General features: G+C 47.0%; 52 protein-coding genes, 1 tRNA gene and 1 pseudogene (1 of these 54 running past the window's edge). 24 read left to right on the plus strand and 30 right to left on the minus strand.

Features of this window, described 5'->3' with window-relative positions; all coding sequences use genetic code 11:
* Positions 1-2070 (plus strand): annotated as a pseudogene (locus ACM64D_RS09860) (hypothetical protein); the annotation flags it as partial.
* Between the two features lie 72 nt (positions 2071-2142).
* Here ACM64D_RS09860 and ACM64D_RS09865 read toward each other — a convergent pair.
* Entirely contained in the window at positions 2143-3693 is a 1551-nt protein-coding gene (locus ACM64D_RS09865) for an acyl-CoA dehydrogenase family protein (RefSeq protein ID WP_415063043.1), read from the minus strand.
* A gap of 126 nt (positions 3694-3819) precedes the next feature.
* On the opposite strand from ACM64D_RS09865, the gene ACM64D_RS09870 reads away from it, so the two are divergent.
* A complete protein-coding gene (locus tag ACM64D_RS09870; protein WP_415063044.1) occupies positions 3820-4713 on the plus strand; it encodes a S1 family peptidase in 894 nt (297 codons plus the stop codon).
* Positions 4714-4767: 54 nt separating this feature from the next.
* On the opposite strand, the gene ACM64D_RS09875 is transcribed toward ACM64D_RS09870, so the two are convergent.
* The 5 genes from ACM64D_RS09875 to ACM64D_RS09895 all read right to left on the minus strand — a co-directional run bounded on the left by ACM64D_RS09875 (position 4768) and on the right by ACM64D_RS09895 (position 11753).
* Entirely contained in the window at positions 4768-5295 is a 528-nt protein-coding gene (locus ACM64D_RS09875; RefSeq protein WP_415063045.1) for a hypothetical protein, read from the minus strand.
* A gap of 94 nt (positions 5296-5389) precedes the next feature.
* Positions 5390-7156, minus strand: a complete 1767-nt coding sequence (adeD, locus tag ACM64D_RS09880; protein ID WP_415063046.1) for an adenine deaminase — start codon at positions 7154-7156, stop codon at positions 5390-5392.
* A 16-nt stretch (positions 7157-7172) separates the two neighbouring features.
* Positions 7173-7979, minus strand: coding sequence for a xanthine dehydrogenase accessory protein XdhC (xdhC, locus tag ACM64D_RS09885; protein WP_415063047.1), 807 nt, complete (start codon positions 7977-7979; stop codon positions 7173-7175).
* Positions 7972-10299: a xanthine dehydrogenase molybdopterin binding subunit gene (xdhB, locus tag ACM64D_RS09890; protein ID WP_415063048.1), complete on the minus strand. Its 2328-nt coding sequence runs from the start codon at positions 10297-10299 to the stop codon at positions 7972-7974. The genes xdhC and xdhB overlap by 8 nt, the downstream gene beginning before the upstream one ends.
* Positions 10290-11753, minus strand: a complete 1464-nt coding sequence (locus tag ACM64D_RS09895) for a xanthine dehydrogenase small subunit (RefSeq protein ID WP_415063049.1) — start codon at positions 11751-11753, stop codon at positions 10290-10292. Before ACM64D_RS09895 ends, xdhB begins: the two co-directional genes overlap by 10 nt.
* A 59-nt stretch (positions 11754-11812) precedes the next feature.
* Between ACM64D_RS09895 and ACM64D_RS09900 the strand changes: the two genes are divergently transcribed.
* Positions 11813-12262: a DMT family transporter gene (locus tag ACM64D_RS09900; RefSeq protein ID WP_415063050.1), complete on the plus strand. Its 450-nt coding sequence runs from the start codon at positions 11813-11815 to the stop codon at positions 12260-12262.
* 37 nt (positions 12263-12299) lie between these two features.
* On the opposite strand, the gene ACM64D_RS09905 is transcribed toward ACM64D_RS09900, so the two are convergent.
* Positions 12300-12737 carry a hypothetical protein gene (locus ACM64D_RS09905; protein WP_415063051.1) on the minus strand — a complete coding sequence of 146 codons (438 nt, stop codon included), beginning with the start codon at positions 12735-12737 and terminating at the stop codon, positions 12300-12302.
* Between the two features lie 214 nt (positions 12738-12951).
* Here ACM64D_RS09905 and ACM64D_RS09910 point away from each other — a divergent pair, with 214 nt between their 5' ends.
* Positions 12952-13956, plus strand: a complete 1005-nt coding sequence (locus ACM64D_RS09910; RefSeq protein WP_415063052.1) for a hypothetical protein — start codon at positions 12952-12954, stop codon at positions 13954-13956.
* Positions 13957-14033: 77 nt separating this feature from the next.
* Here the strand turns inward: ACM64D_RS09910 and ACM64D_RS09915 are convergent, their stop codons facing one another.
* From ACM64D_RS09915 to ACM64D_RS09940, 6 genes are all read right to left on the minus strand, one after another.
* Positions 14034-15293 carry a TolC family protein gene (locus tag ACM64D_RS09915; protein ID WP_415063053.1) on the minus strand — a complete coding sequence of 420 codons (1260 nt, stop codon included), beginning with the start codon at positions 15291-15293 and terminating at the stop codon, positions 14034-14036.
* A 7-nt stretch (positions 15294-15300) separates the two neighbouring features.
* Positions 15301-15717, minus strand: a complete 417-nt coding sequence (locus ACM64D_RS09920) for a hypothetical protein (protein WP_415063054.1) — start codon at positions 15715-15717, stop codon at positions 15301-15303.
* A 3-nt stretch (positions 15718-15720) separates the two neighbouring features.
* Positions 15721-18843, minus strand: a complete 3123-nt coding sequence (locus ACM64D_RS09925) for an efflux RND transporter permease subunit (RefSeq protein WP_415063055.1) — start codon at positions 18841-18843, stop codon at positions 15721-15723.
* Positions 18844-18918: 75 nt separating this feature from the next.
* Complete coding sequence (locus tag ACM64D_RS09930) at positions 18919-19410, minus strand: hypothetical protein (protein WP_415063056.1); 492 nt, start codon at positions 19408-19410, stop codon at positions 18919-18921.
* 12 nt (positions 19411-19422) lie between these two features.
* Positions 19423-19851 (minus strand): DUF6691 family protein, encoded by a 429-nt coding sequence (locus tag ACM64D_RS09935; protein ID WP_415063057.1) that lies wholly within the window; start codon positions 19849-19851, stop codon positions 19423-19425.
* Positions 19848-20273: a YeeE/YedE family protein gene (locus tag ACM64D_RS09940; RefSeq protein ID WP_415063058.1), complete on the minus strand. Its 426-nt coding sequence runs from the start codon at positions 20271-20273 to the stop codon at positions 19848-19850. The genes ACM64D_RS09935 and ACM64D_RS09940 overlap by 4 nt, the downstream gene beginning before the upstream one ends.
* Before the next feature lie 66 nt (positions 20274-20339).
* On the opposite strand from ACM64D_RS09940, the gene ACM64D_RS09945 reads away from it, so the two are divergent.
* Both ACM64D_RS09945 and ACM64D_RS09950 read left to right on the plus strand, forming a co-directional pair.
* Positions 20340-21200, plus strand: a complete 861-nt coding sequence (locus ACM64D_RS09945) for an MBL fold metallo-hydrolase (protein ID WP_415063059.1) — start codon at positions 20340-20342, stop codon at positions 21198-21200.
* A 4-nt stretch (positions 21201-21204) separates the two neighbouring features.
* Positions 21205-21558 (plus strand): rhodanese-like domain-containing protein, encoded by a 354-nt coding sequence (locus tag ACM64D_RS09950; RefSeq protein ID WP_415063060.1) that lies wholly within the window; start codon positions 21205-21207, stop codon positions 21556-21558.
* 12 nt (positions 21559-21570) lie between these two features.
* On the opposite strand, the gene ACM64D_RS09955 is transcribed toward ACM64D_RS09950, so the two are convergent.
* Together ACM64D_RS09955 and ACM64D_RS09960 are read right to left on the minus strand one after the other, a co-directional pair.
* Positions 21571-22014 carry an OsmC family protein gene (locus ACM64D_RS09955; RefSeq protein WP_415063061.1) on the minus strand — a complete coding sequence of 148 codons (444 nt, stop codon included), beginning with the start codon at positions 22012-22014 and terminating at the stop codon, positions 21571-21573.
* Entirely contained in the window at positions 22011-22388 is a 378-nt protein-coding gene (locus tag ACM64D_RS09960; RefSeq protein ID WP_415063062.1) for a thioredoxin domain-containing protein, read from the minus strand. Before ACM64D_RS09960 ends, ACM64D_RS09955 begins: the two co-directional genes overlap by 4 nt.
* A gap of 46 nt (positions 22389-22434) precedes the next feature.
* Between ACM64D_RS09960 and ACM64D_RS09965 the strand changes: the two genes are divergently transcribed.
* The 5 genes from ACM64D_RS09965 to ACM64D_RS09985 all read left to right on the plus strand — a co-directional run bounded on the left by ACM64D_RS09965 (position 22435) and on the right by ACM64D_RS09985 (position 27774).
* A complete protein-coding gene (locus tag ACM64D_RS09965) occupies positions 22435-22770 on the plus strand; it encodes an ArsR/SmtB family transcription factor (protein WP_415063063.1) in 336 nt (111 codons plus the stop codon).
* A 21-nt stretch (positions 22771-22791) separates the two neighbouring features.
* On the plus strand, positions 22792-22989 hold the full coding sequence (locus tag ACM64D_RS09970; protein WP_415063064.1) for a DUF2892 domain-containing protein: 198 nt from the start codon (positions 22792-22794) through the stop codon (positions 22987-22989).
* A gap of 71 nt (positions 22990-23060) precedes the next feature.
* The gene (locus ACM64D_RS09975) at positions 23061-24392 is read left to right on the plus strand and encodes a TolC family protein (protein ID WP_415063065.1); all 1332 of its coding nucleotides are present in this window, start codon (positions 23061-23063) and stop codon (positions 24390-24392) included.
* 2 nt (positions 24393-24394) lie between these two features.
* Positions 24395-27592, plus strand: a complete 3198-nt coding sequence (locus ACM64D_RS09980) for an efflux RND transporter permease subunit (RefSeq protein WP_415063066.1) — start codon at positions 24395-24397, stop codon at positions 27590-27592.
* Entirely contained in the window at positions 27589-27774 is a 186-nt protein-coding gene (locus tag ACM64D_RS09985; RefSeq protein ID WP_415063067.1) for a DUF2892 domain-containing protein, read from the plus strand. Before ACM64D_RS09980 ends, ACM64D_RS09985 begins: the two co-directional genes overlap by 4 nt.
* 51 nt (positions 27775-27825) lie before the next feature.
* Here ACM64D_RS09985 and ACM64D_RS09990 read toward each other — a convergent pair whose 3' ends face one another.
* Positions 27826-28464, minus strand: a complete 639-nt coding sequence (locus ACM64D_RS09990) for a hypothetical protein (protein ID WP_415063068.1) — start codon at positions 28462-28464, stop codon at positions 27826-27828.
* 172 nt (positions 28465-28636) lie between these two features.
* Between ACM64D_RS09990 and ACM64D_RS09995 the strand changes: the two genes are divergently transcribed.
* On the plus strand, positions 28637-29824 hold the full coding sequence (locus ACM64D_RS09995) for an MFS transporter (protein ID WP_415063069.1): 1188 nt from the start codon (positions 28637-28639) through the stop codon (positions 29822-29824).
* Between the two features lie 79 nt (positions 29825-29903).
* Positions 29904-31895, plus strand: coding sequence for a copper-translocating P-type ATPase (locus tag ACM64D_RS10000; RefSeq protein WP_415063070.1), 1992 nt, complete (start codon positions 29904-29906; stop codon positions 31893-31895).
* A 45-nt stretch (positions 31896-31940) separates the two neighbouring features.
* Here the strand turns inward: ACM64D_RS10000 and ACM64D_RS10005 are convergent, their stop codons facing one another.
* Positions 31941-32450: a DUF2231 domain-containing protein gene (locus tag ACM64D_RS10005; RefSeq protein WP_415063071.1), complete on the minus strand. Its 510-nt coding sequence runs from the start codon at positions 32448-32450 to the stop codon at positions 31941-31943.
* A 252-nt stretch (positions 32451-32702) separates the two neighbouring features.
* Here ACM64D_RS10005 and ACM64D_RS10010 point away from each other — a divergent pair, with 252 nt between their 5' ends.
* Both ACM64D_RS10010 and ACM64D_RS10015 read left to right on the plus strand, forming a co-directional pair.
* Positions 32703-33617 carry a cobalamin-dependent protein gene (locus tag ACM64D_RS10010; protein ID WP_415063072.1) on the plus strand — a complete coding sequence of 305 codons (915 nt, stop codon included), beginning with the start codon at positions 32703-32705 and terminating at the stop codon, positions 33615-33617.
* Between the two features lie 12 nt (positions 33618-33629).
* Positions 33630-35096: a methyl-accepting chemotaxis protein gene (locus ACM64D_RS10015; protein ID WP_415063073.1), complete on the plus strand. Its 1467-nt coding sequence runs from the start codon at positions 33630-33632 to the stop codon at positions 35094-35096.
* A gap of 59 nt (positions 35097-35155) precedes the next feature.
* Here ACM64D_RS10015 and ACM64D_RS10020 read toward each other — a convergent pair whose 3' ends face one another.
* Complete coding sequence (locus tag ACM64D_RS10020; RefSeq protein ID WP_415063105.1) at positions 35156-36739, minus strand: S8 family peptidase; 1584 nt, start codon at positions 36737-36739, stop codon at positions 35156-35158.
* 322 nt (positions 36740-37061) lie between these two features.
* Between ACM64D_RS10020 and cfa the strand changes: the two genes are divergently transcribed.
* From cfa to ACM64D_RS10055, 7 genes are all read left to right on the plus strand, one after another.
* On the plus strand, positions 37062-38195 hold the full coding sequence (cfa, locus tag ACM64D_RS10025; RefSeq protein ID WP_415063074.1) for a cyclopropane fatty acyl phospholipid synthase: 1134 nt from the start codon (positions 37062-37064) through the stop codon (positions 38193-38195).
* A 168-nt stretch (positions 38196-38363) separates the two neighbouring features.
* On the plus strand, positions 38364-39140 hold the full coding sequence (locus ACM64D_RS10030) for a TIGR02147 family protein (RefSeq protein ID WP_415063075.1): 777 nt from the start codon (positions 38364-38366) through the stop codon (positions 39138-39140).
* Positions 39133-40257 carry a hypothetical protein gene (locus tag ACM64D_RS10035; RefSeq protein ID WP_415063076.1) on the plus strand — a complete coding sequence of 375 codons (1125 nt, stop codon included), beginning with the start codon at positions 39133-39135 and terminating at the stop codon, positions 40255-40257. Before ACM64D_RS10030 ends, ACM64D_RS10035 begins: the two co-directional genes overlap by 8 nt.
* A 242-nt stretch (positions 40258-40499) precedes the next feature.
* On the plus strand, positions 40500-40850 hold the full coding sequence (locus tag ACM64D_RS10040; protein WP_415063077.1) for a KH domain-containing protein: 351 nt from the start codon (positions 40500-40502) through the stop codon (positions 40848-40850).
* A 64-nt stretch (positions 40851-40914) separates the two neighbouring features.
* Positions 40915-45294, plus strand: coding sequence for an Ig-like domain-containing protein (locus ACM64D_RS10045; RefSeq protein ID WP_415063078.1), 4380 nt, complete (start codon positions 40915-40917; stop codon positions 45292-45294).
* 241 nt (positions 45295-45535) lie between these two features.
* On the plus strand, positions 45536-45883 hold the full coding sequence (locus ACM64D_RS10050; RefSeq protein ID WP_415063079.1) for a helix-turn-helix domain-containing protein: 348 nt from the start codon (positions 45536-45538) through the stop codon (positions 45881-45883).
* Positions 45883-47097, plus strand: a complete 1215-nt coding sequence (locus ACM64D_RS10055; RefSeq protein WP_415063080.1) for a type II toxin-antitoxin system HipA family toxin — start codon at positions 45883-45885, stop codon at positions 47095-47097. Before ACM64D_RS10050 ends, ACM64D_RS10055 begins: the two co-directional genes overlap by 1 nt.
* Before the next feature lie 60 nt (positions 47098-47157).
* On the opposite strand, the gene ACM64D_RS10060 is transcribed toward ACM64D_RS10055, so the two are convergent.
* From ACM64D_RS10060 to ACM64D_RS10095, 8 genes are all read right to left on the minus strand, one after another.
* The gene (locus ACM64D_RS10060; RefSeq protein ID WP_415063081.1) at positions 47158-47598 is read right to left on the minus strand and encodes a hypothetical protein; all 441 of its coding nucleotides are present in this window, start codon (positions 47596-47598) and stop codon (positions 47158-47160) included.
* Positions 47585-48163 carry a nucleotidyltransferase domain-containing protein gene (locus ACM64D_RS10065; RefSeq protein WP_415063082.1) on the minus strand — a complete coding sequence of 193 codons (579 nt, stop codon included), beginning with the start codon at positions 48161-48163 and terminating at the stop codon, positions 47585-47587. The genes ACM64D_RS10060 and ACM64D_RS10065 overlap by 14 nt, the downstream gene beginning before the upstream one ends.
* A gap of 132 nt (positions 48164-48295) precedes the next feature.
* Positions 48296-48372, minus strand: a tRNA-Arg gene (locus tag ACM64D_RS10070).
* A gap of 82 nt (positions 48373-48454) precedes the next feature.
* Positions 48455-49273, minus strand: a complete 819-nt coding sequence (locus ACM64D_RS10075; RefSeq protein ID WP_415063083.1) for a YihY/virulence factor BrkB family protein — start codon at positions 49271-49273, stop codon at positions 48455-48457.
* The gene (locus ACM64D_RS10080; RefSeq protein WP_415063084.1) at positions 49239-50144 is read right to left on the minus strand and encodes an MBL fold metallo-hydrolase; all 906 of its coding nucleotides are present in this window, start codon (positions 50142-50144) and stop codon (positions 49239-49241) included. Before ACM64D_RS10080 ends, ACM64D_RS10075 begins: the two co-directional genes overlap by 35 nt.
* Positions 50125-50886 carry a lysophospholipid acyltransferase family protein gene (locus tag ACM64D_RS10085; protein ID WP_415063085.1) on the minus strand — a complete coding sequence of 254 codons (762 nt, stop codon included), beginning with the start codon at positions 50884-50886 and terminating at the stop codon, positions 50125-50127. The genes ACM64D_RS10080 and ACM64D_RS10085 overlap by 20 nt, the downstream gene beginning before the upstream one ends.
* Positions 50883-51827 (minus strand): phosphatidate cytidylyltransferase, encoded by a 945-nt coding sequence (locus ACM64D_RS10090; RefSeq protein WP_415063106.1) that lies wholly within the window; start codon positions 51825-51827, stop codon positions 50883-50885. The genes ACM64D_RS10085 and ACM64D_RS10090 overlap by 4 nt, the downstream gene beginning before the upstream one ends.
* Positions 51827-53185: a sigma-54-dependent transcriptional regulator gene (locus tag ACM64D_RS10095; protein ID WP_415063086.1), complete on the minus strand. Its 1359-nt coding sequence runs from the start codon at positions 53183-53185 to the stop codon at positions 51827-51829. Before ACM64D_RS10095 ends, ACM64D_RS10090 begins: the two co-directional genes overlap by 1 nt.
* Positions 53186-53322: 137 nt before the next feature.
* Here ACM64D_RS10095 and serA point away from each other — a divergent pair, with 137 nt between their 5' ends.
* Positions 53323-54528 carry a phosphoglycerate dehydrogenase gene (gene serA / locus ACM64D_RS10100; protein WP_415063087.1) on the plus strand — a complete coding sequence of 402 codons (1206 nt, stop codon included), beginning with the start codon at positions 53323-53325 and terminating at the stop codon, positions 54526-54528.
* Positions 54529-54572: 44 nt separating this feature from the next.
* Here serA and ACM64D_RS10105 read toward each other — a convergent pair whose 3' ends face one another.
* Genes ACM64D_RS10105 through ACM64D_RS10120 form a run of 4 tightly spaced genes read right to left on the minus strand, consistent with a single transcriptional unit; the run spans position 54573 to position 56727 of the window.
* Complete coding sequence (locus ACM64D_RS10105; RefSeq protein WP_415063088.1) at positions 54573-55952, minus strand: FAD-binding oxidoreductase; 1380 nt, start codon at positions 55950-55952, stop codon at positions 54573-54575.
* A 12-nt stretch (positions 55953-55964) separates the two neighbouring features.
* The gene (locus ACM64D_RS10110; protein ID WP_415063089.1) at positions 55965-56174 is read right to left on the minus strand and encodes a DUF2892 domain-containing protein; all 210 of its coding nucleotides are present in this window, start codon (positions 56172-56174) and stop codon (positions 55965-55967) included.
* Between the two features lies 1 nt (position 56175).
* Positions 56176-56481, minus strand: coding sequence for a Grx4 family monothiol glutaredoxin (grxD, locus tag ACM64D_RS10115; protein WP_415063090.1), 306 nt, complete (start codon positions 56479-56481; stop codon positions 56176-56178).
* Positions 56482-56499: 18 nt separating this feature from the next.
* Entirely contained in the window at positions 56500-56727 is a 228-nt protein-coding gene (locus tag ACM64D_RS10120) for a BolA/IbaG family iron-sulfur metabolism protein (protein ID WP_415063091.1), read from the minus strand.
* 76 nt (positions 56728-56803) lie between these two features.
* On the opposite strand from ACM64D_RS10120, the gene ACM64D_RS10125 reads away from it, so the two are divergent.
* A protein-coding gene (locus ACM64D_RS10125; RefSeq protein ID WP_415063092.1) for an LTA synthase family protein crosses the window boundary here: on the plus strand, positions 56804-57671 show its beginning. It continues 1076 nt past the right edge of the window; 868 of the gene's 1944 nt are visible here — the first part of the coding sequence; its start codon is at positions 56804-56806; its stop codon lies beyond the right edge, outside the window.

Raw genomic sequence — 57671 nt, forward strand, 5'->3', positions numbered from 1 at the left:
GACCATGGTGGTGGTAAAGACGACCATGGTGGTGGCAAAGACGATCACGGTGGCGGAAAAGATGACCATGGTGGTGGTAAAGATGACCATGGTGGTGGTAAAGATGACCATGGTGGTGGTAAAGACGACCACGGTGATGGTAAGGACGATCATGACGACCATGATGATCACGACGATAACGATGATCACGACGACCATGACGATCATGATGGCGAATGCCGAAGAACAGATAAGCATTGCCAAGACGATGGCGATAAACCAGATGATGACTTCGAAGAAGAAGAGAAGAAGGAACTTAAGAGAAAGCTTAAGCCTGTTTTCTATCTCAGCTTCGACTATGGTTCGTACATCGTGAACTTGACGCCTCAATTCCGAGATGTTCAACCGAAGTCTTCATTGGTGAAGTATGATTACAAACCAATGGCCTCTTCAGACTCATTAGTCTATGGCGACTTCCGTGACGGTTTCCAAAAAACTGTTTATGGAAATATCGAAGTCGGCTTGGGTGCAGAAGTCCAATTCTGGTATGACAATGCCAAGGGACTTGCGGATCACTTCTGGGCTTATGTGGGAGTTCTACCTATTGTTGGCAAAGATACAGAGTCTACTCGCTATGTGAGCACTTTGGATAAAGCTTATGCCATGGGTGGACGTTGGGAAGTTCCTAAGTCAGCGTCAGATCTTGATCGCTGGGATGCGGGTGACAGTATTACCTATCTTGGACAAGGTGGCGTTATTTTCTCGGCGGGAGCTGGGTTCGGTCCTGTTGGAGCTGGAGTTGCAAAGTTTGCCGGTGGTACCTGGGAAACATACGTAGAAAAAGTCGGCGCGGACAAGGCTTATGTCAAAATGAGCCGTGGAAAGCTGAATAGCTTCTCTGTATTCACAGATATTTCAATCATTAATCTTTCTTTGAGTGAGTTCAGATTCGCTGACGATGGATTTTCTTTTGTCTTTGATTTGACCACCGATGTTGGCCGTAAGGCTTACGAAGATATGATTCGTGGTAACGTTCTAGCTTCTGAAAACTTCGCCAGCGCAAAACCTGCGAATTTGGTGGAGAGAGCGCCTGTTATTAAAGTTGAAACATTTAGATCAGTTTCCACAGGAAGAATTGCTAGCAAGTCGCTTTCAATTCCAATTATTTGGGATAAAACTTACAGCAAAGGACGTATCAATTCATATACAACGTCAGATATGCACGTAGAGCGCAATACGGCTCGCGCTTACTATGGAATCTTCTCTGAATCAGAAGACTCTCGTTTCTGGACAAGACATAAAGAAAAAGAATTTATGTTCTACGGAGCGAAGTACTCTGTTGAAAACTGGGATAGCAAAGCTCGCATGGATAGCATGTTCGGAACGTATAGCTATACATTCAAGCACGAGAAGAGTAACGGATATCGCCTTAGAGCCGGTATCAAAGAACTTGTGAAGAAAACAGGTTTGGATACTTTGATGGTAGGTATTCCAGATAAAGATCTGGGTTACACAGGCATTGAGTTTAACGTGAACTTTGATGATCAGAACACGATGAGACTGATGACTGCAGCTCAAAAAATGACACAAGATCAGTTTATCGATCTGTCAACAGATCAGGTGTATCCGTACTTCAAAGAAATGAATGATCCTTATGATTATTGCATGGTCTCTGAGGACGGTGGATCTTGTGCCTCTATGGTGGGTCGACGCACGGCCAACGCTGCTAGCAAAATGTACTTCGCGTTGAAGGATATGTACAAATATATGAATACAGATCCTAAGGCGTTCGCAGTTGCTTACGGTCAGTTTGGTGAAGGAATGTCTGAGAACTTGTTCACGTTCAAAGCGGCTATGAAATTGGCTGGTCCTGGCGTGAGTGTTGATTACCTTATCGAGGGTACGTATATTTCAATGTACTTCCGTGAGTGGACCGTCAACGGACAAGGTCTCTGGTCTCCATCTTTGGAAAGACCTATGTACAAGGGACTTCCATTCAACCCAGCGACTCGTCATTCACGAGTGCGTGGTATGATTATTGGTAACTCTGGTGCCAATAAAGTGCCGCATATGAAAAACGTGGCGTTCTAATTATATAAAGAACGCATAAATGAAAAGCCGCTGATGGAGATGTCAGCGGCTTTTTTATTTTGAAGGTGGTACTCAAAGTGAATTTTCGTAGAGAAGGTTCTCAGTGATCAGATCGGCCACGAGGAAGGCCAGACGTCGTGCGTGGCGCTCCCACTCTTCGGGGGCCGCTTTGGCCAGTTGGGATATTATCTTTTGTAGCGTTGTCCATTTTTCGACAAAACCGACAACCGAATCTTTCATGGCAGCGCAGTTACGGAAGTGCTCTAGCAGGATAGGTAATGCCTGCTCTTTTTCAAACGCTCGCAGCATGTCTAAGGAAAGAACGTTGGTTGTTCCTTCCCAGATCGAAAAGACTTGACCGTCTCTGAGAAGACGAGGAATTCCGGTGTCCTCCACATAGCCCGCTCCGCCGAAGATTTCGACGACTTCGCTAGAGATTTCGACGGCCTTTTTTCCGGTATAGAGTTTTAGAATCGGTGTCAGAGTTCTGAGAAGAATTCTTTCCGAGGCGGAGATCTCGCCCACTTCTTCTTGTCCTAAGAGTTTTGCGACAAAAAAGCAAAAGACCAAAGAGCGGCGGAAGTCTTCTTCCAGAGATCTGAGAGTTTCCTGGTGCAATGGGTGCTCTATCAAGGTTTTGCCAAAGGCCGTTCTTTTTCGCGAATAGTCCGTGGCTAAATCCAAGGCGCGGCGCATATGCCCGGTGGCACAGATGGAATTATAGATGCGAGTGATATTCAAAACGCTGGCGATTTTCTTTATTCCATCGCCCTCTCCACCAATGATTCGTGCTGGGGTTCCAAGTAAGCTGAGCTCTGCGGTGGGAAGAGCCTTGGTTCCTAGTTTGTCTTTGAGGCGATGGATTTGAATATTATTAAGTTGTGCCTGGCTATTGCGTAGCTCGAGATAGAAGAGGCTTAGGCCTCGAGAGCCTGCAGGGGCTCCGTCGGGGCGAGCTAAAGTCAGGGCCACCTGAGAGGTTGTTGCAGACGTGAACCACTTGGTGCCGTGAAGAGAATGGGTCGCCGAAAAGGGGCTGCTTCCCGAGAAGGGATGCCCGTCGGTGGCCGTTCCGCTGACGTCGGACCCTCCCGAGCGCTCGGTCATCCATTGACCCGCAGTCCAGAAATGGCGTGGGTCTCGGGTCACCAGATGAGGCAGGGCCCTTTCTTTGAGATCTTGCCCCGCATAGAGCTCCAGGGCCCTAGCAGCCCCATCAGTCATGGCCAGGGGGCACGAGTAGATCGCCGAGCTGGGCGAGTACAGATAAAGAAGCGCCATTTGGTAGACTCGAGAAAACGCTCCGAATTTTCTCTCGTAGGCCGTCGCGACGATGCCCTCCTCAGCGGCGACCCGGTCAAGATGCTTCCATCCTTCGCAAGTTTTGATCTCGTCAATACGGCGCCCCCAGGGATCAAAGGGAATATGCTGGGGCGGCTGGGCCTCGGCGTCTTGAGCCCAGAGAAGCATGTCGGTGGCGGCTCTTTCTCCGAGATGATCCAGGTGAGGCAGGGCCTCTTTTTGAACCTCCGGGGGCAGATTCTTTTTTAAAAACTTTTGAAGTGTTTCATCCGAACGATACGTATTGGTGAGGCCGGGGCCTTCTTGATAAAAGTTTTTCATACCTTCAAGTTTAGGCTTTCAGAGGGAGGCGTACAACAAGATGTCCTGACGCCTGTCTTTTTTTAAAAAATGGTTGCTGTTTTGTAAGGTCCTATCTATAAGAGCCCCTTATTTTAAGGAGGGGCTGTGTCCCGTTTAGTTTTAGTTATCAGCATGATGGCCTTGGTATCTTGTGGCTTTAAATCAAACCCCACCGTGGAATCTAAAAGCGGAACCGGTATTATTGGCGGTACTTTGGTGGCCGAAAAAGCCCCGATCGCTTCTGGTATCGTGAGCGTGTATGATGTTGCGGACAACGCGATTTGCACAGGCTCAATCATTGCCGAGAATTTTATTTTAACAGCAGCTCATTGTGTGCAAACGAAAGCTTCAAAATTGAAGGTTGTTTTTGGTTTGGATGTTGATGCGACCATGGCCATTCGCGAACCCGACGTTCAGCAAGTTTATGTTCGTCGCGTGCTTGATATCAAAGTTCATCCTTCTTACAAACCTGAAGAGCAAGAGTATAAGCAGACAGACTGGGGTGATATTGCGATCATCAAGTTTTCAGGTTCTTTGCCTCCGGGGTACAAGCCTGCGACTTTGCTTCCTGACTCCAGCGTTTTGCGTCGTGGTTTGATGGTGACAGTTGCTGGTTATGGAGTTTCTTTGGTTGATGCAGAACCTGTAGATCCTAAGAAGGTTCGTCATCTTGAAGATGCTATGGCTTACGGAGAAGTGATCTGTGACGACGGACTCAAGAACTGTCTGAAAGTGGATATGTCCGGAGATGGAGAGCTGCGCCAAGCCAAAGCCCCCATTTCTTCTGTTCAAGAAAGTGAAGTTCGTTTGGATGAATCCAAAGGACAAGGTACTTGCAGTGGTGATTCCGGAGGTCCTGCTTATATCGAGAAGGACGGCCAATACTATCTCTTTGGAGTGACCAGTCGAGGCAGTCCTCTTTGTGACGACGTGGGTGTTTACACCAATGCGGTCTATTACAAAAGCTGGATTGCTGAATCTATTCTGAAAATGAAGTAGTCTATAATGAAGTCCCCCGCGACATCCTTGTCGCGGGAAGAGCTTCGGTGGACTTTAAATCTTTTTATAGCGTTTGAATGTCAGAGTGGCTCCAAGCAGGAAGACCACGCCAAAGAGAATATGTAAACTGTGATCGATAGTTCCCAGCTCCAGAACATTCGGAATGGGTTTCCAAAGATATCTGTCTTCAACCAGACTTCCTATTGACGGAATTCCAAGACTTCCAAAAAGAAAACCTAAAATACCTAAGACTCCATAGATGGTGCCAAATATATAGCTAAACCTTTTAGCACTCAGGGCACTGTCGAAGCCAAACCAGAGTGAGAGGGCCCCCGAGGCGACGTGAATGGCGTTGTGAGTATAGCTGAGATGAGCTCCTAAGAAGTTGTCGACGACAAATCCGACAAGGCCCATCACCACTAAGGCAATACCCATGACCACGCAGACCTCTTGAGCGTACCTTCTTTGAATAGGTAAGAAAGTCTCAGTGGGTTGAGCTCGATAGATCTTCGAGGGTGGGGATGGTTCTTGGGGAGTGGTTCTGGGAGGTGTCGGTTTTCGCGGTTCTTTTTCAAGTTCCATAAAAAGCTCCTTATCACGTTTGTGATTATGAGCTTCCTGCCAGAATAAATCATGCCTCCGTCATTAAAATTGGTAGAAAACAGAGGCTTAAGATTTATGCTTCTTGAAATAGAGGAATGAAAGAGAACTTTGTCACATCGACTAGTCCTCGATCTGTCAGCTTAAGAGTTGGGATCACAGGGAGGGCCAGGAAGGCCATCTGGATGAAGGGCTCATCGAGCACCACCCCTTGAGAGCGAAAAGCTGTTTTGAGTTGTTCGATCCCTGACTTGATTTCCTCGGCACTTTGTAGACTGAGAAGTCCTGCGATGGGAAGTCTGACAAGAGCCTGAACCTTTCCATGATTAACAACAACAAAACCTCCACCATTTTCGATGAGTGTGTTTGCTGCCAGGGTCATGTCAGCCGTGTTGGTGCCGATGACCATGAGATTATGAGAGTCGTGAGCGACGGAACTGGCAAGAGCGCCACTGTGGAGCCCCATCCCTTTGACAAGCCCCAGTCCTGGAGGCCGACCTTGGCCATAGCGTTCAATATTGGCCATATAAAGAACATCATCGTCAGAAAAGGACGTGCCGTCATATTCCAGCGAGAGATGCTCTGTTATGATTTCATGAGGAATAATTTTAATGACATTGTAAAGCCCTTTCTTCAACTTGAATGTCAGTTCCTCTTCTTTGAGAGGCGCGCGCTTCATCGTGTTCTCGAGGGGCGGTTGCGATTTTTGCAGCTTTTCCTGAACATGCTTATCAAGGGACAGTTCTGAAACCTGTTGGCCACCGATGAAAACTTCTTGAATCTCAACTTTTTTAAGATCTCGAAGCAAAACCAGATCTGCTTTTTTCCCAGGGGCGACCAATCCCAAACGTTTTAATCCGAAATGTTTCGCTGCAGAGTACGTTGCCAGGCGATAAGCGACATGAACGGGGACTTGATGTTTGTTAATCAATTCACGAATAAGGTAGTTGATATGTCCTTCATGGGCGATTTCAAATGGATTGCGATCGTCCGTGCAAAGAAGACATTGTGCTGAAGAAAACTCATTTACCAAGGGCGCGAGTGTTTTCAAGTTTTTAGCGACACTGCCTTCGCGAATAATCAGCCCCATGCCTTTTTGCAGCTTTTCTTTTCCTTCTTCGAGAGTCACCGTTTCGTGACAGTTTTGAATTCCGGCAAGGAGGTAGGCATTTAAGGATTTTCCTCGCAACAGCGGTGCATGGCCATCAAGATTAAGGTCCTCGAAGGCTTCAATTTTAGCAAGAACATCTTTGTCGGCATGAATCACTCCCGGGAAGTTCATCATTTCCGCAAGTCCCAGCACGGCGGGGTGGTCCTTGTGTTTAATCATATCAGCGAGAAGAAAGTCGCTGCCATTGGTTTCAAAACCTGGCAATGCGGGAACACAAGAAGACATCTGCACGAAAAGATTCTGGGCCAACAGTTCAGAGCATCGTAAGAACCATTCAAAACCACGCAAACCTAGAACATTGGTGATTTCGTGAGGGTCGCAAATGGCGGTGGTGGTGCCCAAGGGCAAAGTGGCACGTTCGAACTCAAAAGGCGACATCATCGAGGATTCAATATGCAAGTGACCATCAATAAAACCCGGCGTCATGAAAGCGCTTTGAGCGTCAAAGAGGCGTTTTGTAGGGCTTCCGAGATATTCGAGTCCGACGCCGACGATATATTCTCCACCGATGGCGACGGCCGTCGGGTAGATTTCGCCGGTGATAACGTCAAGAAGCTGTACGTTGGTGATGAGCAGATCCAGTTCGGCGTCGCCTCGTGCTTGAGCTAATCTTTGGGGAAGCTCTTGGGTGGAAATTTTTTGAGTTTTCTTTTTACCGAGTGAAGAAGCCATGGAGTGTCCTTAAAATTTAGAGATCTGTTTTGCCGAAGATCTCATCACGGGTTCTTAAAATCTGGGCAACGATGCTAAAGGCGATTTCGATGGGGGCATTTCCTCCAAAATCTTCTCCCATGGGGCAATAGAATCTTCCCAGAGTGTCATCGTCGACTCCGGCATGCTGGAGGTCGCTTTTAAGGCGCAGATATTTTTGCTGACTTCCAACATTGCCAACATAGCTGAAACGATCTCGCTGCTTCATGGTCTCGATTAAAACAGGAAGATCTGTTCCGTGGCCCATTGTCATGATGGCGACAAAAGACTTTGGTGGAATTTTGTGAACTTCTGCGGCCATATTGTCCGTCAAGCGAGTCGTCAACTTAGGTGAAGAGGGAAGTTTGCTTAACCACTCTTGGCGGGGATCAAGGCATAAAATCTGACAATCAAGTTTCAAAAGCAATCGTACGAGTTCCTGAGAAATGTGCCCCGCGCCGAAAACGGTGACGTGAAAGGGGTGTTCTTTTTCAAAAAGCTCGAAGAAGAAGCTCACAACCCCACCGCAGGTCATGCCGATGTCTTTTTGTAGATTCCAATCCGTAAAAAGATATCGTTCTTTTTCGGAGATCATTCTTTTCGCCTCTTGAATAGCTCTATTTTCGACCTTCCCGCCGCCGACGGTTCCATACTCAAGCCCCTCAGAGCTGACGATTGCCCGCGCCCCGACTTCTTGAGGTGAAGAGCCGATTTGTTTAACAAGCGTGATGACGACAAAGGATTTTGAGCCCTCTTTGAGGTGGGTGAGGGCACTTAAGAAATCTTCGAAATTGCCTTTACTCATATTGTTTTAGCTCCATAAGAAGTTCTTCAGGCGTGGCTGGTGATTTGATATGTGGAATTCTTTGAGTGCTTTTGTATCGCAAAGCATTTTTGAGTGCCGTCCAGACGCTGATACCCAAAAGAAAGGGGGGTTCGCCGACCGCTTTTGAGCGGTGAACATTCTGGTGGTTTTCGTTATTTTCAATGAAGCTGACATTGAAGACGCGAGGAGTGTCTTGAATACTTGGAATTTTATAGGTCGTGGGGGAGTGACTGAGCAACTTCCCCTCTTTGTTATAAAAAAGTTTTTCAGAGGTCACCCATCCCATTCCTTGTACGAATGCGCCAGTGACTTGGCCACGATCAATACCAGGATTCAGAGGTCGCCCCAAGTCCATGAGGATGTCGGCCTGAAGGACTTTGGATTCGCCAGTCCACGTGTCGATTTCCACTTCGCTGACGGCAACTCCGTTTGTGAAATAGTTAAACGGAGTTCCCAGGCTGCGAGCTTTGTCAAAACCAAGACCCTCTGTTTTGAAATGAGCGTACTCACCCAAGGACATGCGGTTTAGGTAGGCCTTTTTTACCAGCTCGGTCCAGGAAATGTTTTGACCGCTAGGAAGATGAACGACATTGCCATCATGAAAATGGAAGTCCGCCAAATTCAGTTGGTTCAAATCGACAGGGGGACATTCTGCGATGTCATTCATCGTCGTGCCGATCAAGATGTTGTGATAAAGCCAGGCAAGACGATTTTTTATTTCCAAACTGGCCTGCAAGGCTGCGGAGCCATTGATGTCTGAACCACTAGAGGCCGCTGTTGGTGACGTATTGTGATTCTTTTCAGTGGAGGTGGCCATGACCTTAACATCAGGAGATGGGACGCCAAAGGTATGGGCGACGATCTGCTGAATCTTCGTATTCACGCCTTGTCCCATTTCCGTCGCACCCGTGGAGACTTGAACGGTCCCATCTTTGTGAACGTTCACCAGTGCGTTGCCTTGATTTAGGAAGCGCGCGGTGAAGGCGATACCGAACTTCGTAGCGGTGACGGAAAGGCCACGGATCTTGCCTGTGCCTTGAGAGTTGAAAATATCAATTTCTTGACGACGGCGAAGATACTCAGAATCATTTTTTAATTGCGCAAACAGATCGGGCAAAGTGTTGTGGGTGAGCGTTTGTCCGTAGTGCGTGACGTTGTTTTGATTTTTGCCATAACAATTCAAGAGGCGAATATCCAAGGCGTCTTTTTTCAAGTAGGCGGCAATGTCTTCGATGATGCTTTCAATGGTCATCGTTCCTTGAGGGCCTCCAAAACCTCGGAAGGCCGTATTGGAATGGAAATTGGTGCGGCAGACGTAACCTTCGATATGGGCATGAGGTAGAAAATAGGCGCCGTCAATATGGAACATCGCCCGGTCTAAGATGGAACTGGAAAGATCCGCATAGGCACCACCATCGGCATAAAGCTGAGCTTTTAATCCTAGAATACGACCGTCATCATCAAAGCCGACCTCATAGAAGTTTTTAAATGGATGCCGCTTTCCAGTCATCATCATGTCGTCGTCTTTAGAAAGACAGAGTCGAGCCGGGCGTTGCATCTTTTGCGCAACTAAGGCGGCCATGGCCGCAAAAGGAGCCGCCTGACTTTCTTTTCCGCCAAAGCCTCCGCCCATGCGTTTCACGATGCAAACGACTTCATGAAGGCTCAGCCCAAGGGCTTCGGCGACAACATGTTGAGTTTCGCTGGGATGCTGGGAGCTAGAGTGAATTTCAATTTGTCCATCCTCCATGGGATAGGCAATGCAGGCCTGAGATTCCAAATAGAAGTGCTCTTGGCCGCCACATTCAAAAGAGCCAGAAAGTTTATGAGGCGCCTTCTGCAGGGCGGAGTGTGCATCGCCGCAGGCAAAGGGGTTGGCTTTGTAGATAAAGTTCTTTTTCGCGATCGCCTCGTCGATACTTAAAATGGCGGGATGTTTTTCGATATCAAACTTGACCAAGGATTTCGCTCGCAACAAGGCGTCCATGGATGTGCCCACCAAAATAAGGGCGGGCTCATCGTAGTAGCCGATTTTATTCTCAACCAAAACGGGTTGTTCAGGGATGATCGTTCCCCAGTGGTTGTGATGGAAATCTTTGGCGGTGAAGGCTGCTAAAATGCCGGGGGCCTTGAGGGCCTCTTTGGTTTCGATGGATTTTAAAAGGCCTGCCGCTGCGGGCACCCCTACGGGAAGAACAAAAACCTCTTTTTGAGTTAGTGCGCGGTCGTCAATAAAAACACTGCCGCCGGTAACATGACCGCGTGAGGAATCATGAGGGATGTTTTGACCTATGGACATGAGGCACTCTCTTGGCAAAGTTCGATATAACACTTATGGAAAAGATTTTCGGCGACCGTCAGTCGATACTCCTCAGATGCCCTGAGGTCTGAGATAGGTTTGATGAAAGAGCGAACCTTTTTGCCGACACTTTTAAATGTGTCTTCCGAAAAAGGAGCCCCGGCAAAGTCCTTTTCAAGGTCTGGAAGGCGGATCACCGTCGGGCCAATGCCGCCCAGAGCGACGCGTGCCTCGAGAATTTTTTGATTTTCAATTTTAAGAGTCGCAGCGAAGGTCACTGCGGAAATATCCAAATCTTTTCTTAGGGAAACTTTAAAGAACTTTGTAGTCCAGCTTTTTCCAAGTGTTGGGATGAAAATTCCAGTACAGATTTCGTCAGGCTGAAGATCGAAAGATTTATAGGCTTTATAAAAAGAGGTGAGAGGGACCGTTCGAGCACCTTTTGCGGATCTCAAATGGACTTCCGCATTGAGAGTCAGAAGAGCGGGAATGCTGTCCCCGATCGGGGAGCCATTTAAGACATTTCCTGCCAGTGTCCCTTGGTTCTTGATTTGTGGGGAGGCAAAAATGCGCATCAGCCGGCTAAGCTCGGGCTGCTCTTTTTCAACAAAATTTTCAAAATCAGTCAGGGATGTGCGAGAGCCGATCCATAAACCCTGAGGAGTGCTTTCAAGCTTGGCAAGATCTGCAATACGGTTGAGAACCAAGACATGATCTAAGAAGAACTTTCCTTTGTTATGAAGAACCCCGAGGTCGGTGGCGCCAGAGACAATGCGAAGTTGTGGATATTGCTCTTTAAGTGAAATCGCTTCCTGCAATTCAACGGGAGAAAAAACTTTCTTTTGCGAACCCTCGATATGAATGGTGTCGGCGGAAATTTTCTGAAAAGTCTCTTGCTGACTTTTTTTAAGATATCTGGTTGCCAGAGGTGTCCACTTTTTTAAATCGATATTCATGGCAGAGTTAAGAATCGGCTCATAACCCGTACAACGACATAAGTTTCCAGTCAGATGGTTGCGGGCCTTTTTTTCGGTGATGGAGGTGTTGTTTTGGGAACAACTGTCGGCAAGACCCGAGAGAGAGCACACCATGCCCGGTGTGCAATACCCACATTGTCCGCCGTGAAATTCACGCATCTTATTTTGCACTTCGCTGAGTTCGTCTTCCATGGCGAGGCCTTCCACGGTGACGATCGAACACAGATCAAAAAGATAAACAGGGGCGATACAGGAGTTGAGCGTTTGAAAAGAAGTCCATTGATTTTCATTCCAACGAGCGACCAGGACTGTGCAAGCTCCGCAGTCGCCTTCGGCACAAACGACCTTGGTGCCGGGAAGATGGGCTTGATAGCGAAGAAATTGTGCAAGAGGTAAAAATGCTTCGTCGCCATGGACTTTGTGTTCCACGCCATTGATAGTAAGATGGATTTGTTTACGTTTTGATGATGGGGCCATTTTAAATTGCTCTCATAAAATCACTTTCAATACAAGGCATATTCAAGTAGCTTGTGAGCATGATATTTAAATTTCTTCTTCCCATTGTTGCAGGCATCTCTATTGTTCTTCAGGGCACATTGAATCGAACTTCGGCGTCGCAGATAGGACTTGTTTCTGCGGTTTTTCTAAATGCCTTGGTCTTTCTGGTTTTTTCAGGGGTCTTTTGGTTGGCGATGAGATTTGAGCTGATCGGAGGCCTGACAACGATGTCAGCGAAACCTTTCATCGACTTGAAGTGGTGGCAGATCTTACCTGGTGTCTTGGGTTTTTTTATTGTACTTTTGACTCCATTGGCGATTGAGTTTTTAGGAGCAAACCTTACATTTGCGGCCATTATTTGTACTCAGTTGGCGGTCAGTATGATCTGGGATTCTTATATGGAAAAAGCTCCGCCCTCCCCTTTGAGTCTTGTGGGTGTGGGTGTGATGGTGGTCGGTTTAGTTCTGATTGTCGTATCGAAAAAGTAGAGGGCCCCACAGACTTAGCTCTTAGGGGCGTTCGTTCTTATTGTTTTTTCACGTAGGCGTTGATGCGAATCCCACGGGCCAGCGATGTGGTGACAGTGACGTTGGTTCCGCGAACAAGATCCTCCGTGGTGGTCTCTTTAAAGTCGATATTAAAATCAAGTTCTTTGGAGCGATTGCTAGGGCAGGTAGCCACTCCTGAGAAGATCTTGCCGCTGCCAAAGGTGACAAAGTCCCAATACAGAGTGGGATTGAGCGTGAAGGTGCCGTTGCAGGATTCATCACTGTGACCATCAGGGTAGGTTCTTTGAATTTCAAACTCACGAGTGTTGAGGACACGGAACTTGAGATAAACCTTCTGAAATCCGGCGCGGGCTTCGACATTGTAGCGGCCGACGATATTGCCTGGGGTGAGTTCGGCGGCCAGCGATGTTGAACAGGTAAATAGAATCATTACAGATGATAAAAGATACTTCATTTTCTTCCCTCCATTGGTAGATACGTTTTTATACCCAGAGGGGAAAGACCCGGACAAAACAAAGTCCCAGAAACTGGAAACTTACAAAATGGGGGCTGGCGGGTGCCCACCTTTTTGACACCTCCTGGCATTATTTCCCTGTGGCGGTCAAAAATAGACACAGTCTCTCATTCTGGGGTAAGACGTTGGCGGTCATTTAACTTGGGGAGAAAAAATGAATAATAAGCTTTTATTGATTGCCGCGACAGGACTGATGTTGTCTCCAGTGTCTTTGTGGGCACAGTCATCCAGCACTTCGACGACCAATTCCAGCACCTTGAAAATGGAAGAAGTAAAAAAGAGCGAAGAGAAAGAAAGCGACATTGATAAAGAGATCACGGATGCGCGTATGAGAGCTCAGTTGGGTTCTAAATCCCGCTGGTCCTTCAAATCAAGCTTGGCGTATTCTGGTGGTTCTGTTGAAGAGCCTTTCAGTGGTGTCCGTCCCAATTATCGTGCCTCAGCCTCTGTTGAATCTATGACCTCTTTGTCAGGTGATGTTGGTATCAACTACCGCATGGGTGAGCGTGATAACTTCAGCTTCGGAACGGGTATTACTGTTATTGATCCTTTGCATGGTGACATCACAAAGCCAGCTCAAGACACTCGTACCGGTAGATCTGGAAGCCTTTCTCGTTATGAAGTTTCCACTCCGTATTTGGGATGGAGCCGCGGTTATCGCGCGTGGGATTCACAAATGATTTCAAGCTTCACCTACAGCCACGCGACAGACTCAGACTCTGTAAACATCACGAAGACTTTCGGGGCGGCGAGTTTTAGCCAGACGATCCTAGCGAATCTTGGAAACTCTGGTTGGACTGGTGGAACCAGCTTAACGATTGGTAAAAGCTTCTATACTGGGGACGTAACGGATGCGGCGATTGTGAAACGCATGACGGCGGGTCTTTATAAGCGTACCGATATGACGGCGGGGCTTTTCCCTTTCCTTCAGTACTCATTCAATGATCGTTACTCTTTCAGAACGGTTTTTGGATACTTCCAATTTTCTCGTTACGAAGGGTATGACGACAACGTTCAAATTGAGCCTTATCAATCTGTAGGAACGGGTATTTCCATCACGCGTGATATCTATCTTTATCCGAACATTCAGTTTACGCCGAAAGATATCAGAGCAGACCGCACGAACGTGGCTCTCTCTGCCAATATCAATTTGTTCTAATAAAGACAAAGAATCTGAAAAACAAAAAAACCCAAGGAATTGCTCCTTGGGTTTTTTATTTTTTGATATTGTGAAAGCTACTTACCGATCTTCGAGAGAACGTGGGCTTTGGCCACCTGGAACTTCTTCAGAATTTCCAGTCGTTTGTTCTTCATATCAAAGAGCTTTTCAGAAGCCCCCAAAACATCCGGAGAGTTTTTAACTCCGCGAGCGTACTCGGACTGGGTCAGCTTGTAATAGCGCTCAGATCGCAGGATGTTCTCTTCAGCTTCATGGGCCTGATCGTGCATCACTCGCAGCTCCGCAATTTCCCCCTTGAGATTGGCTTCGATCTCTTGCTTGGCAAAAATCGACAGGGCTTGAGAGGCCTGTGATTCTTTGAGTTTGGCGGCGGCTTCTCGACGTGATTCAAAGCCGTTGGGAAGACTGATCGAGAGGCGCAAACCCACGACCGATTCGGTGCGATCGTTGGCATCTATCTTGTCTTCTTCGCGTTCGTTGAACTGATTGTAGGAAGCGTAAGCATCCAGCTTGGGCCACCATTCTCGGTGTTGGCTTTTCGCGGCTAAGGTGTCTTGTTCGGCCTGAATCTGGGTTTCCTTGTATTGAAACTCATGATCCTTGTCCGTGTATTTCAGAGACACTTCATAATCGTGGTCATGGGAGAGCTTTTCGGGAAAAGAGAGAACTGTGCCTTCGGAAAGTCCCAAGAGGAGCGTCAGGGTTCTTGTGTTGTTCTGAATTTGCACCTCAAGCTCGGCCAGCTCCCTCTTGAGATCGACATCTTTCATTTCAAACTCAAAACGATCCGAATCCGTGGCCACTCCGCTTTTGATCCGTCGAAGAGCGGCGTTGAGATTTTGTTGGTTGACAGCCAGAGTGTCCTTCAGAAGAAGCATTTTTTCTTGAAGGTAACGAAGCTCCCAATAGGTGGTCCGAGCTTTTTCAAGTTCCTCAGCGAGGATCTTCTTTGACTGCGTCGAACGTTTGGTTGTTTCCAAACGACGAATGTCACTTTCGATCTGATCCTTTCCGCCGTTATAAAGATTGGCCTTAATTTCGGCACCGTAGGTGGGTTGAGATTTCTGCTCTTCGTTGCCGACTTTGAAGCTTTCTTGGGCGCCATGCAATTCAAGGGAGGGTAGGAAAGATCTGCCCAGGGAGCCTTCTCTTTCTTGAGCCGCTTCTTGACTCAATTTAGCGGAAGAGACTCTGATATTTTTGGCATCCAGTAAGCTGCGCAAAGCTTCCGAGGTGATGGACACAGGTTCAGCGAGGACCTGTGTCGGTGCTAAGACCTGTGCAAGAAGGGATATTTTTAGAAATAGTCTTTTCATGACAACCTTACTTTCGAGGTTCAATAGTGAACTTCAGTGTGTCGGGATGACCTGCTTCCGGAGCCAAGACGTCGAGTATCAAGGTATAGCGATGAGCCCCTTTGGCGTCATAGCTGCCCTCAAGGAAGTTGCTGCTTGCTTTAAAGGTCATTGTGTCCGTTTTTTTATTGCGAGGCAGTTCGATTTTAGCATCAATCTTATAGTTTTGAATGTCTTTGGGTTTCATTTCCAAATCATAGAAGTAAACCTTCAGGTCCTTGCCCTTGGAGACAACTTCAACGTTGAAACTTTCAGTGCCCTTAAGGACGCCCCCTTTGGGGGCTTGAATCGTTTTAGGCGCATCATGATCATGGCCTTCGTGAGCCCATGTTGTTGAAAATGTCATTGTCAAAGCGATGATTGTTGCAAAAGTTAGATTTTTCATAGGTCAAACCCTCTCATTTTGTTTGGTGTCGTCAATATAGTTTTCCGCTGACTGTTTTCCGATACGATAGAACAAGGCTGGTGTGACGATGATGTCGAGAAGTGTGGAGCTGATAAGTCCACCGACAATCACCACCGCCACGGGGTGAAGGATTTCACTGCCAGGTTGGCCCTTAGCAAAAACCAGGGGTAGCAGCGCCAAGGCCGCCACAAACGCTGTCATCATCACCGGGATCAAACGCTCTTGGGAGCCTCGGATGATCATTTCTTTAGAGAACTTTTCTCCCTCATACTTCATCAAATGCAGATAGTGGGAAATCATCATGATGCTATTACGAGACGCCATACCACACAGTGTGATGAAGCCGACCAGGCTTGCCACGGTCAAAGAACGGTCCGTGAAGAAAAGTAAAATGATACCTCCGATAAAGGCCAGAGGGATTGTGACCATGATTTGGGCTGCGATGGTTTTGGAATGGAAGTGAGACCAGAGGACCAGAGCGATTCCTAAGATGGATATGATGCTGAAGATGAGAATCTTTTGAGTGGCACTCTTCTGACTTTCAAATTGGCCACCATAAACGACATAATATCCTTCTGGCAGGGAGACCTTTTCTGAAACTCTTTTTTGAATCTCTTCAATCAAACTTCCCAGATCGCGCCCACTGACGTTGGCACTGATGACGATGCGGCGTTGACCATTTTCACGGTTGATTTCATTGGGTCCTGTTGACTCATAGACGTCGGCCACTTGTTCCAAAAGGACTTTTCTTCCATCCGGCATAATCTTTAAAACTGTCTTTTGCATTTTCTCGATGCTGGCTCTTGAGGACTCATCAAACTGGAAGAAGACGTCATAGATTTTGGTGTCGTCAATGACTTCAGCGACAGTTTCCCCGTTGAAAGCGGCTTCAAGCAAGGTCGTAATTTCCCCGGGGTTGAGGCCGTAGCGGGCGGCATCGTCACGAAGAACGTGGATTTTGACCTGAGGGATAAGGCCCTGGCTTTCGATCTTAAGATCCACCAAGCCTGGCGTGCCTTTGATCGCGGCCTCTAAGTCCATGGCTTTTTCTCGAAGAGTTGTTAGATCCGGGCCAAAGATTTTAATCGCAATCGCGGCGCTGACACCCGAAAGCATGTGATCAATCAAATGCGCGATAGGTTGTCCCGCGTTCACCCCAGCTTCGGGTAGGGATTCTTTAAGTTTATCGCGAATTTCATTGAGGACGAGTTCGCGTGGTCGACTGTTGGGGTGAAAGTCGACATCGATTTCACTGACGTTGACACCCATGGCATGTTCATCAAGTTCTGCGCGGCCCGTTCGGCGAGAGACGGATTTGACGTCTGAAACGGAAAGGATGATTTCTTCGGCTTTCTTTCCCAGGTGGCCAGATTCAGTCAGGCTGATTCCAGGAGGTGCGATCACTGAAATGACTGCCGTTCCTTCGTTGAACTTGGGCAGAAAGTCTCGGCCCATCAGGGGAACTAGCGCGACAGAGATAACAAACAAAACAATCGAGCCACCCAAAACGATGTTGGCGCGAGGAAGCGACCACTCCAGGACTTTGCGATCGAGGTTTTTAAGCCAGACCACAAAGCGAGTGTCATGATGCTCTTGCAGTTTTCCCTTTAGGAAGTAAGAGCAAAGAACGGGAGTGAGTGTGAGGGACACGACCAGCGAGGCAATCAAAGAAGTGATATAGGCGACGCCGAGAGGAGCAAAGAGTCGCCCCTCCAGTCCTGTGAGATTAAACAGAGGCAGGAACACCAAAGCAATGATCACCGTGGCCAAAACGATGGAGTTCCGAATCTCGCTGGAGGCTTCATAAATCACACGAAGAAATGGGCGTGGGGTTGCCAACTGCGCGTTTTCTCTTAGGCGTCGGAAAACGTTTTCAACGTCGACGATGGAGTCATCGACGAGTTCTCCGATGGCGATGGCCAATCCTCCGAGTGTCATCGTGTTGACGCTCAGACCGAAAAATTTAAAGACGATGGCGGTGACCAAAAAGGAAACTGGGATGGCTGTCAATGTAATGACGGACATACGTAGGTTCGCCAGGAAAATGAACAAGATGATGAAAACCAAGACGGTTCCAAATTTAAGTTTTCCCTTGATGCCGGAAATAGAGGACTCAATGAAATCCGCCTGTTTAAAGACATTGGGGTTGACGATGACTCCTTGGGGCAGTGAGGGTTTGACCTCTTCAATGGCCTTTTCAATGGCGCGAGTCATGCGAATAGTGTCGGCTCCGGGTTGTTTTTGGATGGTCATGACAACCGAAGGTTTTCCGTTAAAGCTTCCGTCTCCGCGTTTGAGGCGAGGTGCTTCTTTGACCTCGGCGATATCTTTGACAAAGACGGGGCGACCGAAGTGAAGTCCGATTAAAGTATCTTTGATATCATCAATGGATTCGATGATGCCGATATTGCGAACCAGAAACTCTTGGCTGTCCTTTTCAAGAAAACCGCCGGTGGTGTTTTGACTGATTTTGGCAAGTTCCTTGTCGATTTGATCAATGGACAGTTGGAAGCGATTGAGTTTTTCAGCAGAGACCTGAATTTGATATTGCTTAAGGCCTCCTCCGATGGAAATGACTTGCGCAACTCCGGGGATCGTCATCAGGCGAGGACGAAGCACCCATTCGGCCAGAGTTCGAAGTTCCATGGGGCCGACGTCTTTACTTTCTGAAGTTACGGCAATCTGTTGAATCTGCCCCATTAAGGAACCAATCGGTCCCATGACGGGCTCGACATTGCGAGGAAGTCGTTCCTTGGCGAGATTGAGTTTTTCTTGGACCAGTTGGCGGTTGCGGTAGATATCCGTGCCCCACTCAAACTCGACATAGATAGCGGAAAGGCCGATTCCGGATTGAGAACGAATTCTCTCGACTCCCGGAAGGCCGTTGAGGAAGGACTCAATCGGAAAGGTGACACGGGTCTCAACCTCTTCCGGCGCCATGCCGTGAGATTCGGTCATGATCGTGACAGTGGGTTTGGTGACATCTGGAAAAACATCGACCGGGAGATCTCGGATCGCCATCGCTCCGTAGACGATAATAAAGGCTGTGATGACGACAACGAGCAGCCGATGGTTCAGGGCATAGCGAATAATGGCATTTAGCATATAAGCCTCAAATGAATATAAATAAAATGTATGAGAAAATAGTGCAGTTCAAGCCTGCGTTTTGAAGGAGCTTAATTAAGCTCGGGGAGGCTGGAAAGGGCCCTCAAGATCGGGGCCTGGTTTGATTCTGAATAAAGCTTCAGAGTAGGAAGCGGAAACTCTTAAGGACAAAGATAAAGACTGATTGGGGTTGTCCGGAGAGTAGGTCAGTTGACAGCAACTAGTGCGATGAGCGGGGCAGCGGCAGTCGTGTTTTTCCGGAGACGATGAGTCTTTTTGTGCGGGATTGACGGAGTCACGGTGAGCATCTGCGTGTTGGCTGATATGTTGATGTTCGTGGTGTTCGGAGACTGAAGGAGGACAGTGCTCTGCGACGCGCGCAAGACTAGGAAGGCAGAAAACTGCCACCATGAAAAACGCAAAAAGAGATGTGATATAACCCTTCTTCACATCTCTATCTAATTCCAAGGCCTTCGAGATGTCAATGGAACCCAGGCCTACCGCAGGGAGATTCAATAGATTGATACCTAAAGAGAAATAGATCTCACTTTGAGACCAGAGGTGCAATGCGTAACAGGCTCATCTTTTGAGCTTAAATATGAGATCTGCCTGCTTAAAGAGGCACATTCCCGTCAGCATGCTGGCGACAAAAACCAGAGGGCTGAATTCGAAACTGGCCAAAGAGGTGATGGCGGGGCCAGGGCAAACTCCTGATAATCCCCAGCCGATTCCAAAGATAATAGAGCCTATTATAAGAGCGGGAGTGATTTCTTTTTTAGTAGGGACATACCAATCAGAAGATAGGAGGGGGGCTTTGCGTAGGCGAATGAGTTTATAGGTAATGCAGTGGAGGCCAATAGCTCCCACCATGACAAAGACAAGAGAGGGATCCCAGGAGCCAAAGATATCCAGAAAGCCGATTACTTTTTGGGGCTGAGTCATACCGGAAATCTCAAGGCCTAAAGCAAAGATAAATCCTGCGACCAGCGCGGCGAAAGACTTTTTCAATTTAAGACTCCTAGCTTTTTGAAAATGAACACAGCAAAAACTCCGGTCAGGATAAAGACCAGAGTTGCAATCATTGAGCGGGGTGATAGTCGGCTTATTCCGCAGACGCCGTGACCACTTGTGCAGCCGCTTCCCAGGAGAGTGCCGAATCCGACAAGAAGGCCGCCGACGATCAGGGGCCAGATTTCCGTGCTCCAGCCGTTGTGGGGGTTTGGGGGATTTAAAATTCTGAAGGCGAGGCCGCCACCCAACAATCCTGCGACAAAAGAAAGTCTCCAGGAAGTGTCTCCTTTTTTGTGGGAGAGCATTCCGCTGATGATTCCGCTAATGCCGGTCACTCGGCCATTTAACAGGAGCATTAATGATACGGAGATTCCGATAAGGCTTCCACCCCAAAGGGCGTTGATCCAGTCTTGTTGCATTAAGGCATCTCCTTCGTTAGTCTCTGAAGAATAAAAAATAAATTCTTCAGAATAGCAAGGTGAATTATGAGGCAGATTGTTAGGGAGTTCTTTGATAAGGCGACGTGGACCCTAACGTACGTTGTCTATGATGAAGAAACGAGGGATGCGATTGTGATTGATCCAGTGTGGGACTATGATCCCACTTCCTCTCGGATGAACACGGCTTCCGTTGACGATCTTGTGAGTTTTGTCCGGGATCATCAGCTTAAAGTTCATTATATCCTGGAGACCCATGCGCATGCAGATCATTTTTCTGGGGCGCAGGTGCTCAAAGAGCGCCTTCCGGGAGCGAAGGTGGGGATCGGTTCGCGTATCGTAGATGTTCAAAAGATTTTTCAAAATGTTTTTAACCTTGAATCGGATTTTGAAACAGATGGAAGTCAGTTTGATGTGCTCCTGGAAGACGGGGCGTCTTTGTGTGCGGGCTCTCTTGCGCTTCAGATCCTCCATACGCCGGGTCACACTCCCGCGTGCTCAAGTTACGTCATTGGCGAAAGTGTCTTCACTGGGGATGCTCTGTTTATGCCGGATTCAGGAACAGGACGTTGCGACTTTCCTTTGGGCAGCGCCGAGGAACTTTACAAGTCTGTTCACACAACACTTTATGCGTTGCCTGATCACTACAAGGTTTATGTGGGACATGATTATATGCCCGGAGGAAGGGCTTTGAGTTTTGTATCCACGATAGGTGAAGAGAAAAGGAAAAATATTCAGTTAACAATGGAGACAAGTAAGGAACAATTTGTCGTCTTTCGGGAGGCTCGCGACAAGACCTTGGCCGCTCCGCGATTGTTGTTGCCCAGCGTTCAGGTGAATATTGCGGCAGGTTGTTTGCCGAAGCCCGAAACTAATGGTACTCGATATTTAAAAATTCCAGTGAGGTAAAAATATGAAATTCATTTCAGGAATTCTTGCATTATTTATGTCGCCTGCAGCAAGTCAGGTGGTTTATGCGGACACCACGAACTTTGTTATTCTTGATGTCAGAACAGCTCAGGAGTATTCGCAGAGTCACGTGGAGGGCGCGATTAATATTGATTTTCTAAAATCAGACTTCAAAGAAAAGGTCTCAAAGCTAGACCGCAATAAAATTTATAAGATTTATTGCCGAAGTGGAAACAGATCCGGGCAGGCTTTGCGAGTAATGCAAGGGATGGGTTTTAAAGATTTGGAAAATTTAGGAGGCCTTCAGCAAGCGGCGAAGGCTCTTAATAAGAAAACTGAAGAAGGGGCCTCCCACTAGGGGAGGCTTTTTTTAGTTGCTAAAGTTTGCTTGGCCTACTCCAATTTCTTTGCCATTGAGCACGACGCGATAGTGAATAGGCAGGGCTTTTGAAAGCATCGCACTCACGCCGCAGAACTTGGTTTGTGATAAGTTCACAGACTCTAGAAGGATCGCTTTGTCGACCTCTCCTGTGACTTGAAACAGAAGGTGAGCCTCGGCAAAGACCACAGGATGACCCCCTGAAGATGAAGTGATATCCACCTCGACTTGCAGGGATTTGTAGTCCTGTTTGTATTTTTTAAGAAGAGCAATAACATCCATAGCGGTGCATCCGCCCAATCCCGTAGCGACCAGTTCTTTAGGGGTCATGGCCTTATTTTCACCCAACGGAGCCTTCGCATCCATCGTGACGGCGTTGCCATCGCAGTCCGCTGTGAATCTCATTTTTTCAGTCCAATTCAGGATGGTTTTCATCGTGTTCCTTTCTGTTGGAGGGGGGCAATGTTAAAGATTTCATGAATCGCTTTTTGTAGGCTTTCCTTGGGGGCAAAGCCTGAGGCCATGGCGGGGCCTCCGGTCATGGGAATAAAAAGCAGAGACGGGACCCCGCGAATTCCAAACATGGAAGCTAATTCCGGAGTGAGTTCGGTGTTGACCTTATAGATGTCTACAACGCCGGCGTATTCTTTAGCGAGCTCTTCGAGGACGGGGGAGATGGCTCGGCAGGGGCCACACCAATCGGCGTAAAAATCCACAATGGCAGGACGGCCCCCATTAAAGGTCCACTCTTTGTGCTGCTCAAAGTTAAAGATTTTCTCTTTAAAGGTCTCTTTGTTGAGAATTTCCATAAAAAATCTCCTTGCTTTACGTATTATCATATTATAAAGTAATAATATGTCAAACACAAAAGAAGCTACAAAGATACAAGTTACCAAGATCTCCGTCTCAAAAATGGAAAAGTCCTGCCAGGAAGTCAGTGACTTGTTAAGGGCTCTTTCTCATCCGCAACGCTTGATGATTATGGGGCATTTGACTCAAGGGCCCAAGACGGTCTCTGAACTTGTCGAGTTGTGTGAGGTTTCCCAGTCTCAGTTGTCTCAGTTTTTAGGAAGAATGAAGGCTGAGGGGTTGGTTAAAAGCGAGCGCCAAGGAAAGTATCAGTATTATGCGGTGGCCGATGAGCGTTTGATTCAACTGATTGCTGTTATTCAAAATATTTTTTGTCGATAAACATTAAGAAGGAGTTAGAAAATGAAAAAAAATATCCATTCAATCGAGCGCGTTGTACGAATTATTGCAGGAGTGGTGTTGGTAAGCATGGCTTTTGTAGGGCCGGCGAACCTTTGGTTCTTGTTGGGTCTAGTTCCTTTGGCAACAGGTTTGTTGGGATGGTGTCCTCCTTACGCCATGTGCGGAATCAGCACTTGCCGTTTAGAAAATAAGAAATAAGCGACTCAGACCTCATCTCGACAAGGGGTGGGGTGGTTTTAAATTTAACAACATTATAAGGGCGGATTTTTATGAGCAAAATAGCTCAATGGACCTCTTTTGTCTTTTTGCAGCTAATGATCTTTGGCTTGAGCGCACAGGCAGAGCAGGTGTCCTTTGGTAAAGTTTGGAATTCAATTTCGCAGACCTCTCCAGGTCTCAAGGCGGCAGAGTTGCAATCTCAAGCTGCCGTAGAAGCCAAAGACCGAGCGGGGCGCCACTGGTTGCCGCGACTCTATTTAGATGCAAGATCCTACCAGACGAATGCTCCCGGGCAGTCCTTTTTCGGACTTCTAGAGCAAAGATCTTTGCGACAAACTGACTTTAATCCGGATGCGATTAACAATCCTGACTCTGAAGTTTTCACCAGGGGATCTCTTGGCGTGGATTTGCCTCTTTATGAAGGGGGAATGAAGTCCGCGCAGGTCAGTTTGCAAAATCATCTGTCACAATCTCAAGACCATGAGGCGGCTGGCGTCAGGGTGGAACAGTATTCTGAAGTTGCGAAGGCTTATGGCTCCTTGGGGCTTTTAGAGCAGCAAAAGCAAAAGCTTTTAAATCTGAAACAGATTATCGATCGATTGCTTAAAAGCTATCAAATCGGAGTTAAATCAAACCCTGTGGGTTACTCGGGATTGTTAGGCTTAAAGTCCTTGTCAAATCGAGTTCAGGGACTTCTTGTGCAGTACGAGGCGCAAAGTCGAGCGTACTACGTGGCTCTTAAAGAAATGGGTTATACAGAGAATCAATGGTCACCTCAGGCGGAAGAAACGATTGTCTTCGTTGAAAAGTATCTGGCAAGTCACAGCGAGGAAGCTTCTTTTCAAGTTGAATCGCTGAAGGAAAAGTCCATGGTGGCGCAAGAGGCGTCCAAGATGGAGAAAGCTCGATTCTTACCTCGAGTGGGGGCGTTTGCTGAGAGTTATATCTTTAATGGAAGTCGTGACACAGCCAACGGCTACACGGCGGGACTGTATTTGCAGTGGAGTCTCTTCAACCCTTCCGATTACGGAACTCATAAAGAGGCTCAAATCAAATCATTGGCCGCGCAAAAATACACCGAAGCGATGGAACAAAAAGAACGAGCTGAGAAGCTATCTTTGGATCAAGCTATTCAAGCCCTTAAGGCGAATATTCGTCTTCTTGAGGACAGTCAAAAAATTCTAATTGAGCAGTCGCAAGTGGCCGAGTCTCTTTTTAAGAATGGTTCGATCAATGCCCTTCAGTTTGTCGAAGTTTTAAATCGCCGTGTGGATTTGGTGACTTCACAAGCGGATGCGGGAATGAATCTGCTTCAGGCGGCGTCGCAAAAGGTTTTAAAGGCACGTTTTGAACTTCCCCAAGAATTGTCACAAGGAAAGTAGTTATGAAAAAAGATAAACTTGGTTTTGCAGGAAAACTTGGACAGACCTTTGTTCACTCAAAGCTGACTCCGGTCATTGCGATCGCGAGTATTTTGCTGGGGTTGATGGCCGTCTATTTGACTCCTAAAGAGGAAGAACCACAAATTTCAGTTCCGATGATTGATATTATGACGCCGGTGCCGGGTTATACGGCGAAGGAAGTCGAACGGAAGGTGACCGAACCCATTGAACGGGCGGTGTGGGGTTTGGACGGCGTTGAGTACGTTTACTCTAGCAGTCAGGCCCATGGCAGCTTGGTGACGGTGCGCTTTAAAGTGGGCGAACCCATGGAGCCAAGTTTGGTGAAAATTCATCACAAGCTGATGACTATTAAATCGTCTCTTCCCGAGAACGCTTTAAACTCGCAAGTGAGGTCATTTTCTATTGATGATGTGCCGTTCATGGTTTTGACATTCACTTCCAACAAGTTGAGTGAGTATCAACTCAGAACAGCCGTGGCTCCTTTAGCAAGAGAACTCTCCAGTACGCCGGACTTGGCTCGGGTTGAACTTTTGGGAGGACAGAAGCGGGCTGTGCGAGTTGTTGCCGACCCACGCAAACTTCAGTCCCATGGGGTTTCTTTATTTGCCCTTATGCAGTCGCTTAAGGCCAATGATGCCTTGGCTCCTGCAGGTAAAAACTGGAGCGATAAGGAAGTCTTCGATGTCGAAGTGGGAGGACGCCTTCGTTCGGCCGCAGAGATTTCGAACCTAGCTATCGGTCAAAGAGCCGGTCGGGTTGTTTTAGTTAAAGACGTGGCGCAAGTGACTGACGGCCCTGAAGAGTTGGTGCGAAGTTCTGTTCTATTGGAAAAAAACAAAGAACCTGAAAAGGCCGTGTCCATCGTTTTTGCAAAACGCAAAGGCACGAACGTGGTGACATTATCGAAAGAGCTTCTGCAAAGAGCCGAGACCTTTTTGAAGGAGCGTCCTGAAGAAGTCGGCACTGATATTAAAATGACCGTGGTTCGGGATTACGGATCTACAGCCGAGGACAAGTCCAACGAATTGATTGAGCACTTGTTGTTAGCGACTCTTTCTGTATCGGCGTTGATTGCTCTATTTATGGGAATCAGGGCTTCTCTGGTTGTGGCGATTGCGATCCCCGTGACCTTGGCTTTGACTTTGGCCATCTATTACCTGATGGGCTATACGCTGAATCGGGTGACTTTGTTTGCATTGATCTTCTCTATCGGTATTCTGGTGGACGATGCGATCGTGGTTGTGGAAAATATTGAAAGACATCTTAAGGAAAATCACAAAGATGGTTTGGTGAAAGCCACGATCAAGGCCGTTTCTGAAGTGGGTAATCCGACGATCCTTGCGACCTTTACGGTGATTGCGGCAATTTTGCCGATGGCCTTCGTGCGCGGGCTGATGGGCCCTTACATGAAGCCGATTCCTGTAGGTGCAAGCTTTGCCATGATATTATCTCTTTTTGTGGCATTCATTGTGACTCCTTGGGCGGCGGTGAAACTGCTCAAGAATCATCATCACGAGAGCGACAAGCCCGAGGCCCCGAAGGTCAGTAAGCTGGATCTTCTTTATCAAAAAGTGATGGAGGCGTTGCTAAACACTAAAAAGACGGCGTTGGCTTTTGGCGCCTTTACGGTGGTTCTTTTGATCGCCGCCTCTAGCTTGGTTTACTTTAAGTCGGTTAAAGTGAAGATGCTTCCGTTTGATAACAAACAAGAGTTTCAAGTTTTGATCGATTACCCTGTGACGACACCTCTTTTACAAGGGAAAGTATGGTCGACGGAACTGGCGCAAAGAATTCTTCAGCATAAAGAGGTTGAAGCGGTGCAAGTTTTTGCTGGAGAATCCGCTCCCTATTCTTTTTCGGGAATGGTGAAGCACACCTTCTTGCGCAATGCCGACTATCAAAACGATTTGCAGATCGTTTTGACAGAGAAAGGTCAGCGTAAGGTTTCCAGTCACGAGATCATTGAAAGCCTTCGTCCTGTAATTCAAGAGTTTGCAAAAGAAAAACAGGCGATCACGAAGGTTTTGGAGATTCCTCCGGGTCCTCCCGTTCTGGCCACGATGATGGCGGAAGTTTATGGGCCTGACGAAAAGTCTCGGGAACTGGTGACGAAAGAAATTGAACAGGTGTTTGCAAATGAGCCCAGCGTGGTGGACCTGGACACGACCCTTCGCGGGGGACGTCCTAGAAAAGTCTATGAATACGATCAGGCGCAAGGAGGGGTCTTTGGAACAAAATCCTCCGAGCTAATGGCTTTGGGGCGATTGGTGTTCTCAGAGACTCCCGTGACCAGCTTGCAGGATGTGAACTCTCCTGAAGACGTGAATGTGGATCTTTCTTTTGAACAAAAAGCCAGATCAGGAAGTCGTCCTTTTGAAGGTTTGATGGTTCCTTCTTTTGAATCAGGATCTGTTGAGGCGGAAAGAGTTTTAAAGGCTCCCAAAGAAATTCCCAATCAGGTTTTGCATAGAAAGAACTTAAAACCTGTTTCTTATGTTATGAGTGAATTGTCGGGAAGTGAAGAGGCTCCGGTCTATGGGATCTTGAAGTTGGCTCCGCAGATCAAATACCCCTTGCAAACGGCGGATGTTCCTTGGAACACCAATGCGCCTGTTGTGAAGTGGGACGGAGAGTGGTTCATCACTTACGAAGTGTTCCGAGATCTTGGCGGCGCTTTTGGTGTCGTGATGGTTCTGATTTATATCTTGGTGTTGGGTTGGTTTAGAAGTTTCGCCGTTCCTTTGGTGATTATGACGCCGATTCCTTTAAGTTTGATCGGTATTTTGCCTGGTCATGCCATGATGGGATCTTATTTTACGGCGACATCGATGATCGGATTTATCGCGGGCGCCGGAATTATTGTGCGAAATTCAATTATCCTGGTGGACTTTATCGAGCATCAACTGGGACAGGGCATGGGTCTTAAAGAGGCCGTGGTGAGTGCCGGGGTTCTGAGATTCAGACCGATGCTTTTGACTGCCGCCGCTGTAGTGGTGGGAAGTTCTGTGATGTTGGCCGATCCTATTTTCCAAGGACTGGCTGTGAGCTTGATCTTTGGGGAGGTGGCTGCGACGGTGTTAAGTCGTTTTGCGGTTCCGGTTCTTTATTATTGGCTTGTTGGAAAGACTCGTGCGCGAGTCATTCATAATGAAATGAAAACAGAAGGAAGTGACGTATGACCATTGAAAATCAAATTCGGGCTTTTGCAGGAACATTTATTTTAGTTAGCTTAATGTTGGCCCACTTTCATTCACAGTACTGGCTGTTTTTTACGGCCTTTGTAGGAGTGAATCTGCTTCAGTCCAGTTTCACTAAGTTTTGTCCGTTGGAAATTATTTTAAGAAAGATTCAGAAGAAATAAAAAGATAAAGAAGCGGCTGACCAGGGGGGATCCTTGAGTCAGCCGTGATTTTTATTCGCAAGAGTCAAGTTTGGAAAGGTCAACGATCTTCCAACGTTCAAAGATCAAGAAGCGAGCGCCAAAGAAGTCGCCCATCACCATTTTTCCAGTGCCGTTGGTAAAGACGGTGTCTAGATCTCCTTTTTCTCCCTTAAAACAGATTTTCTGTCCGGCCTTAAAACCATTGAGTTCCGCGACAGGCACTCCCACTTGGCTGATGTGAGCGCGGTAGTCATTGAAGGTGATGTAACTTCCGCCGTCATGGAAGGTGCGTACGCGGAAGGTGAGCATTCCATCGGCAAAGGTATTTGCCACGGTCCCATAATCGAAACCTTTGAGAGAGTTGTTGTAGAAGCTCACGATGTCACCAGATTTCAGAGACTGGAGTTTGGCTTTTTCCATTTCAATATTTTCAGGCGTGGTGAGTTTTGTAACCTCGGAAGGTTTGCGAGGCAAAACATCGGGGTCTTGAGCGTCTTTTTTCAAGAAAAGGTAGTTGTGTTCCTGATTGATTTTATAAACCACATAGGGACTTCGGGTGGCAAGATCATAGACCACTTCATTCACCTGGAAAGCATCCACCTCCTGGGCACTCCAGGCTTGGGGAGCTATTGTCAGGGCAGCTAAAAAAAGCAAGGACTTGAGCTTCATAAAGACCTCCACCTCAAATAAGTTGCAAAAAGAAGACTTGCTCAGAATAAATAGGGGCCTGATTTGAGGAGCTTGGACTGTCACTCTTTTTGACAGTGGCAAGAATCGTTATTTTTTCGATTGCGAGGGCACAGGTTGACGGGGGGGCCTCAAAATACGAGACTTACTTGATATGACTAGCGACGAGAAGTCTCCAAAAGTTTTAAATGCCACCGTGGTGAGACTGGGACTGGTATCCCTGTTTGCCGACATTTCCAGTGAAATGCTTTATCCGATCACTCCCATTTTTTTGACAACGGTCTTAGGGGCTTCGATGTTTTCTGTGGGGCTTATTGAGGGGGTTGCTGAGGGTGTGGCCAGTCTTTTGAAAACCTACTCTGGAAAGTGGTCGGATCAGTTGCAAAAGCGAAAAACTTTTATTTGGTTGGGTTATCTTTTGAGCGCGTTGGCAAAACCGCTTATCGGCGCAGCCGGCTCCTGGGGGCAGGTGTTGAGTGCTAGAGTGGTGGACCGATTTGGAAAAGGAATCCGCTCGAGTCCGCGGGATGCCTTGCTGGCCGAGGCTGTTCCTTTCAGCCTCAGAGGGGCGGCTTTTGGTTGGCATCGAGGTATGGATACGTTGGGGGCAGCCATAGGTCCTCTGTTGGCGTTGGTATTTTTAAACATGACGTCGCAGGATCTTCGTTCTCTTTATTATTGGGCCCTGATTCCTGGGGTGTTGGCGGTCATTGTGGCATTGACAATTCAAGAGGAGAAAAAACGGACCACGGAGCCACCCAAAAAGATTGTCGTCTCTTTGAAGCTATTTAAGCCGAAGTTCAAATCCTATATTTTTGCATGGACTCTATTTTCACTTGCGAATTCAAGTGATGTTTTCTTGCTTTTAAAAGCGCAAAAGTCTGGATTGAGTCTTACTAAAACGGTGGTTTTGTACGCCTTCTATAATTTACTGTACTCTTTAGCGAGTCCTTATTTGGGGCGCCTCTCTGACAAAATGGGTCGACGAGTTGTTTTAATCTCTGGGCTTTCGGTTTTTGCGATAGTTTATCTCTTTTTCGGATATGCGACTTCCGAATGGCACTTTTGGCTGCTCTTTGGCGTCTATGGTATCTACATGGCGGCGACGGATGGGGTGGGGAAGGCATATGCTGTGGATCTTATTGATCCCTCCCTTAAAGCGACGGGCCTTGGTGTTCTGGGGACTGCGACGGGGTTAGCAACAATCTTTGCAAGCTCTGTTGCGGGTTTTATTTGGGACCATTTCGGAGCTTCCTATACTTTTATTTATGGCGCCTGCGGAGCCGCCCTGGCCATTCTTATTTTGTCATTTATAAAAGAGGAATCTGTTCAGGCTTCCTAGACACGTTTTGATCGGTGTCATTTTACAGAACAGAGAATTCATTTTTTATATTTGATCCCGTCGGTGGCAAACTTAAAAGATGCAAGATCATGAAAGTCATCACCACCATCACGGGTCTCACTCTCATCATGCCAATATGGTGGCTGATTTTCGCAGACGATTTTGGGTGTCTTTAATATTGACTGTTCCAATTTTGTTTCTATCTCCCATGATTCAGCACTTTTTAAACTTGGGAACAAGGTTGCGATTCCAAGGAGATCAGTACGTGCTTTGGGCACTTTCTTCTGTGGTCTTCTTCTATGGAGGATCTCCCTTCCTTAAGGGATTGTTTGACGAAATAAGGAAGCACAAGCCGGGGATGATGACCTTGATCGCTTTGGCGATTAGCACGGCGTATTTCTATTCTACACTCGTTGTTCTTGGTTTTCCAGGCATGGAGTTTTTTTGGGAATTGGCGACCTTGATTGACATTATGTTATTGGGACATTGGATAGAAATGAACTCCGTGATGGGGGCTTCGCGGGCATTAGAAGAATTGGCAAGGTTGATGCCGGCCCTAGCGCATAAAATTATTTCTGATGGCAGTATTCAAGATGTCTCTATTGAGCAACTGACTTTACGGGACCAAATCTTGATTCGTCCTGGAGAAAAGATTCCCGCCGATAGTGTCGTGATCAGAGGAATGTCAGCAGTGGACGAGTCCATGCTTACCGGGGAATCAACACCCGTTGTAAAGGCATCAGGAGACAGATTAATTGGTGGAGCCTTAAATGGAGAAGGCTCTCTGGAGGCCGAAGTGAAGAAGATGGGAAAAGAGTCCTATCTCAGTCAGGTCATCGAGCTTGTGCGCGAGGCTCAAGAAAGCAAATCGAGGACGCAAGATCTGGCTAATCGGGCCGCAATGATTTTGACAATTGTCGCCGTTGTTGGTGGGGCGATAACATTAGTGTCCTGGCTTTTTTTGACAAAGCAAAGTTTGGAATTTGCTATTGAGAGAGCTGTGACCGTGATGGTGATTGCCTGTCCCCACGCTCTGGGACTTGCGGTGCCATTGGTGGTGGCTGTATCCACGGCAATCGCCGCAACCCATGGCCTTTTGATTCGTGATCGGGCTGCTTTTGAAAAATCTCGAGACATTGACGCTGTCATTTTTGATAAAACGGGAACATTGACTGAAGGAAAGTTTGGAGTCACGGACACCATCGTTTTTTCTCCGCTTTTTTCTGAGAAAGAAGTGCTGTGCTTGGCCGCAGCGGTGGAGACTCATTCAGAGCATCCTCTGGCCAAAGGAGTGGTCGCTGCCGCCCCAGAAAGAAGGGCTGTCAGCGATTTTAAGGCGATCCCCGGAAAAGGAGCGGAAGGACGAGTGGATGGGAAAAAAGTCACTGTCGTCAGTCCTGGATTTTTAAAGGAAAATAAAATTAGTATCCCGAGTAAAGAAGAGGAAATTGCAAGACTCTCCTCTCAAGGAAAGACGGTTGTATTTGTTTTAGTAGAAGGGAGTTTGGCGGGTGCGATCGCATTGGCTGACATTATTCGAACAGAATCAAGGTTGGCTATTCAACATCTTCAACGTTTGGGAATCAAATGTATGATGCTCACAGGCGACAATAAATTGGTGGCTCGGTGGGTGGCCGAAGAAATCGGTCTAGATGAATATTTCGCAGAAGTTTTGCCGCATCAAAAATCAGAGAAGATCAAGGAGGTTCAGTCGCGAGGTTTGATCGTGGCTATGACCGGAGATGGAGTGAACGATGCTCCGGCTTTAGCTCAGGCGGATATAGGAATTGCGATCGGCGCTGGGACGGATGTTGCTATTGAGGTCGCAGATATTATTTTAGTGAGAAGCAATCCTCAAGACGTTGTTGCGATTATTGATTTAGCCAGGGTTACCTATAAAAAGATGCTGCAAAATATTTGGTGGGCTTCCGGATATAATATAATCGCCATGCCTTTAGCTGCGGGAGTTCTATATAAAATGGGAATTCTTTTGAGTCCGGCCTTGGGGGCGGTGCTGATGTCGCTAAGTACGGTAATTGTGGCGGTGAATGCAAAATCGTTGAAGCTCTAAGATCTCCCTTGCCGTCGTAAGTTCGGCAAGGGAGTGTTTGCAGACTTAGTGATAAAGAGGAGGCTGTTTTTCCTCGTAGCGTTCCTCAAGGCGTTCTTGTTCGGCACTCATGTCGACGCCCACCTTGTAGCGACCGATCATCTCCCAGCCATAATAGCCAGCACCTGTTAAGAAAATCAAACCCACAGCAGATAGAAACAGAGATGTGCCTAGGCCGATATCACCGGTGTTCCAGCTTCCGCTGATAAGGTAAGCGTTGATGGCATAGAGGCCGAGAGTGATCAGATTCAGCACCATGTGCGTGAGACCACGGCGCTTGGCTTGAGTTTGATTGGGAATTCCTAAGGCCCAGTCTATAAAACCAGGCACGGCGGCAACGAGAGCTGTAATCACAGCGGCAAAGTTGCAGAAGTAGCCAAGTTTGAACCAAAAAATATCGGAGCTGATTGTTTGATAAGTTAAAAATCCCAGGAATGTCATGACATAAAACGTGATAGGAAATCCCACCAGCATCGGGTGAATGGGATGGCCTGCGATTTTGGCTTTGCTGTACATAAGGGCCTCCTTGTTATTGATATCAGGTTAGGGTGTCGGGAGTAGCTCCTTCAAGAAGGTCGCCGGGGTGGCGCTAAAAAGCATAGGACGAGACTGTCGAACACCTCATTTTTTTTGGGAGTCGGCTTCATACTTTTGTCTAAGATTGAGACGAATAATTTCTCTCGTGATTATATTTCACATATTTTGATTAAAAAAAATATTATCATATGGCTAATGAATTAATCAAAACAACCGATAAGGTACCTAAGTATGTCGATAATAGATTCTCTCCTGGACATTGATCAAGTGAATCAGCTGACGGGGCTTCCCCAGGCGACTTTGCGAAATTGGGAAAAGAGATATGGATTTCCCAAACCGCAGCGCTCGCAAGGGGGCCATCGCCTCTATGCTATCGAAGAAGTGAATCGAATTCGTGAGGTGGCGAATTTATGCAAAGGTGGCATGAAGCCTCGAGAAGCGATTCACCATGTTTCCGCCGCAGAAGAGAGTGCAAAGATCGCGGTCGGTAACATTAAGACTCCCTCGCAAACCTTGAGTGAAGGTTTGTCGATGGTATTAGAGGCCCTTTATAGATACGACATCCTGTCTGCCGAAGAGCAGATGTCGAGAATTGGTATGCGTCTAAGCGAAACAGACTTATTGGAACTGATCTACCCCAAGTTGCTGATGCAAGTTGGGAGTGATTGGGAGAGGTCGGCGATCAATGTGGCGCAAGAGCATTTTTGTTGGAGTTTTTTACGTATGCGCCTGTTGAATTACTTTAGACCCCACAGAGTGAATCCTCATCTACCGAAGGCCCTTTTGGCAACGCCTCCCGGGGAGCTTCATGAGGGGGGATTGTTATTGCTGGCCGCCTTCATGATGTTAAAAGGCTGGCAGGTCTACTATCTGGGAGTCAATCTTCCATTGGCGGATCTTCAGCAGGCCTCTTCCACGATTAAACCCGATGTCGTCTGCATTTCGTCTTTGGAAGCGGCTACGGTTTTAAAAAATTGGAATGATTTGCAGAAGATTCATCGCACCGTCGTAATTGGCGGGCCGTGTTTGGCACAACTCAAGACGCAAGAGCCTCATGGTTCATCGGGAATTTATTTTATTGAAGGGGAGCTTGCGGCCGCGGTCGACGATATTGCACTTCTGGTACAGTCAAATGCCCAAAGTTAAGAGGAGATTCTTATGTTCGGATCAAAAATGAGTCTTAAAGTGAAACTTTTGTTTCTGTGTCTTTTTATGTCTCTTGTTCCGATTATCGTAGGAGGATTTTCCTTTTTTGGCATGAGGGACTTGGCTGCTAGTTATGAAAAAGTATCCGAAGGTGTTTTGCCCAACATACAAACGGCAGACCAGATGTATCTGAATTTTCGAGGGGTGCGCATCAGCTTGCGCAGTTTAGGACTTCCGGGATTGAGCAAAGAACAAGGGGCTGCGTTTGTAAAAGATGTTGAAGCCAACATCGCAGAATATGAGCAGCACAATAAGATCTATAAAAGTGGTCAATTTATTCCAGGGGAAAAAGAACTTCATGACAAGGTCGATGCGACTTGGAGTTCCTTTAAGTCCATAGGAGAAACGGTTCTTAAGTATTATCGCTCGGGAACTCCTGAAGATCATGAAAAAATGATGAAGATCTTTTTCTATGATTGTATGGAGGCGGCGAGAAACTATGATGAGGCCATGACGAAATTGGTGGCTTTTCAAAGAAGCAACGGGGCTCAATTTGTTAAAGAAGCTCAAACGACAAATAGCCAGACTAACAGTGCGATGCTGGTTGTAATTAGTGTTGGACTTCTTGGTGGATTGGCTTTCGGTGTCTTTTTTGCGATCTCTTTGTCAAAGGCTATCAGTGCGGTCGCCAAGGAATTAGCGGGGGGAGCAAATCACGTGACTCAAGTGGCAGAGCAGATTTCGACCTCGTCTTTTTCTCTATCTCAGGCGGCCTCCCAACAGGCCGCTTCCTTGGAGGAAACGGTGGCAACAATGGAAGAGTTGACCTCCATGGTGAAGGTCAATTCCGAGAATGCGAAGCAGGCTGCGGCACTGGCTTCTTCAACGCGGGAAGTGGCTCTGAAAGGTGAAAAGGAAATTAGCACTCTGATTGAATCAATTCAGAGTATTTCGTCAGATTCTAAAAAAATTGCTGAAATCACTTTAGTCATTGATGACATCGCTTTCCAAACGAATCTTTTGGCTCTCAATGCGGCGGTGGAAGCCGCTCGGGCCGGAGAACAAGGTAAAGGTTTTGCGGTCGTCGCGGAAGCGGTCCGTAACTTGGCACAACGAAGTGCCGAGTCGGCGAAAAATATTGCGACTTTAATTAGTGGAAGTGTTGAGAAGATCGAACGAGGCAACGCTCAAGCCCGCCAGGGAGGTGTTGTTCTTGCAGAGATTGTTTCTGCCGTGAAAAAGGTTTCGGATTTAAACGGTGAAATTGCGACAGCCAGTGAAGAGCAGTCCCATGGAATTGCGCAAATTGGCCAAGCGATGAATCAACTAGATCAAGTGACTCAACAAAATGCCGCGTCCTCTGAGGAGGCTGCGACTGCCGCCAAAGAGCTTTCGGCTCAGTCCGAGACTCTTTTGGGCAGCGTGGGAATTCTGAACTGTATTGTTGCCGGGGAAGATGCTCAGCGCATGGCTGCTTAAGCTTTGACCTGTTTTAGATTCGCCAAGGCGGCCCAGGGCCCCTTGGCGAGGTTCGCCGACTATTTGTCGATCCATTCCAGCCGATCAATGAGAAAGCCCCATTTCTCAAGAGACAGATCGGCCTTCATTTGAATAATAATCTTATCGCCCATGACGGACTCCGAAGTGTAATCTTCGGAGTTAAAGGAAATTTCTTCGACGATCGTGCCATCGGCTTTTTGAATTTGAATTTTGTCGAACCCTTCTTCAAGATCGATTTTTGAAAAATGCACTCGCACGTAGGCCGCCCCCGGTCGAGTCAGTTCCCATTTTGACTTGTCGGCACTTGAATAGGGATGGGAGCTTTCGACCTTGGCGTTTTGCTTTTTCCAGTTCGTTTGATCTGGTTCGGCTTCTGGAGAGCGAATGTTCAGATAGGAATTCCAAGCATTCAAACGGCCGTGGGAAAGAATTTTTCTTTTTAAACTATAACTAGGGTCCGCCCCCTTTAAGAGACGATTTTTAATTTGCAGATAGCTTTCTTCTGGAAAGATCGACCACAACAACGCGGCGACACCGGCCACATGAGGGGCGGCCATGGAGGTCCCGCTGTAGGCATCATAATTGTTGTTTAAAACTGTACTATAGACGCCAACCCCGGGGGCTGCGATATGAACAGTTTTAGCGCCGTAGTGAGAAAAGTTGGCCAGTTGGTCCTGGTTGTCCGTTGCAGCGACAGAAATAATATTTTTCAGATCATAGTTCGCGGGATAAAAAGGAATCTGATCATTGTCCATGGAGTCATTGCCCGCGGCCGCCACAAAAAGAATACCACTTTTTTCTAAATCGGAAATGGCCTCATGGAGGATCTGAGAGTAGGGATCACCACCCCAACTGGCGTTGACCACCTGGGCCCCCATGAGCTGGGCATAATAAAGGGCTTCGACGATGTCGGCGAGCTCTCCCTGGCCTCTTTCATCAAAAGCCCGAATTGACATAATAGACACCTGCCAGTTGACGCCAGCAATTCCTTGTCCATCATTACCACGCGCTCCAATGATTCCCGCACAGTGAGTGCCGTGTCCCAATTCGTCTTTAGGGTCGGCATCTTTTTTTACGAAATCCCAACCGTAATAATCATCGACGAAGCCGTTATGATCGTCATCTAAACCATTATTGGGAAGTTCATTTTTATTGATCCAGATGTTCTCTTTCAGGTCCGAGTGGGTGTATTCAACTCCCGAGTCAATGACCGCCACTTTGATGGTGGAATTTCCCGTGAAGCCTTTTTCCCAAAGAGGCAGAACATGAACGTCGGCGCCTTCTTTGCCAATATCGCCTAAAGGACTGGCTTGGCCTTGGTTGTTTAAGTTCCAAGATTTTTCAAAGGCGGGATCATTGGGGATACGAGCCAATCTGTAGATTTTGTTTTTCTCAATATTGCGAACCCAAGGTTGTGCACGGAGTTCGGCGGCCGATTGGTCATCCCCCTGAAAAACAAAATGCTGTCCCGTCGCAAGAGCTTGAATATTTGCGCCAACGTTCATTGGCGAATAGTGGAGTGACTGAACGATTTGTCGAAACTGAGGCTTCACCTGAACCAACCAACCTGTTTGGGATGCGGTTGCGGTTTGAGTCAGTGATAGCAACATCAAAAATAACACGATTCTCAAGGAATCCCCCTCTAAAGCTTATCGAAGTCTCATATCGCAAAAATGAGGGTGTTAACAATAAAAGAACAACTTAATGGATCTTATTTTTGAAGAGAACGGGGGCATTTAAGGGGGGGAGGATGAGAGGTCTTGGGCTTTTGGAGGCTAAAACCAGGGCTTGCCGGGGAAAGTCGAACTTGGCAATTCACAAGAAGGGCTCCGAAACGAAGCTGGGGATCGTGCTCAATTGCAATATTTAAGTAATATGGTTGCTTGGCTCTGTCCAGGCCACGGTATCTTAGGGAAGTTCAATCTTGCAAAAAAGGAGATTTGAATGAATCCGGATACATTGTCTCATCATGGTTCCCAGGATTTTGTAAGCAGCGTTCTTTATCGTGCGGGCATTGTCGTGAACGGGCGGGCGCCCTCGGATATTAGGGTGCACAATCCGAAGTTTTATGATCGAGTTTTGGCTTTTGGTTCCCTCGGCCTGGGAGACTCTTATGTCGAAGGGTGGTGGGACTGTGAAGATCTCAGTCAGTTCTTTTTTTTACTTTTGCGAGCGCGCCTTGATGAACAGGTCAATCCTGCGACCTATCTATATCAATCCATAAAATCAAAAGTTTTTCAGTTGTCTAGTCGGACCGACGCTTTCAAGATCGGCGAAGTTCATTATGATCTCGACGGGGATCTTTATGAGGCGATGTTAGACAGAAACATGATTTATACCTGCGGCTATTGGAAAAATGCCAAGACATTAGATGAAGCCCAAGAGCACAAACTTAAACTTGTCTGCGACAAACTTTATATTGAACCCGGTATGAGGGTGCTGGATATCGGGTGTGGTTGGGGAGGATTCCTCAAATATTGTGCAGAAAAGTATCAGGTCAGCGGCGTGGGCGTCACCGTTTCACGAGAGCAAGCGGCCTTCGCAAACAAGAGATGTGAGAATCTCGATGTCGAGATTCGTCTGCAGGACTATCGCGATGTGGTTGGCAAATTCGATCGTATTGTTTCATTGGGAATGGTGGAGCACGTCGGGAAGAAAAACTATAAAACTTTCTTTGAGACTGCGGCTGACTGTTTGACTGATGATGGATTGTTTCTTCTGCACACGATCGGTGGAAACAAATCCGAGGCCGGGACTGACCCCTGGATTGAGCGCCATATCTTTCCCAATTCAATGATTCCCTCCATTGCGCAATTGGGACAGGCCATGGAGGACCTTTTTGTTATGGAAGATTGGCATAACTTCGGGGTCGACTACGACAAAACGCTCCTTTCGTGGTTCGAGAACTTTGATAAAGGATGGCCGAACCTTTCTGCTAAGTTTGATCATGCGTTTTATCGTAAGTGGAAATACTATCTTTTAAGTTGTGCGGGGTCTTTCCGCGCCCGACGGAATCAACTGTGGCAGATGGTGTTGTCGAAGTCTGGAAGGTCGGGGGGATATCAAAGTATTCGTTAAGCAATCCTTCCTAAGGCCACCCCTCTATAACACTGTGACAGGAAACTGTTCTGGAAACTGGCGGGTGTTGCTAATTTTGTAAAATGCAACACGTTTGAGCTCAGCCCGGGATTTGCGTCTATATTTGTCTTGATTATGAAGTTGGGGTTGTACTATAGACACTTGTTGATGGATAACTCAAAAAAAGTTCCTTATTTTGTTATTAAGTTAAACGAAGCATTTCGTTTAAAAAAACAAAAGAACAAAAGCTTTTCTTTAAGAGCGTTTGCCAAATGTCTGTCCATGAATCCAGGGACGCTTTCTGCTGTTCTTAAGGGTAAAAGAACAATTTCTATCGTCGATGCAAAAACAGCAGTTTCGGTTTTGAATTTGTCCGCTACGGAAAAGGCGGAGTTCCTAAAGAGTGTTGGAGATAGACTTAGCTATATTGATGATTCCTATCAGGTAGATCCCAAAGAATATAAAGTTCTCTTCGAGGAGTGGGAGTACTTTGTTCTATTGGCCTTTCTTCGAAAGGATAGCGAAGGGTATGGTGAGATGGAAATATCATCTCGTGGTGGGTTTTCTTTGGAAAGAACTCGAGAGTGTCTGGAATTTTTAAAGAAAATGGGCCTTGTGGAGATGGTTTCGGAAAAGTGGCGTAGAGTGCATCGTAATATACACTCTACGCACGATGTGCCGTCATCATCTGTTCGGAAGGCTCATGAACATGCCCTGACTATGGCAATGAAGAAACTAGATCTTCCTGTTGCTGTTCGCGACTACTCATTCCTAAATATTAATTTGGATGAGAAGCAATTCAAAAAATACAAGCGCCTTGCTTTAAAGTTCAGAAATGATGTTTTTAGCTTGGATAGTGCCTCCACCAACGGGGAGGTCTACAGAGTCTCTATTCAGTGTTTTCCCCTTCTAGAAAGGGTAAATCAAGGAGGCAAAGATGCGTAGTTTTCTTTTCATACTTGTATTTCATGCCTCCTTCTTTGCCTTTGCTGGAGGTGATTGGGTTGGTAATGGCGGTAATGTGATTCAATGCGGTCCCTCTTCTCGCATGCAGTTGCTTGATTATTATGAGGCAGAAATGAGGGGTCTGAATATTGATTTGGGCCATGGAACAGTCACTTATATCGATAAGGTGCAATATGTTTTGAAAAGATTGTCCAAGATAAATCCCGGTCGTGCAGAAAGGTATCATGTCTGGGCCAGTCAGTTTCTGCAGGAAGTGCAGTGGATAGATGATAGTAATATCCGACCCATTAAAGATATAGGGCCCGTGATTTTGCCCGAAGGTTGTGAACTTATTCAAACGGTCTCTCAATATCCCAATGAACAGATTCCCCCAGGTGGCAAACGTTATGCTATTTCTCAAAAAGTCTGGAATCAACTTCCTGAGGAAGACAAGGCAGGGCTGGTTTTGCATGAACTTATTTATCGAGAGGCTATTTTAAATAAACAAATCTCTTCCCTTAAAGTCAGATATTTTACCGGACTTATCAGCTCTCAAGATATGGATCGGCTTACAAGCCTTGAGTATCTAAAACTTCTAAATTATGTGGATTTGGGTGATGTTGAATATAATGGGTTCACCTTAGAGTTGGATCAAATGAGATTTTATCCAACAGGGGAAGTTCTTGCCGCAATAGTTGGGGCGGGCCGGCCTCATCCGGTTTGGGGAAGTCAATTTCAGAATCGTTGGATAACCTTCTATAGATCAGGAGCGGTGGAGAAAATTCTTTTGCAGTGGGGAGATCACTTTGAAATCCAGCACGGCGAAGAAACTCTTCGCATCGTATCGTCAGTGCCTCTGGGCAGGACAGAACAGGTTCTTTTTTACGAAAGTGGAGTTCTGGCCCGAGGTGGTATTGCTCGGAACTCAAAGATTAAAATAAGTGGACAAAATGTTTACGTTTCTAATGGCCCTGAGGGATATGTTGAATTTTATCCAAATGGAAATTTGAAGACTGGATATCTTGAAACACCCTATGTCTTTATTAAAGACGGTAAGACCATGACTATTCAAGGGAACACCATCTTTGATATCAATGGAAATCCCTATTCGATTTAGAGATGAGACAGGCAGTTCTGCCGTCTCTGCAAATGCAATTTCAGCCTTGGGTTTAGTTTTTCCTTAGAACATCAGTATCTGTTTGTTTTTATAAGGAATTCTCTATCGTTTTAGAAGTCTTAGAAACAGATCAAATATCTTTTCCCCTGCAACAGCAACGAAATCAGAGTGTGTTTATTAAAGATATCTCAACGGTGTGCCGATTTTCTTAATAGGGTAACGCTTTTAAGAGGGGAATGGTCGTGACGAATGATGTAAGGCCACCGTTGGTGATCATCAAGAAACAGAAGATTGCGGAAGACTTGCAGAAAATGGATATGACTCTACCGAGTAAAGAGGAAGTCGTAACTAATCTTAAGAAAAAAATAGAAGAGCTTCTACATATGATGGTGGAGGATTCAGATGATATCAAAGTTTCTGTGACTCAAGGCGAGCGCACAACGACATTTGTAATTTCATGCGAGCAACGCAATATTGCAAGGATCTTGGGGCAAAAAGGAAGACACATCGAGGCCTTTCGAACTTTGGTTATGGCGATAACGGGGCGATATGGATTTAGAGCTATTGTCGAGGTTCCTTATTTTCCTAAATAGGATGGACCTGCGTAGCACACATAAAAGATACGACGGACTTTATTTACTTTAGGAGTGTCTTGAAATGAAAGATCTGCACGTTATGGTATCGAGATGGTTTAGACTTGGAGTGGTCGGAGGACTGGCATTAGGTCTTTCCGCGTGTAATATCTCGGCATCTCTTTTAAGTGATCAATTCAAATTAAAAACTCGTATAGATTCTGAGACGACTCCAACCCATATCAATGATTCCAATCAGGGGCATTTTCCGATAGCTGGTCACTGCCCGAAGGGAGCTAAGGAAGTTGTCCTTGAAGCTCAAGTGACGACGGCATTTTCTTGCGTTGATGGAGAGTTCAGCGGCAGCTTGGATCTTTCTCACTTATCAGAAGGGGACCATGTATTTGTTCTAAGACCCGATGTGGGAGAGTCTAAAACTTGGGTTGTGGTGAAAGACATTACCCCACCTACAGTAAAACTGGATCCTGTGGCTTCATTTATCAATCTTGCCAATGCTTCGGCTTTTCCAGTGAGTGGGACCTGTTCTGAGTCGGGCCAATTTGTTTTTATAATATCCGGTCTTTTGCGAGTTCCGGTGCAGTGTTCGTCGGGGATTTTCGGCGGAAGCCTAAATCTTATGGATCTTTCTGAAGGCGCTGTATCTATAGCTGCGGTTCATGCGGATGCCGCAGGCAATGAGACCTCTGATAGTGCATCTACACAAAAGGATACGATTCGTCCCGGTTTGGCTGTTCTTACAAATTTACCGGCGTCCCCATCTCCTCACATTAGTTTAAACTCTGTGGTCAGTGGGACTGATGTAACGGAGTATGCGTATAAAGTTGGAGTGGCAAGTAGTGTGAGTTGTACTGACACTTCAAGTGGGTACAGTTCGTTTAGGGAAGTCTCAATAAATTTAATAACTGATATCTCGTCTTTGCCTGATACGACTTTAAAGCTCTGTGTCTGGACACAAGACATCGCAGGCAACCGTCAGCTGGATTCTGATATTTACGAATACACCTGGAACAAAGATAGCACGATTGCTTTAGCGACAATCAGTGATTTTGATCCAGTGGGAAATATAAGCAATGTGGCGGTGGATCGCAAAGTTTCAGTCGGTGGTGTAAATATCACCTCTTATAAAGCCGTGGTACTTCACAATTATTCTGATTGCTCTAGCGCGGATTTTGGCGGTGCAGTTGAAACGCCCGTGACGACAGATTTTACTTTTCCAATTAGTTCAGACGGTACTTATTTAGTTTGTGTGATTGGTAAAAACGTCGCCAACTTTTGGCAGCCTGTGAATGCAGCCACGGCATCGAATCTTTTGACTATTGATCGCGTGCCACCGTCGTTGGCTCTTGTCTCGACAGCGCCAGAAACATTTAATACGTCCTCTTTCAGTGCGACGGCAACCTTTTCAGAAAGTGTTGCTGGTTTAGAGCTGAGTGATATCGTCGTGACTAATGGAACAGTTTCTGATTTTAGTGGCTCTGGTACAACCTACACCTTTACAGTGACACCCACGGCACAAGGACTTGTCACTGTCGCCGTCGGGGCGGGGGTGGCAACAGATGCAGCAAGCAATGGCAATACAGTTGCGACAAACTTATCAAGAATCTTCGACTCAGTCTCTCCTGGAGTCACATTAAGTGGAGGATCTGCAAATACCAATGGTGCTTTCGCGGCAACTCTTACCTTTAGCGAAGCGGTTTCAGGTGTAGAGCTTGGTGATTTTGCAGTGACTAATGCAATCCTAACAAGTCTATCCGGCGGTCCCAGTGTATATACCGTGACCGCGACCCCGGTTGTCGAGGGAGCAGTGAGCTTGCAGTATCAAGTTGGAAAAGCGCAAGACGCTGGTGGCAATAGTAATACAGCATCTAATACTCTAAATAGTACCTATGACAGCATTGCGCCCACAGTCAGTCTGTCTTCAATAGCTGGAGATCCCTTTAAAAATTCAAGCTTTGACGTGACGGCGACGTTCTCTGAGTCAGTAACGGGTTTTGCTGCTAGTGATATTACTGTCACTAATGGAACAGTGTCTGGTTTTAGCGGTTCTGGCGCGACCTACACCTTTACCGTGACTCCTGCGGCACAAGGGCTTGTCACTATTGCTGTTAATGCCGGAGTAGCGACAGATGCCGCAGGCAACGGCAATACAGCAGCAACGTCGCTCACAAGAACCTATGATAGCGTCCAGCCAAGTCTGTCTCTGTTTTCGGCATCTGGTGATCCATTTAACACGTCTACGTTTTCAGTAACGGCGACATTTTCTGAGTCGGTAACAGGTTTTGCTGCTGGTGATATTAGCGTCACTAACGGAACAGTGTCCGGTTTTAGCGGTTCTGGTACGACGTACACCTTTACGGTGACGCCCGCAGCACAGGGGCTTGTTACTGTCGCTGTTAATGCCGGAGTAGCTACAGATGCCGCAGGTAACGGCAATACAGCCGCAACGAACTTAACAAGAACCTATGATAGCATCAAGCCAAGTCTGGCACTCTCATCAGCGTCCGGTAATCCGTTTAATGCCGCTAGCTTTTCAGTAACGGCGACATTTTCTGAGTCGGTAACAGGTTTTGCTGCTGGTGATATTAGCGTCACTAACGGAACAGTGTCCGGTTTTAGCGGTTCTGGTACGACGTACACCTTTACGGTGACGCCCGCAGCACAGGGGCTTGTTACTGTCGCTGTTAATGCCGGAGTAGCTACAGATGCCGCAGGCAACGGCAATACAGCCGCAACGAACTTAACAAGAACCTATGATAGCGTAGGGCCCACTATAACAGGACTTAGTAGTGACCCGATCTGGAAAACCTCTAAGACTTGGAGTTGGGGCTGTAGTGAAACTTGCACTTATCGTTTTGTTGTAGATACAAATGCAGGAACGATCCCAAGTGGTGGGTATGGCTCAACGACAACGACCTCACAATCCTCAGGGTCCGGAACCCATTATCTTCATGTTCAAGCCCAGGATGAGGCTGGTAATACGTCAATCACGCATGTATCAGTCCTTCTGGATAATACGAATCCGACAGCACCAACGAGTATAATCGATGGAATAACGCTGAGTTCGCTCACCCAGAGTCCAACAATCACTTTTACAAGCGGTACGGATGCCCATAGCGGTGTGCAAAAACATCAACTACGCGTCCTCAGGGTCTCTGATAGTTTTGTGATGAAAGACTGGCATGACTTTACTTCTGGTAACGCTGTCACGGGTCTTTCTTTAACGACGAATACGTCCTATAAAGTTGAAATTAAGACGCTCGACAACCTCAACCGCGAATCCCTGATCACGGCAAGCGACGGGTGGGTTGCTGATGCAACGGCGCCAGGAGCAGCCAGCGGGTTATCATTAGGTTCCGTACCCAACAATCTGACAACATCTCCGACATTGAGTTGGTCTGCTGCCGGCGACGGATCGGGATCTGGCGTCGCATTCCACGAAGCGAGAGTCTTTAGAGCATTAGATCACGCAGCCATGAGCGCTTGGACTGTGTTGTCGTCAGGAGGCTCGATTTCTGGGATGACATTGGTTGGAGGAACACAATATTACTTCAAAGTTCGAGCTACAGACAAGGCAGGAAATGTTGGATCAGAGTCGGCGGCATCAAGCAGTTGGACAGCGGTTTCTTGTGTCCCAGGTTCTAAGACTTTTTCTTATACAGGGGGGGATCAAACATTTACCGTTCCATCAGGTTGCTCATCTATCACGGTGAAAATGTGGGGTGCCGGAGGTGGCGGGGCTAATCTTTCTGGCTATTATCCTTATGCTGGCGGGGGAGGAGGTTTTACGACAGGAGTATTATCTGTTACTCCGAATGAGAATCTAACAGTAATAGTTGGTCAAGGAGGGCGTGGATCGGTCTCTGCGCCAGTGGCCGCGACTTATGGCGGAGGTGGGGCCGTGGGCCTTGGCGATTGGGCTGGGGCCAGTGGAGGTCAGGGGGGCGGTCGCTCAGCTTTAAAAAGAGGCGGTACGGAAGTTTTGACCGCTGGTGGTGGAGGTGGTGCCGGACACGCTGGCGGCGGAGGAGCTGGTGGTGGTCTGTCCGGGCTCAATGCAACTTCATATTATGCTGCCGGGGGAGCATCTCAGGTGGCCGGTGGTGCCGCAGGAACTGGGGGCACGGTCGCAGGCTATGCAGGTACTCAGTTCACTGGTGCCACCGGAAGAAACTATTCCGGTGGCTATATCGCAAGCTCCGGTAGTGGTGGCGGAGGATATTATGGGGGCGGCTCAGGTGCTGTTTCCGAAGAGCCTTGGAGTTGTGAAGTCGGAGGCGGTGGAGGCGGTTCAGGTTATCTCGGCTCGGCCGCGTCAGCTTCAACCGTAGCAGGAAGTGGTGCAACTCCGGGCAATGCTGGTGATGGTGATCGTTCTGGTGCGGGGCAAGGAGGTAGTGACTATAATGTGTCTGGTGCCCATGGGGTAGTGATTATTAGTTGGTAGCTGGGGTAAGGCCAATGGCAGAAATCATATCAACAGGCACAAGCCCTATTTTGGGATTGCGCTACCTCCCTTTGTCTTACTATAAGGCGTTTCAATTCACTAAGTACACTATAGTGCACAAATTAATAATAAATAGTACGTTTTAATGTACTATTTATTAAGTCATCGGCTTATTTCCCGACAAGTTAGATATACATTTTAATGTACAAAATATAGATATATTATACAATAGAGTGTACATATGAGAAAAAATGACTGGAGTTCTAAATTAACATCTCAAGCTGAAGTCTCTTTAAAAGAGATGGGTCAGCAGTTAGCAAAAGCGCGCGAACGACGAGGCTTTTCGGTGGCAGAACTTGCGCGCCGAACTGGTGTTGATCGTCGTACGATCGCCCAACTGGAGCAGGGCTATCCGGGTGTATCTATTGGCGTGTTTTTCCAATTGATGAGCTTTTTAAATCTATTGCCAGGGCTCAGCGAGGCTTTGAATCCAGAAAATGATCTTGAAGCAATCCAACTGCAGCTCCGCCAATTGAGAAAAGGTAATAGGTTGAAGAAGAAAATCTCTAAATCAGAGGTGGCTTTTTAATGTTAGAGCGTTTGTACGTTCTTATTCAATTAAATGGCGAGTGGGTCCCTTGTGGATTGCTTGAGTATTCAGAGCGGGGGCGACTATCGGAAGGTGCATTTCGCTATGGTGAGAAGTATCTTGAGCGAGAGGATGCGATTTCGATAGACCCTGTTCATCTTCCATTGAAAGACAAATCATTCAACACCGAAGAAGGCTTTTCAATTTTTAACGGCGTCAGGGATGCGGGGCCTGATAAGTGGGGACGCTATCTTCTTGATAAAAAGTTTGCTCGTACGTTAAGTGAAATAGAGTACATTGCGGCTTCTGGCGACGATCGCGTGGGAGCTCTTGCCTTTACGGATAATATTGAATTAGGTCCGCGTCAGTATGAACCTGGGGGCCAATTTGCAAATATTCGATCGGCAAAAAGGCTAAATCTAAATCAATCCATGGGTGCCATTGACGATATCCTTGCGAAGGAGGAGTCTGAAAGACTAAAAAAGTATTTAGAGTATGGTCCCTCATTGGGAGGTGCGCGTCCCAAGGCTACAGTGGTTTGGGCTGATGATCTCTATCTTGCCAAGTTTTCAACTTCTTTGGACTCGAGAAACGAGCCGTTAATTGAGTATGCGACAATGACATTAGCCAAACGTTGTGGATTGAATGTTCCACATATTGCGCTTCAGAAAGCGAGCGGTCGTGACGTATTTTTGATTAAACGCTTTGATCGTGTAGAGGGAAAACGGCTGCCTTTTGTTTCTGGTCTTACAATGACAGGGCTTCATGAGAGTGATTTTGGAAAGTGGAGCTATTTTTTATTGGCGGAAGGCATTTTAAATTTTTCCACAAACCCGGGGGAAGATCTGAAAGAACTCTTTCGACGTTTGGTATTTAATATCGCAGTTTATAATAACGACGATCATCTTCGAAACTTTGGATTTCTTGGAGATAAGGATAAATGGAATCTTTCGCCACTCTATGATGTTGTTCCGGCTGCGATTCACACGAGCACTTATGCGTTAGCTATGACATTAGGGCGAGAAGGAAAGAAAGCTTCTTATTCAAATGCAATCTCGATGTGTAACCGATTTAGACTAAATGAGTCTCAAGCAAAACAAATAGTAGATGAGGTTCGAACGGTTGTGGCTTCGTGGCGTGATCACTTCAAGGATCTTGGGGTGACATCAGCAGAGATTGCTTCACTTGAAAACAGCTTCTTAGAAAAAACCTAGAAACCGACAGTCGCCAATTGAAAAGCAATAAAATGAAGTCAAATAAGCAAGGTGCTCATATTATTTTAAGTCTTTGTGATTTTTCTTAAGCCAAGCGGAGACTTCATCTTTTAGTTCGGAGCAAAAATTGATGAGTTCTTGCGCCTCTTCTTTGCTGACCGTGCCAGCAAAGTCATACTCCGTTTCATTGCGTTTTTTGCGACAGGCATCGAGATAGTCGGCGTTCGCCTTATGCTTATCCCCGAGGATGAGTGGTAGTGCCTGAAGAGTCCGATAATGCGCCAAATTTTTCTCAGGTCTATAGCCGGAAGTGTGAAGAAGAATGGTGCACAATTTAAGAGCGGCATTGTACGCAATGCCAAATTTCCAGTCGTCAGAAATTTCTTTAGCAACGGCATCTTTAAGATCACGCTCAACGATTTCAAAGAGATTTTTGACCTCACCTTTGCTGGGCGTATGAGGGCGAAGCCAGCCATTCTTGGCCCAATCAGCTAAGGACATTTTGATCTCCAATCAGAAAGACCTTCTTTTCGTTCAGGACGCTTTTGATGAAGTGGTCTTTCTTCTTCAATTTTTCTTTCCATGATTTCATAGAGTAAATATGCGGATTGATTTCGCGCTGAGTTTGTTCAGTTAAATTCTTAAAGACTGATGAAAGAGTGCGAAGCCCTACATCTCCGATCACGATCAGATCAATATCGCTGTGGCTCTTTTCTTCGCCTTTTGCGTAAGATCCAAAAATGAATGCACACTCGATTCCTTTTATTAAACTCAAAGTTTCTTTCAATCGTTCGGCGATGCCGGATGTCTTTTCAACAAGACCGCAGATTTCTTTGTAAAGGGGGTGATCGGTATTTGCGGCATAGTAAAGGCGGTTGCCATCGCGTTCTGAAGTCACCAAATCCAACCCTTTAAGATGAGCGATTTCCTTTTGAATCGTGCCTATCGATAAGCCTGATTGTCTTTGAAGATCACGAAGGTGGATGGAAATTTTGTCGCCGGTGAAAAGTAGGCGAAAGATTTCAGCACGGACTTGGCTTGACAGTATTTGGGCTAGCAAATTCATATGTATGTTTATAGCATACAATTGTATGCCCATGGCGTACATATCGAAAATTAATTGAATACTGGCCAAAGGTTTAGTGGCGGGATACGCAGGGATCTAAGCTGTCGGTCGAAAATTGCTTGTTTGGATAAATGGTGATCGCGGCACGACTCGAACGTGCGACCTATTGCTTAGAAGGCAATTGCTCTATCCAGCTGAGCTACGCGACCATCGAAGATAAGTTATCTTGAAGAGGCACAAACTAGCAAATTGATTCCGAAATTCCAAGCCTTCGGCTTTAAAAACGCTAGTTTATGCAACGTGTCGTTTCTGGAGGGAGGCGCAAAGGGCCACTCCTCCGAGGATGACGTACCAGATCGTGAGAATCCATAGCAAAAGAATCGGCAGGGCCGCAAAGGAGCCATAGATTTTATTGTAAGAGAAGAACTTCATGGCGAGCGCCGAGTACGATTTATGGACTCCATAGAGAATGGCCGAGGTCAACAGCGAGCTCACCAAAGCCGCCTTAGAGCGCACCTGGGTGTCAGGAACGAATTTATAAATGGCGAATAAGCTGCCCACAAGAACCAGGGTGTTGGAAAGGCCTTGCGGTAAAAGACTGTGTACGAATTGAAACTGCTCCAAAGACATAAAGCCGATATAGATCGCCAAGAATACCGGAATCGCCAGAATCAAACCCCATTGATAGATCAGGCGCTTGTAGAAGGGACGGGTGTTGCGGAGGTTCCACACGCGATGGATGCCGACCTCCATGTCGTACAAAAGACGGATCGAGGTGATGAAAAGCACGATCACACCGGTTGAGCCCAATTTACCCGCGTTGATGTTTTTTAAAAAAATGCGAATGAATTTTGTGACGTCACTGCCGGCCGCTTCCCGCATGTTGCGAAGTAAGAAGGACTCCACTTTGGGGTAGAGCACTTCAAGGCCGCCGATGGACTGAAAGGTGGCAAGAACGACGGCGATAAAGGGAACCAGAGCAATGGCAGTGGAAAAGGCCAGCGAGGCGGCGACCAGTTGCAGTTCCCCGTCGCGCATCTGCTGAAGAGTGTCCGTAAGAACACTCTTCAAAGTTTTAAAGCCAAAATCTTTTTTGAACAGCGAAGTCATGCCCATTTCTTTCAATAAGAGCCGCATCACAATACGGATCGTGCTCGAAGAAAAGATACCATGACTGGTCAGCCGCTTCACCAAGATACTTTTGTTTTTCTTCCATCAAGGTCAAAGGATGAAGATCATATCCCATCAACCAAGGGATTTTGACATGGGAGCTGGTGGGAACCATATCCCCGCAGTAAAGCACGGTGGTTTTTCCATCGGTGATTTTGATGACTTGTTGGGCTTGAGTATGGCCGTTGGAAATCACAGAAGAGATCCCGGGGATGAAGTTTTCTTGAGGGCCCTCAACCACCTTCAAAACCCCACTGTCCAGCAAAGGCTGGTAGTTGGCAGCGTAATAGCTGGCGCGTTCCCGAAGGTTCGGATGGCTTGCGGTTTCAAGATTGCCTTTTTGAATCCAGTATTGCGCTTTAGGAAAGGTCGGCACAAGTTTTCCATTAACTTCCGTGGTTCCGCCGCCGGCGTGATCAAAGTGAAGATGAGTCAAGATCACGTGATGAATATCTTCGGGTTTTACTCCGTGAGCCGCAAGGGACTTCATAAGAGAAGGGCCTTTGTCGTCAATGCCGTACATCTCGGCGAACTTGCTTCCTAGTTTTTCGCCGTACTTGGCGATGAAGTCGTGGCCGTTCCCGGTATCAATCAGCACATTGCAGCCCGGGGATTTTAAAAGCAAAGCGCGTGCTTCCATCTGAATACGATTTTTGTCATCTGTGGGATTCGAACGCTCCCATAGAACTTTGGGAACCGTTCCAAACATGGCGCCCCCGTCAAGACCAAAGAGGCCTGTGGGAATAGGGCAGACTTCATAGGGCCCCACAGTCAGGTGTTTTTTTTCAACTTCAAATTTGTTCGGAGTCATCTTTTTTCTCCTCTTCTTTAACAGGGAAAGCATCAGGATTGATGGTTAAAACCCACTTCTTATAAGCAGCATACACCTCTTGAATCGGGCCCGGAGGAATTACCGGACCAACGTGCAATACCAGTTTTCCGGGTTTGGGAATGGGCTGACCTTTGGGCCATAACTCCATCACTCCCTCGAGGTAGACAAAAAGCAAAGGGGTCTGAGTTTTCTCGGAAAAAATCGAAACGCCTCGTTTGAAATCCTGAATTTTTCCGTCTTTAGAGCGCGTGCCCTCAGGAAAAATAATCAACCACATGCGGGGAAGTTCGGTTAATAACTTCAGGATCAGATTGACGGCCTCGCCTTTACGGTCTTTGCGATCAATCGGAATGGCACCAAGGCAGTGCTGAGAAAAGAACATGAACAGAGGGTTTGAGAAAAAATAGTCTTTGGCTGCGGCGATATACACATTCAGCCAATAGCGACGAGGAATCGAGGCCGCGATTGAAACGGCGTCCAAGTGGCTAGAGTGATTGGAGATAATAATGAGTTTCGGGTATTTGGCGTAGATCTCTTTAAAAGAGTTTCCTTTGACCTGCAGACGAATATAAAACTTCAAAAGAATGTTCTTCAGCAGAATCGACCACAAAAAACGCATGAACACACTGAACATATCAATGTGGCGAGTGAAAAGCGGAAGGTGCTTTAAATAGGTTGGCAGCTTGGTCCACTGCTCATTTTCGTAGTTCCAATCCTTCATAGAATAACCGTCATTACGTAATAATAAATAGGGGCAACAAAGATCAAACGGTCCATACGATGAAGAAAGTCACCGCGTCCGATGATGAAAGGTCCCACAGTTTTCATTCCCGCATCGCGACGAACTGCAATCATGACATAATCCCCAACGAATCCGCCCAGGGCGGCGACAAGGCCGGATGTCAGCCAGTATTTTTCAGAACCATCAGGAAGAAGAAATCGCATGGAGCCCGCGAGGAACAAAGTTAAAAGAGCAGACACCGCCGTACTTCCTACGGTGCGACGAGGATTGATCCCAGGGAACATGCGCCAGCCCCCGATATAACGACTGACGGCCAAGTTGGTGTTATCGCAGAACTCGGTCAGAATGATTAAGTACATCACTTGGAAAACTCCATTTGGGAATTTCAAGATAAGGCCCAAGTGCATGAACGACCAGCCTAAGAAGATGAAGGCTAACAGGGTCAGCGAAATGTATTGAATCATGCGTTTGTAGGAGTTTCTTGCTAGCGGCACAAGACAGCTAATACCCAGAACAATCATGGGCATGGAGTTGTAGATATCCAGGCGATCATACCAAGCGCAGATTCCAAGGCCGATAATCCCCGCATAGCAAATCATCACAAAATAGCTGCGATGGAACATCCCCATGATTTGGAAGAAGACTTTCGCCCCCAGGATGGCTAAGGCGGTCAGGAACACCAGGGGCCAGGGGTGCGGAAGGCCCATGACAATAAACATCAAAGGGGCGGCAATCAGCCAGCTTTTGATGCTGGCCCACGATTGGACGAAGTAATAGTTCTTTTTACGGAAGGAAAAGATGATCGCGCCCGACGCGAAAATGATGGAAAGCACGATCAACACTGTTTGACGATAAATATGACTTTCCCAAGCGGTGGGCATTGACATGCGAAGGGGGAAGTTGAAATCAAAAAAATCCATCACGAAGGTTCCTCTTCAATTTTATAATCTTTAATTTTCTTGTACAGGTTTGAACGCGAGACCTTCAAAACTTTAGCGGCCTCTTCGATATCCTGGGTCTGCTTAAGGCAAGTGCGAATGGCGTGAGCCTCAAACTCTTCCACCAACGTATTAAGTCCTTTGTTGAAATCAATGCTTGTATAAGAGGGGGCTCCGACGGGAGTGGCGGCCGGGCGCAGCCAGCTATTGACATCCTCCTCACGAATAAACGGCAAGGGGGATGTCAGACTGAGTTGTTCACACACGCGTTTAAGTTCGCGCACGTTTCCGGGCCAGTTGTACTTTTTTAAAGCGACTAAACCATCGTCGTCGATCGTTTTGTTGCGGCGAGGACGTTCGGCCTCAAGAAAATGTTTGGCCAGTTCGTCAATGTCTTCGAGACGTTCTCTGAGGGGCGTGAGTTCAATTCGCTGAGAAGCCAAGCGATAAAGAAGGTCTTCGCGGAACTCTCCTGCTGCCACCATTTTCTCTAAGGACTTGTTGCTGGCGGCGATGATCCGTGTTTTGACTTGCGAACTTTCTTTAGCGCCGACGCGACGAACTTCACCTGTTTCAAGGAAACGTAAAAGTTTGGCCTGTTGGCTTAAGGGCAAAGCCTCGATCTCATCTAGAAAAAGATCTCCTCCGTGGGCCGCTTCGGCAAGGCCGACTTTGTTTTGGTCGGCGCCGGTGAAGGCTCCTTTGATGTGGCCGAACATTTCAGACTCAAATAAATTTTCTGGGATACTGGCTAAATTCACCGCGATGAACGGGCGCTCTCCCTCTTGTTCGTGAAGAAGGCGGGCGACGACTTCTTTGCCGCAGCCGGTTTCGCCTTCAATCAGAACGGTGTTTCTTTCGCCTCGAAGTTCGGCAATTCTTTTTTTGATTTTTTGGGAAGCTGTGGAGTTTCCAACCCATCGAGCGCTGCGACGGTGGGCGCTGGGGTCCATGCTGCGTAAATCCCAAAGAGCTTCGATTTTTTCAAGGATGAGCAGAACCTCTTCTGGCATCAAGGGTTTTGCGAGGAATCGTTGTGCTCCGGCCTTGAGGCAGCTTTCCATCAAAGTGCGGCTGAGGTCACCGGACATAGCGACGGCCTCCAGCTGATTATTGTGTTTAATCAGCTTTTCGATAACTTGGGGGCCTGCCGCTTTGCTGGAGCCGGGCTCTAAATGCATGTCCACGAGGGCGGCATGATAAAATCTTTCATACTGAATGGCTTCGAGCTTCGGAGCGGAGAAAACCTTCCAGTGAGTCGGCAAACACATTTTTAAGGACTGATGAACCAAAGGGTCATCATCAACGATAAGTAGAGAAAAAACTCGAGTTGATGCCATAGGTTCTAAGTCTGGCTTGCTAAGGCCCCATTTGACTACCGTTAGTGCGCATCGTCACTCTTTCGGCTCTTTTCCTAACGCATTTTTGAAATGACTTCCCGAGAGAGCGTATTACACTTGAAGAGTGTGGAGGCGCTATGAGTGCTCTTAGAATTCTTCTTGTTGAAAATATTCATACTGTGGCCAAAGAGACGTTGTTAAATGAGGGCTTCAAGGTGGATTTGCTCTCTCATGCGCCCTCGGAAGAGGAACTTTTAAAGCTGGTTCCCAATTATGATGTTTTGGGCATTCGCTCTAAAACTGAGGTTACAGCCAATGTGCTTAAAAAAAATCCTCATCTGATCACGATTGGTTGTTTTTGTATTGGCACAAACCAGGTGGATTTGTTGACGGCGCGTGAAATGGGGGTTCCTGTTTTTAATGCGCCCCACTCCAACACTCGTTCGGTTGCCGAACTTGTCATTGCTGAAATGATTTCTTTGTCGCGACAACTCGGGGATCGAAACACCAAGGCTCATGTGGGTGAGTGGGTGAAGTCCGCTGAAGGTTCGCGCGAGGTTCGGGGTAAGACATTAGGGATTGTTGGCTATGGTCACATTGGCAGTCAGGTCAGTGTTTTGGCTGAAGCGATGGGACTTAAGGTTGCTTTCTATGATGTGATCAAGAAATTGCCTTTGGGAAATGCCATGGCGAAGTCTTCTTTAGAAGAGCTTCTTAAAGTTTCTGACTTTGTGACTTTACATGTTCCGGAAACGCCGGAAACCAAAGATATGATCGGTGCCAAAGAACTTCAAGCGATGAAAAAGGGCAGCTATCTGATCAATGCCAGTCGTGGGACGGTGGTGCAGATCGAAGCGCTTGTAGAGGCTTTGCAATCAAAACATATCGCAGGTTGTGCGATCGACGTGTTCCCTGAAGAGCCTGCTTCTAATAAAGAAAAATTTAAATCTCCCTTGCAGGGAATTTCGAACGTGATTCTGACACCACACATTGGGGGCAGCACAGAAGAAGCGCAATATGCGATCGGAATGGAAGTGGCTGAAAGCTTCCGTCGTTATTTGAAAATTGGTTCTTCCTCTGGGGCGGTGAACTTTCCGAATGTCGATCTGCCGGTGAAACAAGGCACGTCGCGTATTTTGAACGTGCATAAAAATGAACCCGGAGTTCTTGGTGAAATCAACGGCTTGATTTCAAAAGCCGGAGCCAATATCGAAGGTCAGTACCTTTCTACCGACGAAAAAATCGGTTACTTGGTCATGGATGTTCACTCGGATCAGGCCCAGTCCTTAGCCGGGGATATTGGCAAGCTCTCTCGTTCTATCCGCACCCGCGTCGTTTACTAAGATTGTGCGCCGCACTTCAAAAAGGTACGGCGTACCTCCGGCAGCTAGAGGACTTTGCCGGGGTTGAGGATGTTGTCGGGATCGAAGAGTTTTTTGATCCCGCGCATGAGTTCGATTTCGGCTTCGGAGCGGGTGTAGTTGAGAAACGATCGCTTCGTCAGTCCCACGCCATGTTCGGCGGAGATAGAGCCTTTGTATTTTTTTACAGCTTCAAAAACCAGGATGTCGACTTTGCGGCACTCTTTGACGAATTCTTCTTTGGTCATTCCCGCGGGGCGAAGAATGTTGATGTGCAAGTTGCCATCGCCGATATGACCAAACCACACCACTTCCCAAGTGGGATAAGCTTGCGACAGAACTTTATCTAGATCTTCCATGAATGGAGGAACTTTGGAAATCGTCACGGCAATGTCGTTTTTGTAAGGAGAATATTTCGCCAAAGACTCAGAGATGTCTTCGCGATAGCGCCAGAAAGTCGCAGCCTGCACGTCAGACTGACTGAGGACGCCGTCGAGAACCCAAGACTCTTCCATGCAGTGTCCGAAAACTTCAAGCGCTTTTTCTTCTTCCTGGTCGTTGCGAGTTTCTACTTCCGCGAGAACATAAAAAGGCGCTTCGGTTTCCAGAGGAGCTGGAAGTCCGGTATTTTCCAAAACTCTTTTAAGAGCTTTGTCCGAGAACATTTCAAAGGCAACCAGTCCCGTTTTGGTTTTGAATTGCGCAAAGATTTTCATCACGGCATCAAGACCGCTCACGGCCATCACTAAAACTTTCATCGGCGGAGGTTGCGGAGCCAGTTTCATCGTTGCTTCCACGATGAAACCCAGAGTTCCCTCTGAGCCTATGAACAAATGACGAAGATCGTAACCCGTGGCATTTTTCACCAGGCCGTTATTCAGCTCGAGCACTTCACCGGTTCCAGTGACGACTTTCAATCCCGCCACCCAGTCACGAGTCAAACCATAACGAACAACTTTAATGCCTCCAGCATTCGTTGCGATCGTGCCACCCATTTGGGCGGAACCTGCCGCCGCGAAATCCACGGGATAAAAAAGTTGATTGGCATGAGCGAACTCTTGCAAAGTTTCTGTGACGACACCGGCTTCGATCACAACGGTCTGGTCCACGGGACTGAAATCTTTGATTTTGTTCATTTGATCAAAAGACACGACCACTTCACCTTGAGTGGCCACTGCCGATCCCGAAAGACCTGTGCGACCTCCCGAGGGGATCAAAGCCACCTTGCTTTGGCGCGCCCATTTCACGAGGGCGACAACGTCATCAACACTGCGGGGAAAAACAATGGCGGCTGCTTTGACATCAAAATAAGTTGTCCAATCCTTGCCCCAGTATTTGAGACTCTCCTCGTCGGCTTTGATTTGGTCTTTTTTTAAAAAACTTTCAAGTTCGAGGAGCATGGACATATTTAAAGAATCCTATTCTTCATCAGGAAGAGGTCGGTAGTGACCCCTTAAGGTCTTTATTCTAAAGAAGGCGTAAAGAGGACACAAGCCCCAAGCGGCTGTGATCAGACCATAAAGGCCGAAATAGGCCCAAAAAGGGCCGCCCGCGATGGCGTAAGCAGTTAGCCCTACGCCAAAAATGAATCTCAAGATGCGATCCCACAGGGCGACATTACATCTCATGTTACTTCAAAAGCTCTTGAAGTTCACCGGACTGATACATTTCCATCATGATATCGCTTCCGCCCACCAACTGTTTGTTGATGTAAAGTTGCGGAATGGTCGGCCAGTTGCCGAAATCTTTAATGCCTTGACGGATTTCTTCGTCTTCCAACACGTTCACATCGTGAAAGGGGACTCCCATGTCTTGCAAAATTGCACAAGCGCGAGCTGAAAAACCGCACATAGGGAATTGTTGCGTTCCTTTCATGAAAAGAACGATTTTGTGTTGATCCAAAAGACCGCTAATTTTTTCGTGAGCTGTTGCCATGATTTAATTTCCTTTTTCTTATTTAATCTTAGTCTTGATTGAGAGGGCATGGACCTCGCCCGTTTTTAATTCTGGACCAAAGCAGGCCATCACATGCTGGTGCTGTTGAATGCGAGTCATCCCCGCAAATACAGGGCTTTCCACAAATACTTCATAGTGATCCTGGGTGCCGGTGAGGTCGTAAACTTCAACTTTGCAATCAGGATAATGCTTCTCTAAACGTTCGATCATTTGTTCTGGTGTCATAAGACGGGAAATTAACAGAGGCATAACGCTAAGTCCACGACTTGAATGATGCGACTAGTCGACGTAGAATGACCTCATGTTTGGACCTTCCCATCGCTTAATTAAGATATTTTCTCTGGTCTTATTGGCCGTGCTTTTCTACTTCTTCGCGCGGGTCGAGTTCCTGCTATGGAATTGGGGTCTTTTTAAAAACAAGCCCACTTTGGATATTTTGTGGTCTTTTGTGGTGGGCCTGCGCTTTGATATGGCAGCCGCTTTAAGTGTGGCGGCGCCGTTGCTGCTCTTGGCCTTTGTCCCTTGGCCAAAAAGTTGGAATGTCTATTGGTCCTCGTTAACCTGGGTTCTTTTTTGTATTCTGCAACTGCCTTTTCTTATTCTGAACTTAGTCGATGTTGAGTTTATCAATTTCGTCGGTCGGCGTTTTTCTTACGACAGCCTTTTTGTCGTCAATGAGGTTCCGGGAAAAGTTTGGAACTTTGTGAGCAGTTATTGGCTGCTCTTTTTGATCAACAGTTTGATTGTGATGTTTTTCGTCTGGAGCGTACGCCGCTTGATGCAAAAAAGGGCCGACGATCTCGTTTGGCCAGGCGAGGCCCCCAAGGGCGGAGTGAAGTTGTGGCTGTCCCATGTCTTCTTGTGTTTTGTCGCCTTGGTGATTGCGGTGATTGGAATTCGCGGAGGCTTGCAGGGAAAGCCCATCAGCTTTGTGAACGCCAATGTGTTTTCGGCGCCATTACTGAATAATCTGGTTTTAAATTCCACTTTTACTTTCATTAAAAGTTATGGCGCTGAAACCTTAAAGCAGGAAAAGTACTTCGCAAATAAAGAAGAGATGCTGAAACATCTTAACGGCTCCTTAGAGGGGTCCTCTTTGGAGGGACATCGTCCGGCCAAACCCCAGAATGTCGTGTTGATCATTCTTGAAAGTTTCGGTGAAGAGTATA

Origin of the sequence: Bdellovibrio sp. (assembly GCF_047637665.1) — a bacterium.
Lineage (GTDB): Bacteria > Bdellovibrionota > Bdellovibrionia > Bdellovibrionales > Bdellovibrionaceae > Bdellovibrio.

Excerpts from the sequence above, each read along its gene's own strand:
- ACM64D_RS09865 (WP_415063043.1), bottom strand. The coding sequence starts at position 3,693 with ATGAAAAACTTTTATCAAGAAGGCCCCGGCCTCACCAATACGTATCGT.
- ACM64D_RS09875 (WP_415063045.1), bottom strand. The coding sequence starts at position 5,295 with ATGGAACTTGAAAAAGAACCGCGAAAACCGACACCTCCCAGAACCACT.
- adeD (WP_415063046.1), bottom strand. The coding sequence starts at position 7,156 with ATGGCTTCTTCACTCGGTAAAAAGAAAACTCAAAAAATTTCCACCCAA.
- xdhC (WP_415063047.1), bottom strand. The coding sequence starts at position 7,979 with ATGAGTAAAGGCAATTTCGAAGATTTCTTAAGTGCCCTCACCCACCTC.
- xdhB (WP_415063048.1), bottom strand. The coding sequence starts at position 10,299 with ATGTCCATAGGTCAAAACATCCCTCATGATTCCTCACGCGGTCATGTT.
- ACM64D_RS09895 (WP_415063049.1), bottom strand. The coding sequence starts at position 11,753 with ATGGCCCCATCATCAAAACGTAAACAAATCCATCTTACTATCAATGGC.
- ACM64D_RS09900 (WP_415063050.1), top strand. The coding sequence starts at position 11,813 with ATGATATTTAAATTTCTTCTTCCCATTGTTGCAGGCATCTCTATTGTT.
- ACM64D_RS09905 (WP_415063051.1), bottom strand. The coding sequence starts at position 12,737 with ATGAAGTATCTTTTATCATCTGTAATGATTCTATTTACCTGTTCAACA.
- ACM64D_RS09910 (WP_415063052.1), top strand. The coding sequence starts at position 12,952 with ATGAATAATAAGCTTTTATTGATTGCCGCGACAGGACTGATGTTGTCT.
- ACM64D_RS09915 (WP_415063053.1), bottom strand. The coding sequence starts at position 15,293 with ATGAAAAGACTATTTCTAAAAATATCCCTTCTTGCACAGGTCTTAGCA.
- ACM64D_RS09920 (WP_415063054.1), bottom strand. The coding sequence starts at position 15,717 with ATGAAAAATCTAACTTTTGCAACAATCATCGCTTTGACAATGACATTT.
- ACM64D_RS09925 (WP_415063055.1), bottom strand. The coding sequence starts at position 18,843 with ATGCTAAATGCCATTATTCGCTATGCCCTGAACCATCGGCTGCTCGTT.
- ACM64D_RS09940 (WP_415063058.1), bottom strand. The coding sequence starts at position 20,273 with ATGCAACAAGACTGGATCAACGCCCTTTGGGGTGGAAGCCTTATCGGA.
- ACM64D_RS09945 (WP_415063059.1), top strand. The coding sequence starts at position 20,340 with ATGAGGCAGATTGTTAGGGAGTTCTTTGATAAGGCGACGTGGACCCTA.
- ACM64D_RS09950 (WP_415063060.1), top strand. The coding sequence starts at position 21,205 with ATGAAATTCATTTCAGGAATTCTTGCATTATTTATGTCGCCTGCAGCA.
- ACM64D_RS09955 (WP_415063061.1), bottom strand. The coding sequence starts at position 22,014 with ATGAAAACCATCCTGAATTGGACTGAAAAAATGAGATTCACAGCGGAC.
- ACM64D_RS09960 (WP_415063062.1), bottom strand. The coding sequence starts at position 22,388 with ATGGAAATTCTCAACAAAGAGACCTTTAAAGAGAAAATCTTTAACTTT.
- ACM64D_RS09965 (WP_415063063.1), top strand. The coding sequence starts at position 22,435 with ATGTCAAACACAAAAGAAGCTACAAAGATACAAGTTACCAAGATCTCC.
- ACM64D_RS09970 (WP_415063064.1), top strand. The coding sequence starts at position 22,792 with ATGAAAAAAAATATCCATTCAATCGAGCGCGTTGTACGAATTATTGCA.
- ACM64D_RS09975 (WP_415063065.1), top strand. The coding sequence starts at position 23,061 with ATGAGCAAAATAGCTCAATGGACCTCTTTTGTCTTTTTGCAGCTAATG.
- ACM64D_RS09980 (WP_415063066.1), top strand. The coding sequence starts at position 24,395 with ATGAAAAAAGATAAACTTGGTTTTGCAGGAAAACTTGGACAGACCTTT.
- ACM64D_RS09985 (WP_415063067.1), top strand. The coding sequence starts at position 27,589 with ATGACCATTGAAAATCAAATTCGGGCTTTTGCAGGAACATTTATTTTA.
- ACM64D_RS09990 (WP_415063068.1), bottom strand. The coding sequence starts at position 28,464 with ATGAAGCTCAAGTCCTTGCTTTTTTTAGCTGCCCTGACAATAGCTCCC.
- ACM64D_RS09995 (WP_415063069.1), top strand. The coding sequence starts at position 28,637 with ATGACTAGCGACGAGAAGTCTCCAAAAGTTTTAAATGCCACCGTGGTG.
- ACM64D_RS10000 (WP_415063070.1), top strand. The coding sequence starts at position 29,904 with ATGCAAGATCATGAAAGTCATCACCACCATCACGGGTCTCACTCTCAT.
- ACM64D_RS10005 (WP_415063071.1), bottom strand. The coding sequence starts at position 32,450 with ATGTACAGCAAAGCCAAAATCGCAGGCCATCCCATTCACCCGATGCTG.
- ACM64D_RS10010 (WP_415063072.1), top strand. The coding sequence starts at position 32,703 with ATGTCGATAATAGATTCTCTCCTGGACATTGATCAAGTGAATCAGCTG.
- ACM64D_RS10015 (WP_415063073.1), top strand. The coding sequence starts at position 33,630 with ATGTTCGGATCAAAAATGAGTCTTAAAGTGAAACTTTTGTTTCTGTGT.
- cfa (WP_415063074.1), top strand. The coding sequence starts at position 37,062 with ATGAATCCGGATACATTGTCTCATCATGGTTCCCAGGATTTTGTAAGC.
- ACM64D_RS10030 (WP_415063075.1), top strand. The coding sequence starts at position 38,364 with ATGGATAACTCAAAAAAAGTTCCTTATTTTGTTATTAAGTTAAACGAA.
- ACM64D_RS10035 (WP_415063076.1), top strand. The coding sequence starts at position 39,133 with ATGCGTAGTTTTCTTTTCATACTTGTATTTCATGCCTCCTTCTTTGCC.
- ACM64D_RS10045 (WP_415063078.1), top strand. The coding sequence starts at position 40,915 with ATGAAAGATCTGCACGTTATGGTATCGAGATGGTTTAGACTTGGAGTG.
- ACM64D_RS10050 (WP_415063079.1), top strand. The coding sequence starts at position 45,536 with ATGAGAAAAAATGACTGGAGTTCTAAATTAACATCTCAAGCTGAAGTC.
- ACM64D_RS10055 (WP_415063080.1), top strand. The coding sequence starts at position 45,883 with ATGTTAGAGCGTTTGTACGTTCTTATTCAATTAAATGGCGAGTGGGTC.
- ACM64D_RS10060 (WP_415063081.1), bottom strand. The coding sequence starts at position 47,598 with ATGTCCTTAGCTGATTGGGCCAAGAATGGCTGGCTTCGCCCTCATACG.
- ACM64D_RS10065 (WP_415063082.1), bottom strand. The coding sequence starts at position 48,163 with ATGAATTTGCTAGCCCAAATACTGTCAAGCCAAGTCCGTGCTGAAATC.
- ACM64D_RS10075 (WP_415063083.1), bottom strand. The coding sequence starts at position 49,273 with ATGACTTCGCTGTTCAAAAAAGATTTTGGCTTTAAAACTTTGAAGAGT.
- ACM64D_RS10080 (WP_415063084.1), bottom strand. The coding sequence starts at position 50,144 with ATGACTCCGAACAAATTTGAAGTTGAAAAAAAACACCTGACTGTGGGG.
- ACM64D_RS10085 (WP_415063085.1), bottom strand. The coding sequence starts at position 50,886 with ATGAAGGATTGGAACTACGAAAATGAGCAGTGGACCAAGCTGCCAACC.
- ACM64D_RS10090 (WP_415063106.1), bottom strand. The coding sequence starts at position 51,827 with ATGGATTTTTTTGATTTCAACTTCCCCCTTCGCATGTCAATGCCCACC.
- ACM64D_RS10095 (WP_415063086.1), bottom strand. The coding sequence starts at position 53,185 with ATGGCATCAACTCGAGTTTTTTCTCTACTTATCGTTGATGATGACCCT.
- serA (WP_415063087.1), top strand. The coding sequence starts at position 53,323 with ATGAGTGCTCTTAGAATTCTTCTTGTTGAAAATATTCATACTGTGGCC.
- ACM64D_RS10105 (WP_415063088.1), bottom strand. The coding sequence starts at position 55,952 with ATGTCCATGCTCCTCGAACTTGAAAGTTTTTTAAAAAAAGACCAAATC.
- ACM64D_RS10110 (WP_415063089.1), bottom strand. The coding sequence starts at position 56,174 with ATGAGATGTAATGTCGCCCTGTGGGATCGCATCTTGAGATTCATTTTT.
- grxD (WP_415063090.1), bottom strand. The coding sequence starts at position 56,481 with ATGGCAACAGCTCACGAAAAAATTAGCGGTCTTTTGGATCAACACAAA.
- ACM64D_RS10120 (WP_415063091.1), bottom strand. The coding sequence starts at position 56,727 with ATGACACCAGAACAAATGATCGAACGTTTAGAGAAGCATTATCCTGAT.